Origin of the sequence: Actinokineospora spheciospongiae (assembly GCF_000564855.1) — a bacterium.
In the GTDB taxonomy this organism is placed as follows: domain Bacteria; phylum Actinomycetota; class Actinomycetes; order Mycobacteriales; family Pseudonocardiaceae; genus Actinokineospora; species Actinokineospora spheciospongiae.
The window spans coordinates 1-43,960 of the sequence record NZ_AYXG01000097.1; the positions used below are offsets into that span (position 1 = coordinate 1).

Genomic DNA, 43,960 nt, shown 5'->3' on the forward strand with positions numbered 1-43,960 from the left:
CCCCACCACCCACTCACCGAACCGCTCAGCCAACCCCACCGTCGCCGCCAACCGCCCCACCGACCGCCGCCGCGAATGATCCAAGACCACCCGCACCACCAACCCCGTCCGCGCACACCCACGCCCCAACCCCTCCACCACCGCCGCCAACGGCATCTCCACATCACCCACCCGCTCCCCGTGCGACGCCGCCGTGAACGTCACCTCCACGTACCCCACCCCATCAGCGGCCTGGTCCACGCAGAACTCCTCCGCCACCCGCGCGAAATCCCCAGCCTCCCGCAACAACCCCCGCACCGCCGACCCCCGATCCGCGAACTCCCGGAACCCCGCGAACGGCCCACCCAACACCGGCACCGCCACCCCGTACCGCCGCGCCAACTCCGCCACCGTCGAAGCCCGCACCGCACTCTCCAGGTGCACGTGCAACAACGCCTTCGGCAACACCCGTACATCACGCACACCACAGATCACACCACCACCCGGCAACCTTTCCCACCCCCACCGCCTCCAGAGCAGCGAATCCCCACCCCCGGAGGCACCACCATGGCTCTCAAGTTCCCCCGCAGCCCCCACGAACAAGCCCAACGCACCCTCACCATCACCACCCACCGCACCGGCCACACCACCACCATCGCCGCCCAGGGCCGCATCGACCTCGCCACCGAACACCCCTGGCACGACGCCCTCATGACCACCGCCACCACCGACCCCACCACCGACCACCTCATCGTCGACCTCACCGCCGTCACCTTCCTGAGCTGGGCCAGCACCGCCGTCCTCCTGCGCGCTCACCGCGCCTGCACCCGCCGGGGCCGCACGCTCACCATCCACGCTCGCGGCCCCGTCCTCACCGGCCTGCAACTCACCTCCCTGCACGACGAACTCCACATCGTCCCCGCCACCACACCCGCCCCCAGCCCCCGCCGCCAAGCCGCCGCCTCCGGCTGGCTCATCGCGTAGCGGGGGAGAGGCACCCACCCCGTACGCCGAGACACCCGACTCGAAGCGCCTCGACCTCGCACGACCGACTCCCGTCGGGCAACTCCTCCTCGGCCGCTCCACAACCCCATCAGCGGCGACCGGCTCCGAACCGACACGGTGTGCACGGCGATCGCCCGCGCCGCCGGCGAGCGGGCGCTGCCGGAGGAGCAGTCCAACCGGAGGGGCAGTCCAACCGCGCCGCCCACACCACCGGCTCGCCCATCGGGGAGGCCTTGGACAACAGTTACTTGACATAATGTCGATTATCGAACATCAGAGAACGCCGAGGTCCGCAGGTCGGAGGGGTCATCGCACCGGCGACTAACGTCACGGTGACGATTCATGGGTGATGATCCAGAGCGGCCGTCCGGCAGCCGCCTGCTTGCGCCCGGGGTACGCCAATCGCGATCCGACGCCAAGAAGGGCGCTCGGCGGCTGGGAGGCGAGGCGATCGTGCGACGCGCGCGCGAAAACGGTCGTCACAACACAGGCACTCACCCGCCGTGTCGCGCCCGACTCGAACACCTGTTTGATGGATAATCGCGGTTATCCATCACTCACACGGGGGGTCCGATGATCGACTTGTCGGTCCGGGAGGGTATGCAGGTCCAGTGGAGTTGAGCGAGGCGCAGGAGGCGTTCTTCGTGGCCAGGCGGTCGCGCAAGGATTCCCCGCACACGACGGCGGCGTACCGGCGGGACCTGGCCGGGGTGACCGCGCACCTGGCCCAGGCGCTGGGCACGGCCCGGATCGAGCTGGCGGACGTCACCGCGCAGGTGCTGCGGGAGGCTTTCGGGGCGTTCGCGGACACGCACGCGAAGAGTTCGGTGGCGCGGGCGTGGTCGACGTGGAACCAGTTCTTCCAGTTCTGCCTGCTGGACGGGTTGTCGGCGGGCAATCCGATGGGGGCGATCGGGCGGCCGAAACCCGGTCCCCTCTCCCCCAAGCCGCTGCGCGGTGAGCGGACGCCGGAGGAGCTGTTGACCGCGATCGCCGGTGGGGCGCGGCGGGCGCGGGCGCCGTGGCCGGAGCGGGACCTGCTGGTGTTGGCGCTGGGCCTGGTGGCGGGGTTGCGGGCGTCGGAGATGCGGGCGTTGCGGCGGTCGTCGGTGGTGGGGCGGCCGGGTGAGCGGCGGTTGTACGTGCACGGGAAGGCGAACCGGGAGCGGTCGATCCCGATCGAGGTGCCGTTGGAGCGGGTGATCGAGGCGTACCTGGTGTCGTGCGAGGTGCGGTTCCCGGGGTTGCGGTTTTCCGATGAGGGGCCGTTGGTGTTGGGGTCCGATGGTGAGGGCATTGGGCGTGGTGGGTTGGATTACCTGGTGAAGCAGTGTTTTCGGCAGGCGGGTTTGCACGACCGGGTGCCTGCGGGGGCGAATCTGCACGCGTTGCGGCACACGTTCGCGACGCGGTTGGCGGAGGACGGGGCGAACGCGGTGGAGATCATGGTGTTGTTGGGGCACGCGAGTCTGAACACGTCGCAGGGGTACATCGATGCGACGGGTCGGGAGCGGCGGGCGGCGGCGGCGAGCAATCGCACGTATCGGGCGTTGGAGGGGTTGGGTGGGGATGGGCAGTAGGGTTCGGGGATGGGTCGTCGTCGGTTGAGGTCTCCCCTGCCGCAGCGGCACGGGTTGGATGCGGCGCGGTTGCGGTTGCCGGATGGGGGTCCGTGGGTGACGGTGCGGGATCACCTGGTGGAGCGTCTCCCCCGGGTTGAGCCGTCTCGGGTCGATGAGATGTTGGTGGCGGGGCGGGTCGTGGGGTTGGACGGTCCGGTGGCGGTGGACGCGCCGTTCGTGCCGGGGATGTTCGTGTGGTTCCACCGGGATTTGCCGGTGGAGGTGGAGGTGCCGTTCGAGATTCCGGTGGTGTACCGGGATGGGGACATCGTGGTGGTGGACAAGCCGCATTTCCTGGCGTCGATCCCCCGGGGGAAGCACGTGGTGCAGACGGCGTTGGTGCGGTTGCGGCGGGAGTTGGGGATTCCGGAGTTGAGTCCGGCGCACCGGTTGGATCGGGTGACGGCGGGGTTGTTGTTGTTCGTGGTGCGGCCGGAGTTGCGGGGGCGGTATCAGGGGATGTTCAAGGATCGGGTGGTGCGGAAGGAGTATGCGGCGGTGGCGCCGGTGCGGGGGGATTTGGAGTTGCCGGTGGTGGTGCGGTCGCGGATCGAGAAGGAGCGTGGGGTGATCCAGGCGCGGGAGGTGGTTGGGGAGCCGAATGCGGAGACGTTGGTGGAGTTGGTGGGGCAGCGGGGTGGGTTGGGGTTGTACCGCCTGTCCCCCGCCACTGGGCGGACGCATCAGCTCCGGTTGCACATGGCGGGGTTGGGGGTGCCGATCGTGGGTGATGATTTCTACCCGGTGTTGACGGAGCGGGCGTTGGATGATTTTTCGCGGCCGTTGCAGTTGTTGGCGCGGGTGTTGGAGTTCGTTGATCCGGTGTCGGGTGGGTTGCGGCGGTTTGAGAGTGGGTTGTCGTTGTCGGCGTGGGGGTGAGCGGGTGGGGGTGGAGTTGAGCGGGATGTCGTGGGCGGGGGCGGGTGTCGGTGGTGGTGGGTAGCATCGGGGGTGTTGGAGACGATCCGGGGAGGTCGGTCGATGACGGAGCGCAAGCCTGCCGGGGTGGGCTTCGAGTCCTGGGTGGAGTCGCAGATCAGCGAGGCCCGGAACCGGGGGGATTTCGACAACCTGCCGGGTGCGGGGAAGCCCCTGCCCCGTGGTGGTGATTGGTTGAGTGGTTATCTGCGTCGTGAGGGGGTGGAGACGCGGGAGGTGTTGCCGCCGCAGTTGCGGTTGCGGCGGGAGGTGGAGTTGATCCCGGAGCGGGTGGGGGCGCTGCGGTCGGAGGCGGAGGTGCGGGCGGTGGTGCGGGACGTCAACGGCCGTATTGATGAGTGGATGCGGACGGGGTCGGGTCCGGTGTTGGTCCGGTTCGTCGACGAGGACGAGGTGGTGGCGGGGTGGGTGGCGTCTCGGCCGGTGGAGCCGCCCGTGGTGGCGCCGGTGGTGGAGGCGGGTGGGGTGTCGCGGCGGTCGTGGTGGCGGCGGTGGTCGTCGACCTGAGTGGTGGGTGTGGGTCGCTCGTTCGGGTGGCAGCCGGGTTGGAAGTGGTTCGGGTGGGCGGTGGGCGGTTACGGTCGCGGTCGGTCACTTCACCTGAGCGGGATGGGCGGTATGGCGGCGGTTGGCGGGCGGTGGGTGGCGGCGGCTGCTGCTGTGGTGGGGGTGGTGATGGTGGTGACGCCGTCGGCTTCGGCGGTGGCGCCTGCCGGGGAGTTGCTGCCGGATCTGCGTCAGGCGCCGGTGGGGTGTCCCGGTGGGTACGTGGGTGATCCGGCCCTGTGTGGTGATTGGGACGTGTGCCTGGTTTCGGAGGTCGAGAACCCGAACGCGGCGTGCATGAGCAGGGGGCGGGCGCGGGCGGTGCGGTTGCGGTTCACCACCGCCGAGGACAACGTCGGGGCCGGTCCGCTGTTGCTCTACGGTTGGCGGCCCGGTGTGGACGTGCCGACGATGCGGGTGCGGCAGGCTTTTCAGAGCGGGGTGGACGGGAGGATTCCGGATTCGTTCGCCGCCGCGCAGCAGGCGACGGCCACCTCGGCGTACTACGAGCCGGCGCAGGCCCACCAGCATTGGCACCTGATGGGGTTCGAGCACTTCGAGTTGCGCACCCCGGGTGGTGGGGTGCTGGTGGCTGACCGCAAGAACGGTTTCTGCCTCGGTGACCGCTACGCCACCGCGGATGCGGGTGTGCTTCCGGCCGTGGTCCGTGATGACGACACCCCGCAGGGGCGGTTGGGGCGGGTGTTGGCGGCGAACACGTGCAACATGCACGACCCGGCGGCGTTGACCGTCACCCAGGGGATTTCCGTGGGCCGTGGTGACGACTACCGGTACACCGTCGATTTCCAGTGGTTGGACATCACCGCGGTTCCGTCGGGTACCTATGACGTGGTCAACACCGTCAACGGTGATCGCACTCTGCGGGAGAGCGATTACGGCAACAACTCCTCCTCCATCGCGATTTCGGTGCGGTGGCCCGGTGGTGCGCGCTCGGCGCCGGAGGTCATCACCCGGGCGCCGCAGGTGCGGTTGCTGCGGAGTTGTCCGGGCAGGGATCGCTGCGCGGGTACCTGATCGGCGCTGGGCGTGGTCTGGTGGTGCCACTCCCCCGGTGTTTGTGGTCGAGCTGTCGCGGGTCCGGGGATCAGATGGTGGCGGTGGTGGTGATGAGGGCGGAGTCGTGGGGGCGGGTGCCGGAGGGGACGAGGATGGTGTCGTCGGGGCGGGGGCCCACGGCGGTGGCGGCTTCGGGGGGCAGGCCGATCCACTGGTCGGTCAGGGCCAGGGTCAGGGTGGTGCCTGCGGGGATGCGGCAGGTGAGGGTGGTGCCGGTGGCTTTGCCGTACAGCTCGACCGGGGTGGTGGGGGCGATGGGGGTGCCGTCGACGGCGCAGTCCTGGGTGGTGGGGGTGATGGTGAGTTGGGTGCGCCAGGCCTGGGTGGCGGGGGTGATGCGGACAGCGACGGTGCGGGTGGGGCCGGTGGTGGTGTCGGAGAGCGTGTCGGTGGTGGGTGTGGGGAGGTCGAAGGTGGGGGCGGGGGCGCGCAGGACGGGTCCGGGCAGCAGCGGGTAGGTGGTCGACAGGTCCGCGGTGGTGGGGTTGTCGCCGAGGGCTCTGGCGGTCCACGGGTCGGTGGTGGGGTCGGGGCTGAGCCAGGTGGCACCGGTGTCCTCGCGCAGGTAGATCAGCGAGTCGGGGCGGGGTTGGGTGGGGGTGAAGCCGGTGCGGGTGGTGCCCAGGACCAGCAGGACGACCGCGGCCACGGCGAGGGTGGTGCCGAGTCGGCCGGGGGTGGGGAGTTCGGCGAGCAGGGGGGCGGTGTGTAGGGCGCCGAGGAGGGTCAGGACCATCGCCGCGGCGGCCAGTGGCAGTCCCAGGGCGGTGTAGAGGGAGGCGGTGATCGCCGGGTAGAGGGCGGCGGCGACCAAGGCGGGCAGCGCGGCCAGCAGCAGCCCGATCACGTCCCCGCGACCGCCGCGACCGGCGGGGTCGGCGTGATCGGCGGGGTCGGCGGGGTGCGATGCGGCGGTGGCAGGCACCTCGGCCGCGGACGTGGACCCGGTGGTCTTCGCGGCCTCGGTTCCGGAGGTGTTCAGCGCACCGGCGCTCGACGTGCCGGGGTTGGCGTCGTCGCCGGTGGGCGTGCTGACAGCGGTGGGGGTGGCGGTGGACGGGGTGGGGTGGCGGGTGGACCACCAGAGGGCGGGGAGACCGGCGAGGAGGGTCCACTGGAACAGGAACGTGCCGCCGGGCAGGACGACGGTGGTGGTGATCAGCAGCAGGGCGGTGAGGGTCAGGACCCCGGAGAGCAGCTCGGTGCGGGTGCGGCGGCGCAGGGCGCGCACCCCCAGCAGGAGGGCGGCCGCGGCGAGGGCGGTGAAGCCCGCCAGGAACCAGCCGCGGCCGTACGGTTCGCCCAGGGGCAGGAAGTCCAGGTCGGGGCGGGCGGTGTTGATGGCCAGCCAGCCGAGGTGGCCCAGCACTCCCCCGCCCAGGGCGGTGCCCAGGGCCGCGGCGGTGGTGGCGGCCAGGGTGCCCGGGCGCAGGCGGTGGCGGCGGGTGGCGGCCACGAGAAGCCAGGCCAGTGCGGCCGCGGAGGTGGCGGTGAGGGGGATGACCAGGGTGTCGGGGTAGTGCAGCAGGACCCGGGAGAACAGGTCGAAGTAGATGGCGTCGCCGGTGCCGGTGGCGGTCAGGTCGGTGTCGCCGAGGACGCGGATGAGGCCGGTCATGGTTTCGCCGTGGTGTTGCAGGCTGGCGCGGTCGAGGTGGGCGAGGTCGTCGTGGGGTGAGTGGTAGTGGTGGACCTGGTTGATGAACGCCGAGTTGAGGCCGTGGGCGCCGTGGTCGAGGAAGACGGTGAAGTCGCTGCTGTTGGGCAGCAGGGCGTAGACGGCGGCGGCCATGGAGTTGGCGACGGGGCGGGTGGAGGCGTCGGCGAAGGCGGAGACCAGGTCGGCGTTGTCCCGCCCGGTCTGGAACATCCACACCGGTCCCCCGCTGCCGCGGGCCTCGAAGTTGAACACCGGGCCGAACCCGTCGCCGCGGTGGCGCTCGACGTGGGCGCGGGCGCCGAGCAGGCCCATTTCCTCGCCGTCGGTGAACAGGAACACCACGTCGTTGCGGGGTGGGTGCGCGGCGGTGGTGCGCAGGGTCTCCAGCAGGGCGGCCACGGCGGCCCCGTCGTCGGCGGCGCCGGGGCTGGTGGGCACCGAGTCGTGGTGGGCGACCAGCAGCAGGGGCACGGGGCCGGGGGCGGTGCCGTGGATGCGGGCGACGACGTTGTGGACGGTGGCCAGGCGCTGCACGCCCGCACGGGAGTGGGAGACCTCGCCGGTCTCGGTGGTGGTGGAGGCGCCGTGGGCGGTGGCGGTGTCGGTGATGTACTGGCGGACGCGGGCGTTGTCGGCGGTGCCGATGGGGTGCGGGCGCTGGGCGATGGCGGCGAGGTGGGCCTCGGCGCGGGCGGCGGAGAAGGTGTCGGCGGGGGCGTCGGCGCCCAGGGGCTCGGGTGGGGTGAAGCCCAGCAGGGTGAGGGTGGCGACGGCGGCGGTCGCCAGCAGGGCGGCCAGTGCGGGGACGGGCCTGCGGGTGCGGGGGCGGTCGCCGTCGATCATGCTGGTGAGGGTAGGACGTGGGCGGGGTTCGCGGGTTTTTTTGTCCACAGGGCGCAGCGCCCGCCACGGATGTTGTAGCGGGGTGCCTGCCGTTCGGGGGACTCGGGTTGGGCCGTTGTGCGGGTCGGGGCGGTGCGGCGATGATCCCCACCACGGGGGTGCGAGGGAGGTCTGATGGTGGAGCCTGCGGTGCGCGGGGCGGGGGTGCGGGGGTCATCGCGGGGCAGGCTGCGCACGGTCGCGGGGCTGATGGGGCCCGCGTTCGTGGTGGCGGTGGCCTACGTGGACCCGGGGAACTTCGCCACGAACATGGCCGGTGGCGCCGGGTACGGGTACCTGCTGCTGTGGGTGATCGTGTCGGCGTCGGTGGCGGCGGTGTTCATCCAGTACCTGTCGGCGAAGCTGGGGGTGGCCACGGGGCGCAACCTGCCGGAGCTGTGCCGGGAGCGGTACCCGCGGCCGGTGGTGGGGTTGTTGTGGGTGCAGGCGGAGCTGGTGGTGATGGCGACCGACCTGGCGGAGTTCGTGGGGGCGGCGGTGGCGTTGAACCTGCTGTTCGGGGTTCCGCTGCTGCCCGCGGCGTTGATCACCGCGGTGGTGTCGTTCGCGATCCTGAGCCTGGCGCCGACGGGGCGGCGGCGGTTCGAGTCGGTGATCGTGGCGTTGCTGCTGGTGGTGCTGGCCGGGTTCCTGTACCAGACGTTGCGGTTGGGGCCGTTGACCGAGGCCGGGGCGGGGTTGTTGCGGGGGTTCGACGGGGTGGACAGCGTGCTGCTGGCGACGGGGATGCTGGGGGCGACGGTGATGCCGCACGCGATCTACCTGCACTCGGCGTTGACCCAGCACCACCACCGCGGGGGTGTCGGTGAGCTGCGGCGGTCGTTGCGGGCGAACGCGGTGGACCTGGGGGTGGCGTTGGGGATCGCCGGGTTGGTGAACGTGAGCATGCTGCTGGTGGCGGCGGGGGCGCTGCACGGGACGGGGTTGCCCGCGGAGTCGTTGGAGGACATGCACGCCGGGTTGGGGGTCACCCTCGGTGGTGGGGCGGCGGTGGCGTTCGCGGTGGCGTTGCTGGCGTCGGGGTTGGCGGCCTCGAGTGTGGGCACCTACGCCGGTCAGGTGGTGATGGAGGGGTTCCTGCGGCGGCGGGTGCCGTTGCCGGTGCGCCGGTTGGCGACGATGCTGCCCGCCCTGGGGGTGTTGGCGTCGGGGGTGGACCCGACGCGGGCTTTGGTGCTGAGCCAGGTGGTGCTGTCGTTCGGGATTCCGTTCGCGTTGTTGCCGCTGGTGCTGCTGGGGCGGCGGCGGTCGGTGATGGGGGCGTTGGTGAACCGGCCGGTGACCACGGTGGTGGGGTTCGTGTTGGCGGTGGTGATCTCGGGGTTGAACCTGTTCCTGCTCTACCGCACCCTGTTCGCCTGAGGTGCGCGAAAAGCCCCCCGGCGGGTCGGCCGGGGGGCTTGGGGTGAGGAGAGGGCGGGGACTGGGCCATTTCGAGTGGGTGAGGAGGAAGCCCCCGCATGGCCTCACGGGTGCAGGTTATCAGGCGGGGACGAGCCGGTTGAGGTTGTGCAGGGTGATCACCGTGGACCCCTCGGGCAGGTTCCCCGGGTCCTCCAGGCCCAGGTAGAGCACCGGGCCGGTCGGGGGTGGGTCGTCGGTGGTGGTGACGGTGCCCGCGGTGGTGGCGATCAGGTGCCCGACGGTGAGGTGGGTGCGGCCCACGACGGCCCGGGTGAGCAGGGCGGTGCTCGTGCGGTGGCCTTCGACCTGGTTGAAGTTCGGTGTCCCGGACAGGTACAGGTGCGTCCACAGGGCGGTCCAGCCGCCGGTGTCGTCGCGGGCGAAGACCATCGGCAGCGCGACCCGGCCGGTGCCGCGCAGGTCCGAGCGGGTGCGCACGGTGCGCGGTTCGAACGGGGCGCCGCCCTGGTCGCGGGTGCGGGTCATCCACCCGAACATCGACTCCGCGACGGTGTTGAACCCCTCCCCGCAGTAGATCGACACCTGCGGGACGAGGTAGGTGGCGCGGACCTCGGCGAGGGGGACGTCGATGAATTCGGTGGCGCCGTTCGCGGACTCGGTGAGGTCGCCGGAGTAGACGACGCCGTTGTTCTTGAACCTGGTCCACGACACGTGCCCGGTGTAGCCGAAGTCGGCGTCGAGCAGCAGCGCGGAGAGGTCGAAGTCGGTGCGTTCGGCGCGTTCGCGCCAGTGGGTGAACAACCGCAGGACCTCGCCGGTGACCGGGGTGCGCGACCCGCGGGGCAGCACGGCGAACCCGTCTTCGGTGGCGGCCCCCGTCAGCGGTACCGCGACGGTGCGCAGCGCGGGGTCGATGACGACGTGGTCGGCGGTGGGCAGGCGGCGGGCCAGTTCGGCGTCGAGGACCGCGGCGGTGTCGGCGATGGTGGTGGCGGTCAGGGGTGGGCGGGTGTCGGGGGTGACCCAGCCGCGGCGGTCGCGGTTGACGAACACGCGGGCCGGTTGCGCCGCGGCCCGGTTCATCAGGTGTTCGCGCACCGAGCACAGCACCCGCCCCGACACCTGTCCCACGGCGGCGGTGACCGCGGTGAGCACCGCGTCGGTGTCGGCGGCGGTGGCGGTGCGCAGCAGCCGGTCGAGGGCGCGCAGCAGCGTCCCGGGGGATTCGGCGAGGACCGAGGTGGCCCCGGGCAGGTCGCCCGCGGCGAAGGCGGCCTCGGCGCGGGCGGCGCGGGAGGGTGCGCGCAGGTCGCCGCGGGCGACGGCGAACACCCGGGCGGCGTGCGGCAGGTCGGGGTATTCGTGCGGGTGCAGCCGCTCCCCCAGGCGCTTCCAGCGCCCGGCGAAGCGGGCCACGTCGGCCAGTTTCGCCTCGTCGGCGGCCACGGCGTCCAGGGCGGTGAGCAGGACGCGGCGGTGTGCGCGGCGGAAGGACCGGAACCGGGTGGGGGTGCGCAGGGTGACGTCCCCGGCGGAGAACCGGCAGGCCACGCGCAGCACGTCGGTGACGGTGTCGACGGCGATCAGCGGTTCGGCGGCGGCCAGGCGCACGGCGTTGATCACCGCCCGGTTCTCCCGCACGGGGATGAGCCGCGGTTGTGGCCCGGTGCGGCACTGCACGGCCAGTTGCGCCAGCAGCGACAGGTCGGCCTCGTGCAGGGGGGTGGTGGACCCGGCCAGGTCCCGGTACACCCCCAGGGTTTCCGCTTCGACGGTGTCGCCCAGGTGCAGGGTGGTGACCCGGTCGGCGGCGGTGGCGGTGAGGGCGTCGTGGGCGGCCAGCAGTTCGGCGTGGGTGTGCTGGTGGCGGCCGTAGGTGGGCAGGTCCAGCAGGTTGACCGGCCCGCCGGTGGGCACTGCGGCGCCGGAGGTCAGGGCTTGGCGCAGGCACGACACCCAGAACTCGACGGTGTCGGGGACCTCGTGGGGGAAACCGAGGAAGTAGGGGTTGTGCTCGACGTCGTCGCCGACCAGTTCGCGCACCGCGCCCAGGACCTCCACCGCCAGCGTCGTCGCCGCGTGCGGGGCCAACCCGGACACGTGGCCCAGCAGCTCACCGGAGCAGGTGAACCCGACCCCGGCCAGGACCGAGTCGAGCTGCCGGGCCACCGCCGCCCCGTCCCCGGCCGGGGCGTGGGCGCGCGGTACGCGCAGGGTCCTGCGGATGATGGTGTGGATGCGCATCGGGACGTGTCTTCCCCATCGGTCGGGTGCGGCGGCCAGTGTCGCAGGCCGAGCGGGGCGCGGGTGCCGGTTTTCGCCCCGGCGCCGGTTTTCCCGGGCCGGGTGTGGTGTGCTTGAGGGCGGATCGGATTGGCAGGACGTGGAGGGAGTGGGCGATGGAGGTCGTCGTCGGGATGGTGATCGCGTGGGTGGTGGCCAAGGCCCGCCGCGCGGCGAACCGGGGTGACGGGGTGGTCGACTCCGCCATCGACGCCGCGGTCGACCGGGTCGGGGAACTGGTGCAGGCCAAGCTCGGCGGGGACCCGGCGGTGCGGCGGCTGGAACTGGAGGCCGCGGAGTCCGGGGAGGTCACCGAGCGCTCCCGCACCCGCGTCGCCCTCGCCCTGGAGGACGCCGCCGAGGACGACGAGGTGTTCGCCCGCAGGTTGGCCGAGGCCGTCGCCGAGGCGCGGCAGGTCTCCGGGGGGCCGACGAGCACGGTGTGGCAGTCGATCTCCGGCACCGTCACCGGCACCGCCATCCAGATCGGCGGCGACCACACCGGCGACATCCGCCTCTGAGCCGGGGTTCCCCCGGGGGAATGCGAACGGCCCCGCTCGAGGTCGGGGGTTCCCGAGCGGGGCCGTACAGCAGGAGTATCGCCCCCAGCGGCCCGGTGTTACGCCGACGACCACCACGATCGGGTGATGGTCGTCGGCGTGGCGGACGCCGTGCCGGGCCACCGGCCCCCGCGACGGCTCGGGGTTCCGGTGCGGGGTGGCGCCGTGTCAGCTCACGAGCTCGAAGAAGTGCGAGGCGTTCTCCTCGGTGAGGCGACCCAGGTTCGCCTCACCACCGGGGTTGAACGTGAAGTTGATGCCCCCGTAGTTGCTGTTGTAGAAGATCTTCACCACGTGGATGTGGGTGCGGTTCCTCGCCGACCTGGCGTTGTTCTTCACGCATTCGCCCTGGCCGGTGCCGGGACCCTTGTATTCGTAGCAACCCGGCTGGGAGCTCCCGTAGTTCGGGATGGAACCGTAGCCGAAGTCCGAGACCGACCCGGTGAAGTCGGCCCCGTGGTACAGGCAGAACTCGTAGTCCTCGCAGATGCCGTTGCGGGCTGTCGCCGCGGTGGACGCGGGCGCGACCGACGCGAGCAGCGCGATGCTCCCCGTGACCGCGACCGATGCCTGGACCACGCGTCTGACGATGGTGTTCACGGCGGCTCCCTGGTGCTGTGGCCCTGCTGGTCCGGAAAATCGTGCGGCAGGTGTCTCACCTTCTTTCACCACCGCCGCCCGAGCGGTCCAGCGGCCCTCCCGGATTTCACCTGATCGAGGGCGGGTTGTGTCGTGGTTTCCGTTGATGTGGCACCAGAGCCGTTCAGGCCGGGGGCTTGCCCGTGACCGTTCAGGGGGTGTCGTCCCGGGCGGGCGGGTGAGCGCGCAGGAGCCGGTCGGCGCGGTCACGTTCGGCGGTGGCGCGCTGCTCGGCGGCGTCGGCCCGTTCCCGTGCGCCGCGGACCTGCTCGCCCAGGCGTGCGACCTCCCGTTCGGCGGCGTCGGCGCGGGCGCGGTGCGCCTCGGTCTGCTCGTGCGCCTCGCCCACGCGCTCCCGCAGGGCGGGCACCTCCGCCCCCAGGCGGTCGGCCTGCCGGGTCAAGGCCGCCACCTCCTCGGTGAGGCGGGTCGCGGTCTGTTCGGCGGACTCGGCGCGGGCCACCGCGTGGCGCAGGTCCCCGTCGAGCACCGCGACCCGTTCCACGGCCTCGGCGCGGGCGCGGTCGGCGGACTCGGTGCGGGCCAGGGCTTGGCGCAGGTCGGCGTCGAGGCCCTCGGCGCGGGTGCGGTCGGCTGACGCGCGGTCGTGCGCCTCGTCCAGGCGTTCCTGCAAACCGCGCACCTGTTCGGCCAGGCGGTGCGACTCGTGGGTGGCGGCCTCGGCCCGGTCCCGGTCCCGCTGGGCGGCCTCCTCCGAGCGGGCCGCCCGCTCGGCGTGCAGGTCGCGCTCGGCCGCGGCGGCGGCGGCCTGCTGCCAGGCCGACTGCTCCTGGGCCCGGGCGGTGTCGCGGGCCTCCACGGCCGTGGTGGCGGTGGTCTGCGCCTCCTGCCGCTCGGCCACCGCCACCGCCACCTGCCGCACCGCGTCGGCCCGGTCGCGGTCGGCGGCCTCGGCGCGGGCCAGCGCCTCCCGTTCGGCCTCCCGTGCCGCGTCGACCTCGCGGCGGACGTCGGCGACCTCGCCGCGCAGTCGGGCGTCGACCCCGCCGAGGGCTTCGCGCAGCGCGGCCACCGGTCCCTGCGGGGACAGCACCGCCAGCACCGCGGCCACCTGCTCCCCCAGCAGTTCCACCGCCGCGCCCGGCACGGAGTCGGTGCCGCGGGCGGCGCGCAGCAGCTTCACCGCGTTCGCCAGGTCCCGGCAGGTGCCCGCGTGCTCGGCCACCCCGGTGCCCGGTGGGCAGAACTTCAGCCGCGGCCCGGTCCCGGCCTGTTCGGGCAGCTCACGCCTGCAGTACTCACACTGTCGCATCACCCGGCAATGCTAACAGTCAACAATTATTGACACTTACTGATACCTATCATTATTGGGTTGCCAGCGGGGGGAGGGGTGAGAATGACAGTTATCACCCCTCCCCCTGCTGGTGAGCAGAAGACAGCAGGGCGCCACCGGGTGCGCCGTCCGGCCCGGGAGCGCGACGTGATCAGGTGCAGCGGGCAGGCCGAAGGCGCCTTCGGGGGGATGCGCCGATCAAGGGGCCCAGGAGATCTGGGGGCCCACCGTGGTGAACGGGTCGACCCGGTGGCAGGCGCATCGGGAGGGGGCGACCTGGTCGGTCTTCACCCGCGTCGCGATCGGCGTCGTGGACCGGGACGGGGAGCGGCCGGGTCAGAGCTGATCTCGTCCCGGTCCGCCCCCGTGCCCGGGGCGGGTCAGGTACTCCTGAACAGCCGGTCCAGATGCGCGTCGATCGCGGCGAGCGCGTCCCGGGGCCCGATCACGTCGAGTTCGATGAGGGGGGCGAAGCCGGTGAGGGCGAGGAGCAGGTGGGTCTCGGTCGCCGGGTCGCGGCCGGAGTCGATGTGCCCGTCGGCGATCGCCTGGCGCACCACCTGCTCGACGAGGGCCAGCCCCCGGGCGAGGCCGCGGCGCGCCCGCTCGTGCACGGCCTCGTCGTGCAGCGCCTCCAGGACGTAGGCGGCGCTCATCCGGCTGGTCGCGCGGGCGTCGGCGTGCAGGGGGAGCATTTCCGCGAGCGTCAGGCGCAGCACGTCACGGGGGTGCGGGCGGTCGCCGAGCTCGTCGAGACCCTGCTGCACGCGCGCCGAGGTCTGCTCGGCGGCGAAATCCATGGCGAAGGAGAGCATGGCGGTCCGGGAGGCGAAGTAGTGCTGCAACTGCCCCAGTGACATGCCCGCCTCCCGCGCCACCACGCGCATCGTCAACTGTGTGACGCCGCGCTGCTCCACCACCCGCCACAGTGCGCGGGCGATCGCTTCGCGGCGCCCGCGGTGATCCACCTCTTTCGGCATCGCCCACCCTCGCCCCACACCCCGGGTCCGTTCCAATACAGTTGACATAATACACCTGACCCATAACCCTGGGGTCCACTCGAAGGAGGGGATCGCCGTGTCCGAACAGCCCGAGGTGCGGACCGCGGAAGGCGTGGTGCGGGGGCGCCTGCGGCAGGGGCACGCGGTGTTCCGCGGCATCCCCTACGCCCAGCCCCCGGTCGGAGCGCTCCGCTTCGCCGCGCCCGCGCCGCCGCACCGCTGGGAGGGGACGAGGCAGGCGGTCGAGTTCGGCCCCGTGGTGCCGCTGTCCCTGCCGATCGACGTGCCCCCGCAGGGCACCGACTGGCTGACGCTCAACGTCGGCACTCCGGACCCCGGCGCGGCGGGACTGCCGGTGCTGGTGTGGATACCCGTGGGCGGCTACCTCTCGGCGGCCTCGAGCGACCCGATGTTCGACCCGGCAGCGTTGGCCGAGGCGGGGGTCGTCGTGGTGACCATCAACTGCCGCGTGGGCGTCGAGGGATTCGCGTTCCTCGACGACGCGCCGCCCAACCGCGGGTTCCTCGACCAGGTCGCGGCGCTGGAGTGGGTGCAGCGCAACATCGCCGCCTTCGGGGGCGACCCCGGCCGGGTCACCGTGGGCGGGGTGTCGGCCGGGGCGGGCTCGGTCGCCGCCCTGCTGACGATGGAGTCCGCGCGCGGCCTGTTCCGGCGGGCCATCGCCCATTCGGTGCCGGGGCTGCACAGCACCCCCGCGCTGGCACGGCAGGTCACCGCCGCGTTCGTGGACCGGCTCGCAGCGGCGGCCCCCACCGCCGAGGCCCTGCGCGACACCGACCCGTGGCACCTGGCCGCCGAGCTCACCTCCTTCAACGCGGGCCTCCACGCGCACCGGCAGAGCTGGGGGCGGCTCACGGAGACCGGCACCGCGCTGTGCCCCGTCGTCGACGGCGAAGTCCTCCCGGAAACGCCGTGGCCCGCGCTGACCGGCGGGCGCGCGAGCGGGATCGAACTGCTCGTCGGCCACACCCGGGACGAATTCCGGTACTTCAGCGTCATGGGCGGCAGGTACGGCACCTTCACCGAGCAGGACGCCCACGCGGCCCTGGAACTGCACGCCCCGCAGCCGGGGGGCGCGCGGGCCTACCGCGCCGCGTTCCCGCAGGCGGGTCCGGAGGAACTGGTGGAGACGGTGTACTCCGACGCCCTGTTCCGCATGCCGTCGCAGAAGTTGGCCGAGGCGAACGCCGCGGCGGGCGGCACCTCGTACCTGTTCGAACTGTGCTGGGTCGCCCCGGTCCTCGGCGGCGTCCTGGGCGCCTGCCACAGCCTCGACGTTCCCCTGGCGTTCGGCACGCTGCGCAGCCCCGTCGGCACCCGGCTCATCGGCGAGGAACCCACCCCCGAGGCCGTCGCGCTCTCCTGCGAAATCCAGGGGGCGTGGGTCCGCTTCATCACCACCGGCGACGCGGGCTGGTCCGCTCATCGACCCGGCGGGCACCTCACCCGCGTCCTGGACACCGAGTCCAAGACCGTGCCCTACCCCGAACAGGCATCCCGCCAGATCTGGGAAGGCCACTTCCCCGCCCCCTTCGACCTGCCGTGATCGGCTCGCACCCGGGGAGGACGCACGCCAGCCGCGGGGCCGTTCCCCGTGCCCCGGGCTGTCGCGGTGGGGCGGTCGATACGGTGGCCCGGTGGACCTCCAGCGCTACCGGGCACCGACCTTCACCGACACCGACGGCAACGGGCTGCTGCGGCTGATCGGTGAGGCCGTCGACCTGCTGCCCGCGCTGCCCCCGCCCGACCCCGATGACCGCTACCACGCGCGCAGCCTCACCTCGGTGTGGTTGGCCGGGCTCAGCCAGACCAGCCGCCGCGGCTACTACCAGGCGCTCGGGTCGTGGTTGGCGTGGTGCGCCGAGCGCGGGGTCGACCCGCTGGCCGCGCGCAAGGCCGACACCGACGCGTGGAAGGCGGGCATGACCGCCACCCGCCGCGACGAGCAGGGCGGGCAGGTGGCGGTGGCACCGTCGCGGGCCACGACGGCGAAGCGGCTGGCGGTGGTGTCCTCGTGGTACCGGTACCTGATCGCCAACGAGGTCGACGTGCGCAACCCCGCCGCGGCGACCGAGCGGCCGCGGGTCTCCCGCGAGTCCACCACCACCTCGCTGACCGTGCAGGAGATGGTGGGCTTCCTCGACTGGCTCCTCGAGCGCGCCCGCCGCCTGGGCACCGAGACCGCCTGGCGCGACGCGGCCCTGCTCACCGTGCTGTTCAGCATCGGCCTGCGGGTCACCGCCGGGGCCACCGCCCGCGTGGAGGACCTGCGCCGCACCGCCGGCTACACGGTCCTGCGCTACCGCCGCAAGTCCCGCGGCGACGCCGACGACTTCGGTCGCAAACCCCTGCCGCCGCACGTGGTGGAGGTGCTCACCGAGTACCTGCGGGTCCGCGCCGAGCGCGAGGGCGTCGCCGTGGCGGACCTGGGTGGATACCTGTTCGTCTCCACCCCGCACCCGCACCTGCCGCAGTACCGGGGCGGGCAGCCGCTGGGGCAGAACGACGTCGACGCCAAGATGCGCGACCTGGCCCGCCAGGCCGGGCTCACCTGCTGGCGCACCCTGAGCCCGCACTCGGCCCGGCACACCGCGGGCACCGCCGCCCTCGCCGCCGGGGCCACCCTGGAGCAGGTCCGCCGGATGCTCGACCACGCCACGGTGACCACCACCCAGCGCTACCTGCACGAGCACGATGACCTGGCCAACAGTGCCGTCTGGCACCTGTCGGAGGCCATCGCGCGCCAGCGCGGGCGTCAGCCCTGACCACCAGGCGCCCGGTCGGCGAGATCCCCCGGGCGCCCCCGGGTCCTCGACCCTCAGCCGTGACCCGCACCTCGTGCTCGGCGGGCACCCGGGAGCACACCCCGCCCGGGTGCCCGGAAGCCGCCGATCTCGCGTTCGAGCAGTTCGGCCAGCCGCAGCGGGGTGCGGTCCTCGAACATCGGGCCGATGAGCTGCACCCCCACCGGCAGGCCCTCGGGGGAGCGGCCCGCGGGGATGGCGGTGGCGGGCAGGCCGGGCATGGTGGCCAGCCCAGCCCAGACGAGCTGGTCGAAGTACGGGTACTCGACGCCGTCGACGTCGACGCGGCGCCGCATCAGGTCGGGGTCGTGGTCGTGGGGGAACGCGGGGGTGGGGGTGATCGGGCACACCACGGCGTCGAACTCGGCGAAGAGCTGCCGCCAGCCGTGGCGGTGCAGCTCGCGGCGGGTGTTCGCCTGGAGCCAGTCGTGGTGGCTGAACACCATGGCGCGCAGCCGCGTCGCGTCCAAGCCCCGGTCGTCCACGCCCAGGGCGGCGGCGCGGGTCCGCAGTTGCTCGTGCGCCTCGACCGGAAAACGCGCGACGGTGCCGGAGAACAACAGTTGCGTGTAGAGCGTCGCGGCTTCGGTCAGGTCGGGCAGCAGCGGACTGCGCCGTGCGACGCGGGCGCCGCCGTCGGTGAGCGCGTCGGCCACCCGGTCCACGCCCGCGCGCACGGCCGCCCCGGTCGCGATGAGCGGGTGCTCGTCGAGGACCAGGACCCGGAAGTCGGCGAGCCGTCCGTGGCGCGCGGGCGGCAGCGCCACGTCGTAGGCGATGCCGTGGGTCAGCGGGTCCGGTCCGGCCATGACCTCGAGCAGGAGTTCCAGGTCGCGGGCGGTGCGCGCCATCGGACCGACCACGGCGAGGTCGAGGTCGACCGGCAGGGCCTGCGCGGGCGGGGCGACCATGCCGCGGGTGGCCGCCAGTCCGAGTGTCGGCTTGTGCGCGTAGACGCCGCAGAAGTGCGCGGGGGTGCGCAGCGAACCGGCGAGGTCCGAGCCGATGGACAGCGCGCCGAACCCGGACGCCAGGGCCGCCGCCGACCCGCCGGAGGACCCGCCCGACGTGCGGGTGCGATCCCACGGGTTGTTGGTGGTGCCGTGGATCTCGTTGAAGCTCTGGATGTCCTGCAGCCCCAGCGGGACGTTGGTCTTGCCCAGCACCACCGCGCCCGCGGCCTTGAGCCGCGACACCTGCACCGCGTCCTCGGCGGGCACGTGGTCGCGGTGCTGCGGCATGCTCCAGGTCGTGGGCAGCCCGGCCATGTCGTAGCACTCCTTGACCGTCACCGGAACACCGAGCAGCGGCCGGTCCTCACCGCGGGCGCGCGCCCGGTCGGCACCGCGCGCGGCGGCCCGGGCGCGGTCGAAGTCCGGCACGCAGATCGCGTTGACCACCTCGTCGTCGCGCTCGATACCGGCGATCGCCTCGTCGGTCAGTTCCACCGAGGTCACTTCACCGGCGCGCAACGCGGCCAAAAGCTCTTCTGCCGACCGAAAGTTCCATTCCATGAATTCGACGCTATCCGCCTGCCGGAAAGGGCATAAAATGCCATTTCGCACAACGAGCCGCACGGTCCGGGCGCGGTGGCGGTCCTCAGTGGTCGGCGCGGGTTCCCACGACGACCGTGGCGTGGCGGTCCTCGTCGTGATGGGTGGTCGCGGTGAGGCCTGCCGCGCGGAACGCGTCGGCGGTCGAGGTGGCCTGCTCGTGGCTGGTTTCGATCAGCAGGTGGCCGTTCGGGGCCAACCAGTCTCGGGCGTGGGCGGCGACGCGGCGGTGCAGGGCGACGCCGTCGGGGCCGCCGTCGAGGGCCAGGCGGGGTTCGTGGTCGCGGGCTTCGGGGGGCATCAGGGCGATCGCGTCGGTGGGGACATAGGGGGCGTTGACGGCTAGGACGGTGACGCGGCCGCGCAGTGCCGGGGGGAGGGCGTCGTACAGGTCGCCCTCGTGGACGTCGGGGAGGGTGCGGGCGGCGCAGGCCACGGCCGCCGGGTCGAGGTCGGCGGCGTGGACTTCGACCCCGGGGACCCTGGCCCGCAGGGCGATGCCGACGGCGCCGCAGCCGCAGCACAGGTCGACGGCCAGCGAGCCCGGGGTGAGCAGGGGGGCGGCGAGTTGCACCAGGAACTCGGTGCGGCGGCGGGGGACGAACACCCCCGGGTCGACCGGGACGCGCAGGCCGTCGAAGGCCACCCAGCCCAGCAGGTGCTCCAGGGGTTCGCCGTCGACCCGGCGGGCGACCAGGACGTCGAGGACGTCCGCGCCGGGGGCGGCGGCGAGGAGCAGGGTGGCCTCGTCCTCGGCGAACACGCACCCGGCCGCCCGCAACCGGGTCACCACCGCCTCCGACACCGCCCCACCCGCCCGGTGGGGCGCGGCGGCGGGGCAGGCGAACGGCTCGGGTGCGGACAGGTCCGGCACGGCACTCCTCACGGGCGGAAACCCGTGAACCCTACTGCGGCTCCCCCGCCGGGGTCGTCGCGGTTTCCGGTGGCACGTCCTGCATCAGCGTCGGGCGGCGCATCCACACACCGTGCGGGCGGGCCAGCAGGTCCTCCAGCGGCTCCGGTTTGCCCAGGTGGAAGCCCTGCGCGACGCGCACCCCCAACCGCGACAGCGCCTCGACCTGGGTGGCGCGCTCGACCCACTCGGCCACCACCGACAGGCCCAGGCCGCGGGCGATGTCGACCAGGCCCTGCACCAGCACCGTGTCGCGGGAGCCGTAGTCGATGCCGTGGATGAACTCGCCGTCGATCTTGAGGCCGGTGATCGGGAGCTGCTTGAGGTGCACGAACGAACCGAACCCGGAACCGAAGTCGTCGAGGGTGATCCGGCAGCCGGAGGCGCGCAACTGCTGGGCCAGCGACCGGGCGGCGTCGAGGTTGGTCACCGCCGCGGTCTCGGTGATCTCGAAGCCCAGCCTGCCCGGCGCCACCCCGGCGGCGGTCAGCCGATCGAGGACGAAGTCACCGAAGTCCTCGTCCTCCAGGGTGCGGCCGGAGACGTTGACGTTGAACCGCAGACCCGGGTACGGGTGCTCCACCAGCGCCTGGATCGCCTTGTCGGCCACCCACCGGTCGATCTCGAAGACCAGGTCCGAGCGCTCCGCGGCGAGCAGGAACTCCCCCGGGCCCAGGCGCGGCTCGCGCCCGTCCTCCAGGCGCAGCAGCAGCTCGTGGCCGATGACCCGGCCGCTGCCCAGCTTCACCATCGGCATCGCGTGCAGCACGAACCCGCCGTCGCGCAGGGCGGCGCGGACCCGTTCGACCACGGTGACCCGCAGCGCGGTGTCCTGGTAGTGGCCCTGCTCGTAGACGGTGACCCGGTTGCGGCCCGCCGCCTTCGACGCGTACAGCGCCATGTCGGCGTTGGCCAGCACCTCGTCCCAGCCCACCCCCGCCTCGAACATGGCGATGCCGATGCTGACGGTGATCCGGCTGGCCCCGGCGACCCCGGACATCGGGATCGCGGCGATGGCGTTGCGCAGCCGGTCGGCCGCGGCGACCGCGGCCCGCTCGTCGACGTCGGCGAGCACCGCGGCGAACTCGTCGCCGGACAACCGGCCCAGCACCTGCCCGGAGCCGATGCGGTCGCGCAGCAGCGAGGCCAGGGTGCACATCACCCGGTCACCGGTGGGGTGCCCGTGCAGGTCGTTGATGTCCTTGAAGTGGTCGAGGTCGAGCAGCAGGAACGCCCCGCGCGCCCCCAGCGCGAGCTGCCGCTCCAGCTCGCGGGTCAGGGCGCGGCGGTTGGGCAGCCCGGTCAGCGGGTCCTCGTCGACCAGGCGCAGCAGCTCGTCCTGGTGCTTGGCCAGCCCGGCGGTGCCCAGTTCGCGCTTGCGCCACCGGGTCACGTCGGTGACCCGGTAGAGCAACTGCTCGTCCTCGGCCTTGGTGCAGCGGATCTCCAGCCACCGGTGCCCGGACCCGTCCGGGCGCGGCACCGAGATGACGGTGTCCTCGCTGTCGGAGCCGTCCTCGGGCGGGCCGTCGGGGGCGCCCGCCAGCAGCGCGGTCAGCGACCGGCCCGCGCACTGCTCGGTGGTCATGCCCAGCAGGTCGCTCATGGCCGGGTTCGCCCACCGCACGTGCGCGCGCAGGTCGGTCAGCGCGAAGGCGGTGTCGGTGGTGTCCAGCACCGCCGACGGGCTGTTCGCAGGGGGCGTCACCCGACCTCCCTCACCCGTTGTCGTGGGGACATGCGCACGAAGCGTAGTGGACCGGTCCTGTTCAGCGCAGTCGCTCGAGCCCCTGGGCGTCGGAACCGACACGCTCGGCGAGTATCCGCAGCTCAGCGGCACTCGCCCCATCATCGGCCGCCGTCACCACGTCCTCGGCGGCGCAGCGCAGCCGGAACAACCGGTCCTGCAGGTCGGACAGCTCCGCCGCCGAGAGCACCACCGCGTCCTCGGGCAGGCCCCCGCGCTGGACCTGGGTGCGGCGCTCGTAGGCGCGCTGGCGGCAGGACTGGGCGCAGTAGCGGCGCGGGCGCCCACCGGTGGCGGCCCCGGCGATCTCGCGCCCGCACCACCCGCAGTGCCGCGGCGCGCCCCGGCGCCCGGACGCGGCTGTCGGACCGGTCATGTGCCGGGACGCTAGCCGACACCCGACCGCCACTCCCGAGCCACGCCGCTGGGGCACACTCGACGGGTGTCCACCGACCCACGCACCCACGGTTTCCTCAACGGCCCGCACCCCCGGGCGTTCGTGCACCGGGGCTGGCACCGCGACGACCTCGCGGGCCTGGAGAACTCCCTGTCGGCGTTCCGCCGGGCGGTCGCCGAGGGCTACCACTACCTCGAGACCGACGTGCACGCCACCGGCGACGGGGTGGTGGTGGTCCACCACGACGCGGTCCTCGACCGCACCACCGACGGCCGCGGCCCGATCGCCGCGCAGACCTGGGAGCGGGTGCGGGCGGCGAACATCGGCGGCCGCGAACCGGTGCCGACCCTGGCGGAGCTGCTGGCGGCGGTGCCGGGGGCGCGGCTGAACATCGACCTGAAGTCCGACGCGGTGGTGGAACCGGCCCTGGAGGTCATCGCCGAGGCCGACGCGTGGGACCGGGTGTGCCTGGCGTCGTTCTCCGAGGCGCGGATGGCGCGGGTGCGGGCGCTGGCCGGGCCGCGGGTGCTCACGTCGATGGGGGTGCGGGCGATCCTGGGGTTCTGGGCGGGCAAGCGGGTGCCCGCGCGGTTCACCCGGGCGGCGACCCGGCCGCTGGTGGCGCAGGTGCCGGTGCGGCAGGGCCCGCTGACGGTGGTCGACGCCCGGATGGTGGCGCTGGCGCGGCGCCGGGGCGCGGAGGTGCACGTGTGGACCATCGACGACGCGCCGAGCATGCGCGCGCTGCTGGACCTGGGGGTCGACGGGCTGATGACCGACGACCCGGCGGTGCTGCGCGACGTGCTCGTCGAGCGCGGCCTGTGGGCCACCGCCTGAGCGGACCCGGGCGGTTCAGGGTCGCGGCGGGGTGCCCTCCCACGCCGCTACCCAGGTCTTGGGGCCCAGGTGGCCGGAGTCGGGGATGCCGTTGGCGCGTTGCAGGGCCAGGACCGCGGTGCGGGTCTCGGCGTAGTAGCAGCCGGTGCCCTCGAAGTGGTAGCCGTGGGCGTTCATCCGCAACTGCCAGGGGCGCAGGTCCGGGTCGCAGTCGCCGTGGGTGAAGACCTTGCCCGGCCACGGGGGCGCGCCGGTCGGCGCCGGGGCGGGGGCACCCCCGCCGCCGATGTAGGCGGATTCGGCGTAGGTGGGGACGCGTTTGCTGCGGGCGTCGCCGTCGGCGCGCAGGCCCAGGGTGCCCGCGCACGTCCACGGCTGCCAGCCGCGCATCCGGTACAGGTACAGGGCGCGGTGGTCCTGTTCGGCGGGGGACGCCTGGTGCGGGCTGCCGGTGCCGCCGACGCTGCGCCAGGTGGGCAGGTCGAACTGGTAGGCGCCGTAGTAGCCGTTGCCGGTGTTGGTGGCGTACCGGCCGCTGGACTCGCACTGCCGCAGCCGCGCCCAGTCCCGGGCCGGGGGATCGGCGGCGGCCTGACCGGCCAGGAGCACCGTCGCGGCGCCCACGGTCGTCAGCACGATCAGCAGTCTCGGCACCCCGCGCGCTCCAGCCATGATCGACGACGGTAAGCGGCGCTCCCACTGTCCACAATCGCCCCACCGGTCACACGTACCTCACGGGTTGTCCGTCTCCCCGCGGCTTGTCACCCCATCCAGCGATGGGCCGTTCGGTGGGTTTGATGTTGGGCCGAACGGTCGTACGGGGTGAATGTTCGGCGATGTTTGTCGACGGGTGCCGCTCCGGCGTGACCGCCGCCACCGGGCAACCCGTACTCTCCGCCTGCACACGAGCACGGCGGAGGCGGTTTTGAGCATGGTCGACGACAGCACCCCCGACGCGGGCGAGGCGCGGGCCCGCCGCCGCGAGCAACGCGGGTGGTGCTGGTACGACTGGGCGAACTCGGTGTTCCCCACCTCGGTGACCACCGTGTTCGGCTCCCTCTACCTCACCGAGGTCGCCGCCACCGCCGCCCAGTCCGACACCGCGCTCAACGGCACCCGGGCCTGCCTGGACGCCGCCGGGGAAAGCGACCGGCTCAACAACTGCGATATCACCCTGCTCGGCCTGCACTTCCCGGCCGGGTCGCTGTGGGGGTACCTGCTCTCGATCGCCACCGTCATCCAGGTGCTGATCGTGCCGCTGATGGGCGCCATCGCCGACCGCAGCACCAACAAGAAGCCCATGCTGGCCGCGTTCGCCTTCGGCGGATCGATCGCCACTGCGGCGATGGCCCTGGTCGGCGGCGGCGCCTGGGGGCTGGGGGTGGTGCTGTTCATCCTCGGCAACATCGGCTACGGCACCTCGGTGGTCATCTACTACTCGTACCTGCCCGAGATCGCCACCGCCGACGAGCGCGACCGCCTCTCCACCAACGGCTGGGCGTTCGGCTACCTCGGCGGCGGGGTGGCGCTGGCCATCCAGCTTGTGGTGTACCTGTTCCGCGACAGCCTCGGCATCACCGCGGGCAACGCCGCGCAGATCGCGTTCCTGACCTCCGGGATCTGGTGGTCGCTGTTCACCCTGATCCCGCTGCGGCGGCTGCGCGGGCACCACGACCGCGCCGACCTGCCGCCCGCGCGGGGGTCGGTGGTCACCGCCGGGTTCCGCGAGCTGCGCGACACCCTGCGCCACGCCAGGGCGTTCCCGCTGACCCTGGCGTTCCTGGGCACCTACCTGATCTACACCGACGGCATCGCCACCGTCGCCAACGTCTCGGCCCAGTACGGCAGCGAGGAGTTGGGCTTCGAGGCGGAGGTGCTGATCACCACGATCCTCATCGTGCAGTTCGTGGCGTTCTTCGGCGGGGTGCTGCACGGGCTGGTGGCCAGGCGCATCGGCGCCAAGAAGACGATCATGGCCAGCCTGCTGGTGTGGGTGCTGGTCATCGGCGCGGCGTACTTCGTGCAGGCCGGGCAGGCGTTGCAGTTCTACGCCCTGGCCGGTGGCATCGGTCTGGTGCTCGGCGGCACGAACGCGCTGTCTCGGTCGCTGTTCAGCCAGATGGTGCCCCCGGGCAAGGAGGCGCAGTACTTCTCCGTCTACGAGATCGGCGAGCGCGCCACCTCGTGGCTGGGCCCGCTGGTGTTCGCGGTGATGGCCTCGACGACGGGGTCCTACCGGTACGCGATCATCTCGCTGGTGATCTTCTTCTTCGTCGGGCTGGTGCTGATGTACTTCGTGCCGGTGCGCCGCGCGATCGCCGCGGTGGGCAACAAGGCCCCGGAGTTGCTTTGAGGGCTTCCGGGTCCGCGGACGGGTCGCGCGCACACGCAAACCACTCGCTCCGCTACCCACAGTGACAGAAATCCGGTCGAACTCGACTTCGCCTCAATTACCGTGTGTCATCAAGCGCTCCACCGCTGTCACCTCCACCGAGGTGGCCGCCGAGGCGAACTTGTGGCCTGCGGACAACTCTCCATCGCCTGGACGCACGGTTGAGAGCTATCATCCCCCAAGTGGGTGAGATGTTGGCGTCGATCGTGGAGCAGCGCGTCACGAAACCGAAAAACGGGCATCTCTCAGTAGGACGCTGTCGTTGACGGGTGAATAATGTCACCCTGAGCGATCGCGGCGGGCGGTCGGGGAATGCCTTCCCCGCTCTGTTCGTTGCGCTGGGTGAGCAACACCCCGGGCTCTGCTGGACGAGCCGAGTGAAAGGACACCGCTATGGCCGACCGTGTTCTCCGTGGTAGCCGGCTAGGTGCGGTCAGCTACGAGACTGACCGCAATCACGACCTCGCCCCCCGCCGGACGGTCCGGTACGCGTGCCCGAAGGACCACGACTTCGAGGTCCCCTTCTCCGACGATGCCGAGGTCCCCTCGGTGTGGGAGTGCAGGCTGCACGGGCTCGAGTCGAAGATGATCGACGGGTCCGACCCGGAACCGAAGAAGGTCAAGCCGCCGCGCACGCACTGGGACATGCTGCTGGAACGCCGCTCCATCCCGGAGCTGGAGGACCTGCTGACCGAGCGCCTGGCCGAGCTGCGCACCCGCCGCCGCCCCGCCTAGCCGCACCACACCGCCAGACCGACGGCCGCCCGGGACTCCCCCACTCGGGCGGCCGTTTCCCTGCCCGGGGCACGACCACCGAGCCCTGCCCGCGGCACGACCGTCGAGCGCCCACCCGGCTGCCGGGTGGGCGCTCGACGGCGTTCACTTGATGCGCAGCAGCGCCTTGAGCTGGTTGCCCCGGCGGCGCAGACCCCACTTGGTGACCCGCCACAGCGCTTCGCGGACGATGTTGCCGCTCATCTTCGACTGGCCGCGCTCGCGCTCGGTGAAGGTGATCGGCACCTCGACCACGGTGAACCCGGCCTCGATGGTGCGCCAGGCCAGGTCGACCTGGAAGCAGTAGCCCTGGGAGGCGACGTTGCCCAGCTTGAGCTTCTCCAGCACCGCCCGCCGGAACGCCCGGTAGCCGCCGGTGATGTCGCGGACCTTCGCCCCCAGCGCGAGCTGGGAGTACAGGTTGCCGCCCCGGGAGAGCACCTCGCGGCTCTTGGGCCAGTTGACGACCCTGCCGCCGGGCACGTACCGGGAACCGAGCACCAGGTCGGCGTCGCCGAGGGCGTCGAGCATCCTGGGCAGGTCCTCGGGGGCGTGCGAGCCGTCGGCGTCCATCTCCACGACGACGGCGTAGTCGTGCTCCAGCGCCCAGGTGAACCCGGCCAGGTACGCCGCGCCCAGGCCCGCCTTCTCCGTGCGGTGCAGCACGTGCACCCGCTCGTCGGCGGCGGCCAGCTCGTCGGCCAGTTCGCCGGTGCCGTCGGGGCTGCCGTCGTCGACCACCAGCGCGTGCGCCCCGGGGAGTGCGGCGTTGAGCCGTTCGATGATGATCCCGAGGTTCTCCCGCTCGTTGTAGGTCGGGATCACCACCAGCACCGGGTCGAGCTGTGCGGGATCGTGCGGCTGCTCCGCCATGCGCGGTCTCCTCCTCGCCGGTGCGCGGGCGCGCCCCGGACCATCGAACCTGTCGCCGTCATGCCTGTCGGGGGGCGCCCGGGGTGGTCGCCACACCAGCCCCGGTCGTCCGTGCGCGCCTGCCCGCCACCAGTGCGGACACCAGTGCGGCGAGGGCGACGGCCACCATGACCGCTTCCGGCCACACGCCCAATCGGTCCGCCATCGTAGTCGCCGACCGCAGCGGCAGCGCCGCCACCAGTGCGGCGGGGGTGAAAAGACCGGTTTCGGCGAGGACCGACCCGTCGGGGCGGATCAGCGCGCTGACCCCGCTGGTGGCCGCGACGACGACGCCGCGGCCGTGCTCGACGGCGCGCACCCGGTCCATGGCGAGCTGCTGGTAGGTCATCTCCGAGCGGCCGAAGGTGGCGTTGTTGGTGGGGATGGCCAGCAGGTTCGACCCGTTGCGCACCGAGTCGCGCACCACCGAGTCGAACGCCACCTCGTAGCAGGTGGCCAGCGCCACCCTGGCCCGGCCCATGGTGAACACGGTGGGGTCGGTGCCGGGCTGGAAGTTGCCCGCCCGGTCGACCTCGGCGCTGAAGAGGCGGAACAGCGACCGCATCGGCATGGTCTCGCCGAAGGGTTGCAACTGCCGCTTGGTGTACCGGTCGACCGGCCCGAGCTGCGGGTCCCACAGCACGACGGTGTTGCGCGGCAGCCCGTCCTCGCCGACGACCACCGAGCCCACGGCGATGGGCACCCCGATGTCGCGGGCGGCGCCGTCGATGAGGGCGCGGGCGTCGGCGTTGCGGAACGGGTCGATGTCGGAGGCGTTCTCCGGCCAGATCACCAGGTCGGGCTGGGGCACCCGGCCCGCGCGGACGTCGGCGGCGAGCTGGTGGGTGCGGGTGACGTGGTTGTCGAGCACGGCGCGGCGCTGGGCGTTGAAGTCCAGCCCGGCGCGCGGCACGTTGCCCTGCACGGCGGCGACGGTGACCTCGCCGGAGTCGGCGTCGGTGCCCACGGCCCCGGTGGCCGCGATCCCGGCCAGCAGGGGCGCGACGGTGGCCAGCACCGGGACCAGCAGCAGCTTCGGGGTGCCCCGGCCGGTGGCCAGGCGGTGGGCGAGTTCGCCGAGGCCGAAGCCGGTGAGGCAGACCGCGAGCGCGATCAGCGGGGTGCCGCCGAGGGAGGCCAGCGGCAGGTACAGGCCCTCGGGCTGGCTGAAGGCGAGCTTGACCCAGGGGAACCCGCCGAAGGGCACCACCGAGCGCAGGGTCTCCCCCGCCACCCACAGCAGCGCCGTCCACAGCACCGCCCCGGGCAGCCTGCTGACCACGGCCATCGCCGCGCAGGCCAGCCCGACGAACAGCGCTTCGAGCAGGCTCAGCGGCAACCAGGCGACCGGGCCGACGAACACCCCGGTCCAGGCCAGCGCCGGGGTCATCAGCCCCAGGCCGAACAGCACCCCGTAGCCGAACCCGGCGCGCGCCCGCCGCCCGCGCAGCACCCAGCCCAGCACGGCCAACCCGATCGGGGCCAGCCACCACAGGGTGCGCGGCGGCCAGGCCAGGTAGGTGAGCCCACCGGCGGCCAGCACGGCGGCGCAGCGCAGCAGCACGGCCAGGCGGGCGGAGCGGGTGGGGGTGTCCGGACCGGGGTCCGGTGCGACGGCGGGGGCGACCACCGCGCCAGCCTACGGCCACCCGGTGGGGGGTCCCCGCGGTGTCGCGGGTCGCCCCCGGGACGTGTCCTCGAAGCAGGCTCCCCGAGAACCGGCGCCCCGGCGAGCGGGCACACCCACCAAAACCCCGGGCTTTCGAAACACGGCCTAAGTCGAGGGTGAGTCCGAATGCCCTGCCCGGGGGTGCGGAGCGCTGCTAGCGTCGCCGGGGTGAGCTTCTCCGACGGCGGCTCGGACGAGCCGCGGCGCAGCGACCCGGGCGGTGTCGTCGACAGCCCGCTGGGTTTCGTCGCCGAGCACATCCGCCGCTACGTGGAGTCCGGCGGCACCGAGACCGAGGTGGTCGACGGGCTGGACATGCTGCTGCTGACCACCCGCGGCCGCCGCTCGGGCAAGCGCAGGCGCACCGCCCTGGTCTACGGTCTCGACGAGGAGGGCCGCTACGTCCTGGTGGCCTCCAACGGCGGCGCCCCGGCGGACCCGGCGTGGTACCTGAACCTGCTGGCCGACGGCGAGGTCGAACTCCAGGTGGGGCCGGACCGGTTCGTCGCCAGGGCCCGCCGGGCGACCGCGGAGGAGAAGCCGAGGCTGTGGCACCTGATGACGTCCCTGTGGCCGGACTACGACACCTACCGGGCCAAGGCGCCCCGGGAGATCCCGCTGGTGGTGGTCGAACCCCTCCGGTGACCGAGGTCGTGCCGTTCGCCGCACCGGGCGAAGGCCCGTACGGCATCGCCCAGACCGCCCCCGACGCGCTGTGGGTGACCCTCGTGCACGCCGACGCCGTCGTGCGCCGCGCCCCCGACGGCGCGTGCACCCGGTTCGACCTGGACCCGGGGGCGGCGCCGACGACGATCGTGCCCGCCCCGGACGGCTCGGTCTGGTTCAGCCGCCACGGCGACGGCCACCTGGGCCGGATCACCCCGGACGGCTCGGTGACCTCGGTGCCGGTCCCCGGTGTCCCCTACGGCCTGGCCCTCACCGGCGACGGGTCGCTGTGGTTCACCGACACCGAGGACCACCGGGTCGGGGTGCTCACCCCCAACGGCGCGGTCGAGGTGGTGGACCTGCCCGCCGACTGCTTCCCCGCCGGTCTCGCCGTGGGCCCGGACCAGGCGCTGTGGTGCACCCTCAATCAGGCGAACGCCCTGGCCCGGATCGCCCCCGACCGCGCGGTGACCGTGCACCCGCTGCTCACCCCGGACGCCGGACCGGTGGGCATCACCTGCTCCGGCGGACACCTGTGGTTCGTCGAGATCGGCGCGGGCGCCCTGGGCCGGGTGGGCCTCGGTGGCCGCATCCACGAACACCCCCTGCCCGACCGCGACGCCCGCCCGCACGCCATCGCCCCGGACGGGGCGGGCGGCTGCTGGTTCACCGAGTGGGGCGCCGCCCGCCTCGGCCACGTCGACCCGCGCGGGCGCATCACCCACGCCCCGCCCCTGCCCCCGGGCTCGGAACCGCACGGCCTGTCGGTGTGGGGTCAGCGGGTGTGGGTGGCACTGGAGTCCGGCGAACTGGCCCGCGTCACCGCGAACCGCTGAACCCCACCACCCCGAACCACCCGCGCCTGCCGTCCCCGCCCCGAGCCCGCAGGCCCAGCCACCAGGCACACCGAACCCCACCGGCGCAGCGGCCGGCCTGCCACTCACGAACCGCCCCCTGGCAACCAGCCACCGCGAACCCACCAGGCACAGCAGGCGACCACCCCCGCAACCGCAGGCCCGGCTAAGCAGACGCCTGGGTGGGTGGTTCTGCTTGGGTGGGGGAGGCGATCACGTGCAAGCCTGTCCGGGCAGTGGGGCACTCTTTTCGCCCCACTCGGTCACGCCGGGCACGTGATCGCCGTAGGGGCCCCGCCCAAGCAGAACCACCCACCCAGGCGCCAAGGACAAAATCCCGGCCCTTGCGAAGACACGAGTGAGCTGTCGAGCAGCGAGCCACACCCCGGCGAGCTAGACCCCGGCGGGCAGGGCCTTGACCATGCTGGTGGCGTAGGAGTCGAGCAGCGCGCACGCCTCCTCCACCGTCCCCGTCGAGGCCAGCACCGTCATCGAGACCCGCTCGGCCGGGGCGGTGTCGAGGACGTACTGGCAACCCGCGGTGCCCTGGTAGCGCAGCCGCTTGCCCTCCCGCCCGCCCGGCGACATCGTGTCCACCGCGAACGCCTTGTTGTCCTGCACGGTGGGGAACTCGGCGCTGGCGATGATGGTGACGTTGACCTGGTGGTCGAACTTCTTCTCCTCCCCGTGCACCCAGCGGCAGTCGCGGTAGCCGTCGTCGCGGGCCGGGCCGGGGGTGGCGGGGCGCAGCCCGGCTTCGGAGACCGCCGAGGCGGGTAGCAGGGTGCACGGGTCGGCGAGCCGCAGCGGCCCGTCCCCGATGGGGGCGGGCGGCGGGGGGCCGGTGGGTTCGTCGGCCGAACACCCGGCGGCGAACAGGGACAACACCACAGCCGTCACAGCGGCGAACGATCGCACAGTCATTCCTGCTCCACCAACAGGCGCTTGACGACCTTGCCGGTCGCGTTGCGCGGGACCTTTCGGACGAAGATTACGTCCCTCGGCACCGAGTAGCGCTCGAGGTGCTCGTGGATGAACTCCTGCACCGCCGTCACGCCGAGCCGGGCACCGGGTTTGAGGGCCAGGTAGGCCGCGAAGCGCTGCCCGAACTCGTGGTCGGCGACGCCCACCACGGCGACGTCGGCGACCTCGTCGATGGACAGCAGCAGTTCCTCCACCGGGCGGGGGAACACGTTCTCGCCACCGGAGACGATCATGTCGTCGTCGCGGCCGGAGACGAACAGCCGCCGGTCGGCGTCGAGGTAGCCGCGGTCGCCGGTGACCATCAGGTCGTCGTGCATCTCGGAGGTGGCGCCGCAGGTGTAGCCCTCGAACAGCATCTCGTTGCCCACGCAGATGCGCCCGACCGCGCCGGGGGGCAGCGGGTTCCCGTCGGCGTCGAGGATGCCGACCTTGGTGCCGACCGGGCAGCGGCCCGCGGTGGCGGGGGCGGCGCGCAGGTCGGCGGGGGTGGCGATGGATGCCCAGGACACCTCGGTGGACCCGTAGAGGTTGTAGAGGACCTCGCCGAAGGTGTCCATGAAGGAGGTGACCAGCGACCCGGGCAGCGCCGAGCCGCTGGAGGCCACGACCCGCAGCGAGGAGGTGTCGTGGCGCTCGCGCACGTGCGCGGGCAGGTCCATGATCCGTTGCAGCATGACCGGAACGGCGAAGAAGGCGGTGATGCGCTGTTCGGCGATGACGCGCAGCGCGGCTTCCGGGTCGAACCGCCGCTGCAGGGTCATGGTGGCGTGCAGCGGCATGCACAACTGCATCCCGGCCAGGCCCCAGGTGTGGAACAGGGGCGCGGAGACCAGCATGCGCTCCCCGGCGCGCAGCGGGATGCGGGAGAGCACCGCGGCGGCGGCGCTGAGACCCGACGGGGTGCGGCGGCGGGCGCCCTTGGGGGTGCCGGTGGTGCCGGAGGTGAGCACGATGATCCGCCCCGGTTGGGCGGGTGGGTGGATCGGCGCGGGTGAGCCGTCGGCGACGAGGGCGTCGGTGGTCAGGTCGCCGGGGGCGGCCGACCAGGTGGAGATCCAGGTCAGCGAGCGGGGCAGGTGGTGGAACAGCGGGGCGAACTCGGCGTCGGCGAGCAGGGCGATCGGCCGGTGCTCGGCGACGAGGTCGGCGACCTGGTCGGCGGACAGGCCGGTGTTGAGCAGCACCACGTCGGCGCCGAGCTTGCCGCAGGCGATGGTGGACTCCACCAGCCCGGCGTGGTTGCGGCACATCACCGCCACCCGGCGGCCCTGGCGGACCCCGCGTTCGGCGAGGGCGTTGGCCAGGCGGGTGGTGCGGGCGTCGACCTCGGCGTAGGTGAGGCCGCCGCGTTCGTCGCGCACGGCCAGGGCGTCGGGGACGCGGGCGGCCGCGGCCCGGTAGCCGCCGACGAGGGTGGCGCCCCACCGGGACAGCTCGCCGAGCTGGCGGACGACCCGGTCCGGGCGGCCGGGGCCCAGGACCCCGGCGCGGGCGAGGGTGCGGGCCACGGTGAGCGCGGTCTGGCCCCGGGCGGCCTGGTCGATGCGGGTGGGCGAGACGGTCAGCGCGCGCCCGGCCAGGTGGTGGTCCATGAGGGCGAGGGCCTTGCGGATGCGCTTGCGCGTCCAGGAGGGGGTGAGCACGGTCCCGGCGGTCAGCGAGTCCGGCAGCGACAGCATCACCTGCACGCGGGTGCGTTCGCGGCCGCCCGCGTCGCCCCGGACGCTCTCGAGGCGGACGCTGAGGTGCCCGTCGTGCCAGCGGGGGCTGATCAGCACCAGGTGTTCGCGGGGGCGGCTGACGAGGACCTCGACCTCGTCGGGCACAGGTGGCCTGCCGCGCACGCTGAACCGCACCCGGTAGCGGGGGTTGCGCGTGTGCGCGGCCACGCGTTCGGCGGTGGCGACCTCGCGGACGTAGCGGGAGTAGAGGGCGGGGTCCCCGATCAGTTCCCAGACCTGCTCCGGGGCGTGACCGAGGACCTGCTCCACCTCGACGAGCTCGGTCGGCATGTTCCTCCGTACGACCCGGTGCCCTCAGGGTCACCCCTGGTTCACCGGGTTGTTATCAGCCGCCCACCAACGGGTGCAAGCATGGCGTGGGCCAAATGGCCCAACACGGAGGAAGATCACTCGCACGGCCCAGCCGAATCCCCTGGTTACCGGGCGGTTGTGACGCTCCGGATTTGCCCGGGGGCAACCAAAGCGAGGTGACCGGTTGTCACTGCTTTGGCGGGATCACCACCGTTCCGGTGGCCCGGGTGATCACGATCGGGGGATCGAGGACGTCGGCGGCGGAGGGGCCGCGATCGGGGGCGGCGCGGCAGACCACGCGGGCCTCGAACTCCATGCCGCGCGAGCGGGTGCCCACCCGCACCAGGGTCGCGGTGGCCTCGACGACGTCACCGGCGTGCAGCGGGGCGAGGAACTGCACCCCGGTGTACCCGGCGAAGAGCCCTTCGTCGCCGTCGGTGCGCACGCACAGCTCGGTGGCCACGTCGCCGAACAGGCCCAGCCCGTAGGCGCCGTCGACGAGGTTGCCGCCGTAGTGGGCGTGCGAGTGCGGCACGTAGCGGCGGTGGGTGACCGAGGTCCCCTCGGTGGGGTGCTGGGGGTTCATGCCGGTACCGCTGTCCTCTCGGTGATGGCGTGCACGAGGTAGCTGGCGACCTCGCCGGGGGTGGTGCCGCGGCCGAAGACCCGGTCGACGCCGAGTTCGGCGGACATCAGCGGGTCGAACCGGGGGCCACCGGCGATGAGCAGCGGGCAGTGCGCCCCGGTGGCCTCGCGGAACGCCGCGGACATCTCCTGGGTGTTGAGGATGTGCGCGTCGCGCTGGGTGACCACCTGCGAGACCAGCACCGCGTCGGCCTTCTCGGCGCGGGCGCGGCGGACCAGGTCGGGCACGGTGACCTGGGCGCCGAGGTTGACCACCCGCAGCTCCCGGTAGTACTCCAGCCCCTTCTCCCCGGCGAAGCCCTTGATGTTGAGGATCGCGTCGATGCCCACGGTGTGCGCGTCGGTGCCGATGCACGCCCCGACCACGACGAGCTTGCGCCGCAGCCGCCGCTTGAGGGCGGCGTTGACCTCCGCGGGCGGCAGCAGCGGGTAGTCGCGTTCGACGACCCGCACGGCGTCGAGGTCGACGAGGTGGGTGACCGAGCCGTAGACGACGAAGAAGGTGAAGTCGGTGCCGATGGGGTGCGAGTGCACGACCATGGCCGGGTCTATGCCCATCTTGTTCGCGAGCTGCTGCGCGGCGCCGTCGGCGCGGGGCCCGTGCGGCACGGGCAGGGTGAAGGAGAGCTGGGCCATGCCGTCGCCGGTGGTGTCGCCGTAGGGGCGGACGTGGCGGGGCCGCGGTGCCCCCGCGGGGTCGTTCTGGGTCACCGCGTCGCCCTTCGTCGTGTTGTCGTCCACCGGGTCACTCCCCGTCGAGCAGGGTGGTGGCGGGGTTGAGGTAGCCCTCGGCCTTCTCCACGACGCCGTCGGCGCCCTTGCCCCGGTCGGCGGGGCGCTTCATCAGCCCGAAGGTGCCGCGGCCGATGGCGGTCAGCAGCCCGTCGTCGACGACGCGTTCGAGCAGGTCGACGGCTTCGCCGAGGACCTGGTGGGCGCGCTTGACGATGAGCCCGTCGGGGGTGGGGCGGAAGTCCTCGGCGAGGGTCCCGGCCGCCTCCAGCACGTAGCGGACGTTGCCCAGGGCCAGGTCGCGGTCGGACAGGAACGGGGTCACCACCGCCTCGGTCATCATCCCGACCAGCAGGATCGACTGGCCGGTGAGGACCCCGGCGAGGTTGAAGAACCCGTCGAGCAGGTGCCCGTCGAACACGTTGCCGGTCATGTGCTTGGTCGGCGGCATCCACTTCAGCGGGGCGTCGGGGAACAGCTCGCGGGCCAGCAGCGCGTGCGCCAGCTCCAGCCGGAAGGAGTCGGGCACCTTCGGGTTGATCTCGAAGGCGTGCCCGAGGCCCAGCAGCTCGTCGGGCAGCCCGGCCTCGTGGGCGAAGCGCTCGTTGAGCAGTTGGGAGACGGTGACGGTGTGCGCGGCGTCCACGGCGTCGTCGGTGGTGAGGTAGTTGTCCTCGCCGGTGTTGATGATGATCCCGGCGCGGGCGTGGACCTGGCGGGAGAACCGCTGGTCGACGAAGGTGCGGACGGGGTTGATGTCGCGGAAGAGGATGCCGTACATGGAGTCGTTGAGCATCATGTCGAGCCGTTCGAGCCCGGCGAGGACGGCGATCTCGGGCATGCACAGCCCGGAGGCGTAGTTGGTGACCCGCACGTAGCGGCCCACCTCGCGCGACACCTCGTCCATCGCCGCGCGCATGATGCGGAAGTTCTCCTGGGTGGCGTAGGTGCCCGCGAACCCGTGGTGGGTGGCGCCCTCGGGCACGTAGTCCAGCAGCGACTGCCCGGTGGAGCGGATGACGGCGATGATGTCGGCGCCTGCGCGGGCGGCGTTGGCGGCCTGCACCACGTCCTCGTCGATGTCGCCGGTGGCCACGATCAGGTAGATCCACGGCCGCTGCGGCGGGTCCCCCAGCCTGGTGACGAGCTTGTCGCGGGTGGCCCGGTTGCGGTCGACGGTGCGCAGCCCCCTGGCCACCGCGGTGCGGGCTGCCTTGCCCGCGCGGGTCGCGGCGGCCCCGGTGGGCAGGGTGAAGCGCACCTGACCGGCTGCGGTGGCCTCGGCGAGGTCGGTCAGCGAGCCCAGGTCGTGCTCGCGCAGGGCATGGAACACCGGCAGCACCACCCCGTGCTCCAGGCCGCAGTGCTCGCCGACGGTGTCGACGACCCGGTTGACCCACGGCACGTCCCCGGCGCGGTGGGCGGTGTCGGCGCCGGTGATCCCGGCCAGGCGCAGCGTGGCCCGCTCCACCGCGACGGTGGTGTGCGCGCGGGCCAGCGCCACCACCGGTTCGGCGGCGCGGGCGGCCAGGTCCCTGGCGCGGGACACCACGGCCGGGTCGAGGTCAAGAAGCGGCATGGGTCTCCTCCTCGTCGCGGGAGCGGTCGTAGAGGGTCCGACCGCTGTGCACGGTGCGCAGGCACACGGGCAGCTCGGCGCCGGGGTCCAGCGGCGGCAGCCCGGGGACGCGGGAGCGCGGGTCGGTCGACCAGCGCCGCACGCGGGAATCGGTGCCCGCGGTGACCAGTTCGTCGGCCCGCCACACCGCGTAGGTGGCCGGGGCGCCGGGCACGAGCGTGCCGGTGACCCCGTCGTCGACGCCCGCGGCGCGCCACCCGCCGCGGGTGTGGGCGGTGAACGCCGCCCGGGGTGAGAGCCCGGCGCCGTCGGTGCGGTGGTGCACCGCGGCGCGGACGGAGGCCCACGGGTCCAGCCGGGTCACCGGGGCGTCGGAGCCCAGGGCCAGGACCACCCCGGCGGCGGCGAGGCGGGACAGCGGGTTGAGCGCCGTGCCGCGCTCGGGGCCGAGCCGGTCGGCGTACATGCCGTCCGGGCCGCCCCAGGTGGCGTCGAACAGCGGCTGCACCGAGGCCACCACACCCCACTGGCCCAACTTCAGCGCCTGCTCGGCGGTGACCATCTCCAGGTGTTCCAGGCGGTGGCGCGACCCGGCCAGCGCCGCGCGGCCCACCCGCTGCTCGGCCAGGTCGAACCCGGCGACGACCTCGGCGACCGCGCCGTCGCCGATGACGTGGAACCCGGCCTGGATGCCCGCCTCGGTGCACACCACCAGGTGCTCGGCGACCGCCACCGCGTCGAGGTACAGCGCCCCGGAGGTGTCGGGGGCGTCGGCGTAGGGGGAGCACAGGGCCGCGGTGCGCGAGCCGAGGGCGCCGTCGACGAACAGGTCACCGGCCAGCCCGCGCACCCCCAGCTCGGCGGCCAGCGACGCCGGTGCCCGCTCACCCCAGTAGCCCACCACCTCGGGCCGCTGCCCGCCGCTGCGGGCGAGCAGGGCGGCCAGGTCGTCGCGGCCGGAGATGTGCGGACCGGCGCACTCGTGCACCGCGGCCACCCCCATCGCCGCGGCGTGGCGCAGGAACCCGTCCTGCGCGGCGGCCCGCTGCGCCGGGGTGATCGCCTCCTGCGCGGCCTGGCGCACCCGGTGGTGCGCGTCGCGGGTCAGCGGCCCGGTGGGGTCGAACCCGTCGTCGCCGCGCACCGCGGGCACCCGGCCCAGCAGCGCGGAGGACACCAGCGCGGAGTGCACGTCGACCCGCGACAGGTACACCGGGGCCCCGGCGCAGGCCAGGTCGATCTCCGCGCGCGTCGGCGGGCGCTTGTCCGGCCACCCCGTCTCGTCCCACCCGTGTCCCCACACCGGGGCGCCGTCGGTGGCGCGCACGTGCGCGGCCAGCACGTCGAGGCACTCGGCCACCGACGCGCACCCGGTCAGGTCCAGGCCGGTGCGCAGCAGCCCGGCGGAGGTGGCGTGCACGTGCGCGTCGACGAACGCCGGGGCCACGAACGCCCCGTCCAGCTCCACCACCTCGGCGTCGGGGTGCAGGGCGCGGCCCACGGAGTCCTGCCCGAGCCACACCACGACACCGCCCTCCACGGCCATCGCGGTGGCGTGCGGGTCGGCCGGGGAGTGGACCCGCCCGCCGAGCAGCAGGGTGGTCGAGGGCTTCTCAGCGCTGGTCATGGGGTGTGAGTCTGCCGCTCCCGGGCGGCGAACAGCGCCCGCACCCCGGGCTCGGCGCGGTAGAGCGACAGCGCGAACTCCGCGTGCCCGGGCACGTACCCGTTGCCCACCAGCATCCGCACGTCCGCGGCCACCCCCTCCGCGCCCAGCGCCGCGGCGGTGAACGACGTCGCCATGGAGAAGAACACCACCGTGCCGCCGTCGGCGGTGGCCAGGACCGCCCCGTGCTCGCAGCCGGGCACGTCCACGCACACCACGGTCACACCCACCGGCTCCCCCACCGCCTCGGCCACCGCCACCGGGTCCCGGGCATCGGCGAGCACGACCTCGTCGGCCAACCCGGCCGCGCGCACCGCGGCGGCCTCGGCCTCGGTCGGCACCAGCGCCACCACCCGACCGGCCCCCGCGGCCCGGGCGGCGGCCAGCGACAGCGACCCGGACTTGCCGCCGCCGCCCAGCACGCACACCGACGCCCCCGCCCCGGCCTCGCGCACCACCCGGTCGGTCAGCGCGGGCGCCCCGCACACGTCCAGCACCGACAGCGCCACCGCGTCGGGCAGGTCCGGCGGCAGCACCGCGGCGATGGACCGGCCGAACAGCACCGCGGTCCCCGCGCACGGCACCTGCTCGGACTCCCCGTCCCACCGCGCCAGCCCGTCGGTGATCCGCAGCGGGGTCAGCGACAACGACACCAGCGTGGCGACCCGGTCCCCGACGCGCAGGCCCAGCGGGGACCGCGGACCGACCGCGCGCACCGTGCCCAGCAGCATCCCGCCCGACCCGGTCACCGGGTTCTGCATCTTCCCCCGCTCGGCGACGACCGCCGCCACCGCGGCCCGCACCCGCGCCCCGGAGCCGTGCTCCTCGCGCAGTTGCCGGAAGGAGGCGGCGTCGAGGTTGAGCACCTCCACGTCGAGCACCACCTCGTCCGGCCACGGCGTCGGGTCGGGGTCGAGCCGCCGCGCCCGCTGGGGCAGCACCCCCGGCTCGTCGAGCACCCGGTGCAGCCCCAGCGGGGAACCGACCGTCCTCGTCGCCGCAGCACCCACAGCGCCCACCCCTCCTTGCCGAAAAATTTACGTCCAGACAGCCATATGACAGCATATCTTCACGCAACCCTATCGGCGAGGAGTAGAGATGACCGCACTGGACGATCACTCCGTGATCACGGACCCCGCGACCCGGGGCAGTGGCCAGCCCTACGACTACGTCCGCTGCGAACTCGTCGAACCCGACTGGCGGCGCTTCCCCGGCTGGCGCGACGTCACCGAGGCCCAGTGGCGCGACGCGCAGTGGCAGCGGGCGCACTGCGTCAAGAACCCCACCCAGCTCCGCGGCGTCGTCGGCGACCTGCTCACCGAGGACTTCTACACCGACCTGGCCGCCGACCAGGCGAACCTGGCCACGATGTCGATGCTCATCCCCCCGCAGATGCTCAACACCATGGCCCCCGACGCCCCTACCACCCCCGCGGCGTTCACCGCCGCCTTCCTCGCCGACCCCATCCGCAACTACATGCTCCCCGTCGCCACCGACCGCGACCCCACCTGGCCGAGCCACCCCCACTCCGCCCGCGACTCCCTGCACGAGGCGGAGATGTGGGTCGTGGAGGGCCTGACCCACCGCTACCCCACCAAGGTCCTCGCCGAACTGCTCTCCACCTGCCCCCAGTACTGCGGGCACTGCACCCGCATGGACCTCGTCGGCAACTCCACCCCCCAGGTCGACAAGCACCGGCTCACCCTCAAACCGGTCGACCGGCAGGAACGCATGATCGACTACCTCCGGGCCACCCCCGGCGTCCGCGACGTCGTCGTCTCCGGCGGCGACGTGGCCAACGTGCCCTGGAAGCAACTCGAGTCGTTCCTCATGCGCCTGCTCGACATCCCCACCGTGCGCGACATCCGCCTCGCCACCAAGGCCTTCGCCGCCCTGCCGCAGCACTGGCTGCAACCCACCGTCGTCGAAGGACTCGAACGCGTCGCCCGCACCGCCCGCCGCCGCGGGGTCAACCTCGCCATCCACACCCACGTCAACCACGCCCAAACGCTCACCCCGCTGGTCGCCGAAGCCACCCGCACCGCCCTGGAGATCGGCGTCCGCGACGTGCGCAACCAAGGGGTGCTCATGCGCGGGGTCAACGCCACCCCCGAAGCCCTGCTCGACCTGTGCTTCGCCCTGCAGGGGGAGGCGAACATCCTCCCGTACTACTTCTACATGTGCGACATGATCCCCAACGCCGAGCACTGGCGGGTCGCGGTCTGGGAAGCCCAGCAACTCCAGCACGCCATCATGGGCTACCTGCCCGGCTACGCCACCCCGCGCATCATCTGCGACGTCCCCTACGTCGGCAAGCGCTGGGTGCACCAGCTCGCCGAGTACGACCGCGACCTGGGCGTGTCCTACTGGACCAAGAACTACCGGGCGGGCACCGAACGCCTCGAGGACGCCGACGTGCTCGACCGCCGCTACCCCTACTACGACCCCATCTCCACCCTCCCCGAATCGGGCAGGCGCCGCTGGGCCGACAACCCCCTCTGACCCCCTCTGACCCCCTGCCGGTGCCCGCGCCCCGACGTCCTCGGACGAACCCGCCCGCGAGCGGTCCGCCCGACGGCGTCGGGACGCGGAGGTCCGGGCGAGACCCCCGGACGCGGCACACTGGAACGGTGACCGAGAAGAACCAGGAACTCGCCGACTTCCTGCGCCGCACACGCGGCCAGTGCGACCCCGCACGCGCCGGACTGCCCGCCGACGCCCGCATCCGGCGGGTGCCGGGACTGCGCCGCGAGGAGGTGGCGCTGCTGGCAGGCGTCTCGACCGACTACTACGCCCGACTCGAACAGGGGCGGCGGATCGTCCCGTCCCCGTCCGTCCTCGACGCCCTCGGCCGCGCCCTGGGACTCGACCCGGCGGGCCAGGCCCACCTCGAAGACCTCATCGCCGCAGCGGGCAAACCCCCACGGCCCCGCGCACGCCCCGTCCAGCGCGTCCGCCCCGGGCTGCGCCAGCTCCTCGACAGCCTCGACGGCGAACCGGCGATGGTCCTCGGGCGCCGCACCGACATCCTCGCCACCAACCGGATGGCCCGGGCGCTGTTCGCCGACTTCGAAGCCCGCCCGCCCGCCGAGCGCAACTACGCCCGCTGGATGCTGCTCGACGAGGACGCCCGCACCCTGTTCGCCGACTGGGAACCCCAAGCCCGGGCCGCCGTGGAGAGCCTGCGCCTGGAACTCGGCGCCGACCCGCACGACCGGGCCACCGCAGACCTCGTGGCCGAACTGCGCACCACCAGCGCCGAATTCCCCGGCTGGTGGGACGAACACCGCGTCCACCAGCGCACCCACGGCTCCAAACGACTGCACCACCCCGTCGTCGGGGACCTCACCGTCGACTACGAAACCCTCACCCCGCCCGGCGACACCGACAGCACCCTCTACGTCTACACCGCCGAACCCGGGTCACCCTCCCGCCAAGCCCTCGACCTCCTCGCCAACTGGACGCTGTCCCCACCGTCGGACCCGGCCAGGAACACGCGCTAGCCCACCCCGGCGCACACCACTGCCCACAGGCCACCCGCACGAGACCCACCTCACCAAGGTGCAGACACTGCAAACTTGCAGACACTGCACCCAACCGCGCTACCCTGTGCCCATGGCAACACCGGCCACCGCACGCACCGAAGGCCTGCGCGACCGCAAGAAGCGCGAAACCAGGACCGCCCTGTCCGACGCCGCCCTGGACCTCGCCGCCGAACGCGGCCTCGACCACGTCACCGTCGACGACATCGCCGAACGCGCGGGCGTCTCCACCCGCACCTTCTTCAACTACTTCCCCTCCAAGGAAGACGCCGTCCTCATCCCCGACGACGACCTCGGCACCCGCATCCGCACCATGGTCCTCAACCGACCCCGGCACGAACCACCCCTCACCGCCGTCCGCGAGATGCTCCTCGACGAGATCGGCACCGCCGACGTCGACCACCACCGCTGGGTGCTGCGCATGCAGGTCGTGCGACAACACCCCGACCTGCTCAACCGCGCCTTCCTCTCCGGCGCCGCCACCGAGCAACAACTCGCCAACGCCCTCGCCGAACGCCTCGACCTGCCCGCCGACCACACCTACCCGCGACTCGTCGCCGCCGCCGCGGGCGCCGCCTTCCGGGTCGCCATCACCCGCTGGTCCACCCCGACCGACCCACCCGTCCTCGCCGACGTCCTCAGCGAAGCCTTCCACCTGCTCGAACGCGGCCTGCCCGCACCGACCGAACAACCCTGACGAGGAGCGATGCCCGACACCACCACCGAGCCCGGCGCCACCGGACCCGACCCCACCGCCACACCCACCACCGGCGCCGACACCCCGGCCCCCCTCGGCCGCCGCGACGTCCTCCAAGCCATCTCCGGGCTGATGCTCGGCATGTTCATGGCCATCCTGGCCTCCACCATCGTCTCCAACGCACTGCCGCGCATCATCTCCGACCTCAACGGCAGCCAGTCCGTCTACACCTGGGTCGTCACCACCGAACTGCTCGCCATGACCGCCACCGTCCCCCTGTGGGGCAAGATGGCCGACCTCTACAGCCGCAAGCTGCTCATCCAGCTCTCCCTGGCGATGTTCGTCCTCGGCTCCCTCGTCGCGGGCTTCGCCCCCAACATCGAGGTCCTCATCGCCAGCCGCATCGCCCAGGGCCTCGGCGCGGGCGGCATCTCCGCACTGGCCACCATCGTGATGGCCGCGATGATCCCGCCCCGCGAACTCGGCCGCTACTCCGGCATCTTCGGCGCCGTGTTCGGCGTCGCCACCGTCGCCGGACCGCTCATCGGCGGCATCCTGGTCGACACCTCCTGGCTGGGCTGGCGCTGGTGCTTCTTCATCGGCGTCCCCTTCACCCTCGCCTCCATCGCCCTGCTGCAGAAGACCCTGCACCTGCCGGTCGTGCGCAAGGAGGTCACCATCGACTGGCTCGGCGCCGCGCTCATCGTCACCGGCGTGTCCACCCTGCTGGTGTGGTCCTCCCTGGCGGGCAACAAGTTCGCCTGGGCCTCCGGCTGGACCGCGCTGCTGGTCGCCGTGGGCGTCGTGCTGCTCGCCCTCGCCGTCTTCGTCGAGGGCCGCGCCAAGGACCCCGTCGTGCCCCTGTCGATCTTCCGCAACCGCACCGTCACCATGTCCATCATCGCCTCCGCCCTGGTCGGCGTGGCCATGTTCGGCGGCACCGTGTTCCTGTCGCAGTACTTCCAGATCGGGCACGGCATGTCCCCCACCAAGGCCGGGCTGCTCAGCCTGCCGCTGATCTTCGGCCTGCTGGTGTCCTCCACCGTCGCCGGGCAGTTGATCAGCAAGTACGGCCGCTGGAAGGCCTACCTCGTCGCGGGCGGCGTGATCATGGTCGCGGGCATGCTGCTGCTGTCCACCATCGGCGCGGGCACCGCCATCCCCCTGGTCGCGGTCTACATGGCCGTCCTCGGCGTCGGCGTCGGCCTGCTCATGCAGAACCTGGTGCTCGCCGCGCAGAACGACGTCCCCGCCAAGGACCTCGGCGCCACCACCTCCACCCTGACCTTCTTCCGCAGCCTCGGCGGCGCGGTCGGCGTCAGCGCCCTGGGCGCCGTCCTGGCGAACCGGATCAGCTCCGACTTCGCCGAGCGCTTCCCCGGCGCCCCCACCGGCGGCAGCTCCACCGCCGTCCCGGACCTGACCACCCTGCCCGAACCGGTCCGGCTGATCGTGCAGGACATCTACGGCTCGGCCACCGCCCACCTGTTCCTGGTGGCCACCCCGATCGCGGTCATCGCCGCCATCGCCGTCCTGCTCATCAAGGAAAAGCCCCTCATGACCCTCAGCGGCGACGAACGCCTGGCCGCCGAGATGGCGAACACCCACTAGCCACACCCGCCACGCCACCCGCGAGGTGCTGGAACTGCGCTTCGCCCCCGGCGCCCAGG

The 43,960-nt window shown here is 73.0% G+C and carries 37 protein-coding genes and 1 pseudogene; 18 read left to right on the plus strand and 20 right to left on the minus strand.

From position 1 onward, the window contains the following. Window positions 1–462, minus strand: a pseudogene (locus tag UO65_RS13090) (adenosine deaminase); the annotation flags it as partial. An 84-nt stretch (window positions 463–546) separates the two neighbouring features. Between UO65_RS13090 and UO65_RS33290 the strand changes: the two are divergent. From UO65_RS33290 to UO65_RS13120, 5 genes are all read left to right on the plus strand, one after another. Then, window positions 547–963 carry an STAS domain-containing protein gene (locus tag UO65_RS33290; protein ID WP_052021129.1) on the plus strand — a complete coding sequence of 139 codons (417 nt, stop codon included), beginning with the start codon at window positions 547–549 and terminating at the stop codon, window positions 961–963. Between the two features lie 632 nt (window positions 964–1,595). Further along, window positions 1,596–2,564 carry a tyrosine-type recombinase/integrase gene (locus UO65_RS13105; RefSeq protein ID WP_035282236.1) on the plus strand — a complete coding sequence of 323 codons (969 nt, stop codon included), beginning with the start codon at window positions 1,596–1,598 and terminating at the stop codon, window positions 2,562–2,564. 9 nt (window positions 2,565–2,573) lie between these two features. Further along, a complete protein-coding gene (locus UO65_RS13110; RefSeq protein WP_035282238.1) occupies window positions 2,574–3,485 on the plus strand; it encodes an RluA family pseudouridine synthase in 912 nt (303 codons plus the stop codon). A gap of 102 nt (window positions 3,486–3,587) precedes the next feature. Further along, window positions 3,588–4,052: a DnaJ family domain-containing protein gene (locus UO65_RS13115; RefSeq protein ID WP_035282304.1), complete on the plus strand. Its 465-nt coding sequence runs from the start codon at window positions 3,588–3,590 to the stop codon at window positions 4,050–4,052. A 102-nt stretch (window positions 4,053–4,154) separates the two neighbouring features. Next, window positions 4,155–5,126, plus strand: coding sequence for a lysyl oxidase family protein (locus UO65_RS13120; RefSeq protein WP_233427557.1), 972 nt, complete (start codon window positions 4,155–4,157; stop codon window positions 5,124–5,126). A gap of 70 nt (window positions 5,127–5,196) precedes the next feature. Here the strand turns inward: UO65_RS13120 and UO65_RS13125 are convergent, their stop codons facing one another. Then, window positions 5,197–7,671, minus strand: a complete 2,475-nt coding sequence (locus tag UO65_RS13125) for a M20/M25/M40 family metallo-hydrolase (protein WP_052021131.1) — start codon at window positions 7,669–7,671, stop codon at window positions 5,197–5,199. Between the two features lie 174 nt (window positions 7,672–7,845). Here UO65_RS13125 and UO65_RS13130 point away from each other — a divergent pair, with 174 nt between their 5' ends. Continuing rightward, window positions 7,846–9,093, plus strand: coding sequence for an Nramp family divalent metal transporter (locus tag UO65_RS13130; protein ID WP_052021132.1), 1,248 nt, complete (start codon window positions 7,846–7,848; stop codon window positions 9,091–9,093). A gap of 120 nt (window positions 9,094–9,213) precedes the next feature. Here UO65_RS13130 and UO65_RS13135 read toward each other — a convergent pair whose 3' ends face one another. Beyond that, on the minus strand, window positions 9,214–11,340 hold the full coding sequence (locus UO65_RS13135) for a TerD family protein (protein ID WP_035282240.1): 2,127 nt from the start codon (window positions 11,338–11,340) through the stop codon (window positions 9,214–9,216). Between the two features lie 155 nt (window positions 11,341–11,495). Between UO65_RS13135 and UO65_RS13140 the strand changes: the two genes are divergently transcribed. Continuing rightward, a complete protein-coding gene (locus UO65_RS13140; RefSeq protein ID WP_035282241.1) occupies window positions 11,496–11,900 on the plus strand; it encodes a hypothetical protein in 405 nt (134 codons plus the stop codon). 207 nt (window positions 11,901–12,107) lie between these two features. On the opposite strand, the gene UO65_RS13145 is transcribed toward UO65_RS13140, so the two are convergent. From UO65_RS13145 to UO65_RS13155, 3 genes are all read right to left on the minus strand, one after another. Then, entirely contained in the window at window positions 12,108–12,539 is a 432-nt protein-coding gene (locus tag UO65_RS13145) for a peptidase inhibitor family I36 protein (protein ID WP_035282243.1), read from the minus strand. 190 nt (window positions 12,540–12,729) lie between these two features. Beyond that, the gene (locus UO65_RS13150) at window positions 12,730–13,854 is read right to left on the minus strand and encodes a coiled-coil domain-containing protein (RefSeq protein WP_161784462.1); all 1,125 of its coding nucleotides are present in this window, start codon (window positions 13,852–13,854) and stop codon (window positions 12,730–12,732) included. Window positions 13,855–14,252: 398 nt separating this feature from the next. After that, window positions 14,253–14,852, minus strand: a complete 600-nt coding sequence (locus UO65_RS13155) for a TetR/AcrR family transcriptional regulator (protein ID WP_035282248.1) — start codon at window positions 14,850–14,852, stop codon at window positions 14,253–14,255. A 97-nt stretch (window positions 14,853–14,949) separates the two neighbouring features. Between UO65_RS13155 and UO65_RS13160 the strand changes: the two genes are divergently transcribed. After that, on the plus strand, window positions 14,950–16,440 hold the full coding sequence (locus UO65_RS13160; RefSeq protein WP_035282250.1) for a carboxylesterase/lipase family protein: 1,491 nt from the start codon (window positions 14,950–14,952) through the stop codon (window positions 16,438–16,440). A gap of 91 nt (window positions 16,441–16,531) precedes the next feature. Continuing rightward, window positions 16,532–17,659 carry a tyrosine-type recombinase/integrase gene (locus UO65_RS13165; RefSeq protein ID WP_035282253.1) on the plus strand — a complete coding sequence of 376 codons (1,128 nt, stop codon included), beginning with the start codon at window positions 16,532–16,534 and terminating at the stop codon, window positions 17,657–17,659. Between the two features lie 53 nt (window positions 17,660–17,712). Here UO65_RS13165 and UO65_RS13170 read toward each other — a convergent pair whose 3' ends face one another. The 4 genes from UO65_RS13170 to UO65_RS13185 all read right to left on the minus strand — a co-directional run bounded on the left by UO65_RS13170 (window position 17,713) and on the right by UO65_RS13185 (window position 22,287). Further along, window positions 17,713–19,212: an amidase gene (locus tag UO65_RS13170; protein ID WP_035282255.1), complete on the minus strand. Its 1,500-nt coding sequence runs from the start codon at window positions 19,210–19,212 to the stop codon at window positions 17,713–17,715. An 85-nt stretch (window positions 19,213–19,297) separates the two neighbouring features. Beyond that, window positions 19,298–20,056: a putative protein N(5)-glutamine methyltransferase gene (locus tag UO65_RS13175; RefSeq protein WP_035282318.1), complete on the minus strand. Its 759-nt coding sequence runs from the start codon at window positions 20,054–20,056 to the stop codon at window positions 19,298–19,300. 100 nt (window positions 20,057–20,156) lie between these two features. Next, the gene (locus UO65_RS13180) at window positions 20,157–21,872 is read right to left on the minus strand and encodes a putative bifunctional diguanylate cyclase/phosphodiesterase (RefSeq protein ID WP_052021133.1); all 1,716 of its coding nucleotides are present in this window, start codon (window positions 21,870–21,872) and stop codon (window positions 20,157–20,159) included. Between the two features lie 61 nt (window positions 21,873–21,933). Continuing rightward, on the minus strand, window positions 21,934–22,287 hold the full coding sequence (locus tag UO65_RS13185; protein WP_035282257.1) for a hypothetical protein: 354 nt from the start codon (window positions 22,285–22,287) through the stop codon (window positions 21,934–21,936). A gap of 66 nt (window positions 22,288–22,353) precedes the next feature. On the opposite strand from UO65_RS13185, the gene UO65_RS13190 reads away from it, so the two are divergent. Continuing rightward, window positions 22,354–23,145 carry a glycerophosphodiester phosphodiesterase gene (locus tag UO65_RS13190; RefSeq protein ID WP_035282258.1) on the plus strand — a complete coding sequence of 264 codons (792 nt, stop codon included), beginning with the start codon at window positions 22,354–22,356 and terminating at the stop codon, window positions 23,143–23,145. A 15-nt stretch (window positions 23,146–23,160) separates the two neighbouring features. On the opposite strand, the gene UO65_RS13195 is transcribed toward UO65_RS13190, so the two are convergent. Then, on the minus strand, window positions 23,161–23,817 hold the full coding sequence (locus UO65_RS13195) for a transglycosylase family protein (RefSeq protein ID WP_084175537.1): 657 nt from the start codon (window positions 23,815–23,817) through the stop codon (window positions 23,161–23,163). A 259-nt stretch (window positions 23,818–24,076) separates the two neighbouring features. On the opposite strand from UO65_RS13195, the gene UO65_RS13200 reads away from it, so the two are divergent. Both UO65_RS13200 and UO65_RS13205 read left to right on the plus strand, forming a co-directional pair. Further along, a complete protein-coding gene (locus tag UO65_RS13200; protein WP_035282260.1) occupies window positions 24,077–25,498 on the plus strand; it encodes an MFS transporter in 1,422 nt (473 codons plus the stop codon). Window positions 25,499–25,930: 432 nt separating this feature from the next. Beyond that, window positions 25,931–26,272, plus strand: coding sequence for an RNA polymerase-binding protein RbpA (locus UO65_RS13205; RefSeq protein WP_035282262.1), 342 nt, complete (start codon window positions 25,931–25,933; stop codon window positions 26,270–26,272). A 144-nt stretch (window positions 26,273–26,416) separates the two neighbouring features. Here UO65_RS13205 and UO65_RS13210 read toward each other — a convergent pair whose 3' ends face one another. Both UO65_RS13210 and lnt read right to left on the minus strand, forming a co-directional pair. Next, on the minus strand, window positions 26,417–27,184 hold the full coding sequence (locus UO65_RS13210) for a polyprenol monophosphomannose synthase (protein ID WP_035282265.1): 768 nt from the start codon (window positions 27,182–27,184) through the stop codon (window positions 26,417–26,419). 58 nt (window positions 27,185–27,242) lie between these two features. Then, window positions 27,243–28,853 carry an apolipoprotein N-acyltransferase gene (gene lnt, locus UO65_RS13215; protein WP_052021134.1) on the minus strand — a complete coding sequence of 537 codons (1,611 nt, stop codon included), beginning with the start codon at window positions 28,851–28,853 and terminating at the stop codon, window positions 27,243–27,245. Between the two features lie 207 nt (window positions 28,854–29,060). On the opposite strand from lnt, the gene UO65_RS13220 reads away from it, so the two are divergent. Both UO65_RS13220 and UO65_RS13225 read left to right on the plus strand, forming a co-directional pair. Further along, window positions 29,061–29,537 carry a nitroreductase/quinone reductase family protein gene (locus tag UO65_RS13220; RefSeq protein WP_052021135.1) on the plus strand — a complete coding sequence of 159 codons (477 nt, stop codon included), beginning with the start codon at window positions 29,061–29,063 and terminating at the stop codon, window positions 29,535–29,537. After that, entirely contained in the window at window positions 29,534–30,394 is an 861-nt protein-coding gene (locus UO65_RS13225) for a Vgb family protein (RefSeq protein WP_035282268.1), read from the plus strand. Before UO65_RS13220 ends, UO65_RS13225 begins: the two co-directional genes overlap by 4 nt. A gap of 411 nt (window positions 30,395–30,805) precedes the next feature. Here the strand turns inward: UO65_RS13225 and UO65_RS13230 are convergent, their stop codons facing one another. From UO65_RS13230 to kdd, 7 genes are all read right to left on the minus strand, one after another. Further along, complete coding sequence (locus UO65_RS13230; protein ID WP_084175539.1) at window positions 30,806–31,336, minus strand: DUF3558 family protein; 531 nt, start codon at window positions 31,334–31,336, stop codon at window positions 30,806–30,808. Further along, a complete protein-coding gene (locus UO65_RS13235) occupies window positions 31,333–33,408 on the minus strand; it encodes an AMP-binding protein (RefSeq protein WP_035282272.1) in 2,076 nt (691 codons plus the stop codon). The genes UO65_RS13230 and UO65_RS13235 overlap by 4 nt, the downstream gene beginning before the upstream one ends. Before the next feature lie 208 nt (window positions 33,409–33,616). Further along, window positions 33,617–34,015 carry a 3-aminobutyryl-CoA ammonia lyase gene (kal, locus tag UO65_RS13240; protein WP_035282274.1) on the minus strand — a complete coding sequence of 133 codons (399 nt, stop codon included), beginning with the start codon at window positions 34,013–34,015 and terminating at the stop codon, window positions 33,617–33,619. Beyond that, a complete protein-coding gene (gene kamE / locus UO65_RS13245; protein WP_084175540.1) occupies window positions 34,012–34,815 on the minus strand; it encodes a lysine 5,6-aminomutase subunit beta in 804 nt (267 codons plus the stop codon). The genes kal and kamE overlap by 4 nt, the downstream gene beginning before the upstream one ends. 4 nt (window positions 34,816–34,819) lie before the next feature. Beyond that, window positions 34,820–36,385, minus strand: a complete 1,566-nt coding sequence (gene kamD / locus UO65_RS13250) for a lysine 5,6-aminomutase subunit alpha (protein WP_035282276.1) — start codon at window positions 36,383–36,385, stop codon at window positions 34,820–34,822. Further along, complete coding sequence (locus UO65_RS13255) at window positions 36,372–38,012, minus strand: amidohydrolase (protein WP_035282277.1); 1,641 nt, start codon at window positions 38,010–38,012, stop codon at window positions 36,372–36,374. Before UO65_RS13255 ends, kamD begins: the two co-directional genes overlap by 14 nt. Next, on the minus strand, window positions 38,009–39,070 hold the full coding sequence (gene kdd / locus UO65_RS13260) for an L-erythro-3,5-diaminohexanoate dehydrogenase (RefSeq protein WP_233427559.1): 1,062 nt from the start codon (window positions 39,068–39,070) through the stop codon (window positions 38,009–38,011). The genes UO65_RS13255 and kdd overlap by 4 nt, the downstream gene beginning before the upstream one ends. A gap of 79 nt (window positions 39,071–39,149) precedes the next feature. On the opposite strand from kdd, the gene UO65_RS13265 reads away from it, so the two are divergent. From UO65_RS13265 to UO65_RS13280, 4 genes are all read left to right on the plus strand, one after another. After that, a complete protein-coding gene (locus tag UO65_RS13265) occupies window positions 39,150–40,553 on the plus strand; it encodes a KamA family radical SAM protein (protein WP_035282283.1) in 1,404 nt (467 codons plus the stop codon). Window positions 40,554–40,681: 128 nt separating this feature from the next. After that, window positions 40,682–41,554, plus strand: coding sequence for a helix-turn-helix domain-containing protein (locus UO65_RS13270; protein WP_035282287.1), 873 nt, complete (start codon window positions 40,682–40,684; stop codon window positions 41,552–41,554). 112 nt (window positions 41,555–41,666) lie between these two features. Then, entirely contained in the window at window positions 41,667–42,290 is a 624-nt protein-coding gene (locus UO65_RS13275) for an acyl-CoA-like ligand-binding transcription factor (protein ID WP_035282291.1), read from the plus strand. A 9-nt stretch (window positions 42,291–42,299) separates the two neighbouring features. After that, window positions 42,300–43,901, plus strand: coding sequence for an MDR family MFS transporter (locus UO65_RS13280; protein WP_035282295.1), 1,602 nt, complete (start codon window positions 42,300–42,302; stop codon window positions 43,899–43,901). Window positions 43,902–43,960 lie beyond the last annotated feature (59 nt).

Coding starts and splice junctions, on each gene's coding strand:
- UO65_RS13280 (WP_035282295.1), top strand. CDS start 42,300: ATGCCCGACACCACCACCGAGCCCGGCGCCACCGGACCCGACCCCACC.
- UO65_RS13110 (WP_035282238.1), top strand. CDS start 2,574: ATGGGTCGTCGTCGGTTGAGGTCTCCCCTGCCGCAGCGGCACGGGTTG.
- UO65_RS13235 (WP_035282272.1), bottom strand. CDS start 33,408: ATGCCGACCGAGCTCGTCGAGGTGGAGCAGGTCCTCGGTCACGCCCCG.
- UO65_RS13125 (WP_052021131.1), bottom strand. CDS start 7,671: ATGATCGACGGCGACCGCCCCCGCACCCGCAGGCCCGTCCCCGCACTG.
- UO65_RS13255 (WP_035282277.1), bottom strand. CDS start 38,012: ATGACCAGCGCTGAGAAGCCCTCGACCACCCTGCTGCTCGGCGGGCGG.
- UO65_RS13120 (WP_233427557.1), top strand. CDS start 4,155: ATGGGCGGTATGGCGGCGGTTGGCGGGCGGTGGGTGGCGGCGGCTGCT.
- UO65_RS13170 (WP_035282255.1), bottom strand. CDS start 19,212: ATGGAATGGAACTTTCGGTCGGCAGAAGAGCTTTTGGCCGCGTTGCGC.
- UO65_RS13195 (WP_084175537.1), bottom strand. CDS start 23,817: ATGGCTGGAGCGCGCGGGGTGCCGAGACTGCTGATCGTGCTGACGACC.
- UO65_RS13210 (WP_035282265.1), bottom strand. CDS start 27,184: ATGGCGGAGCAGCCGCACGATCCCGCACAGCTCGACCCGGTGCTGGTG.
- UO65_RS13265 (WP_035282283.1), top strand. CDS start 39,150: ATGACCGCACTGGACGATCACTCCGTGATCACGGACCCCGCGACCCGG.
- UO65_RS13275 (WP_035282291.1), top strand. CDS start 41,667: ATGGCAACACCGGCCACCGCACGCACCGAAGGCCTGCGCGACCGCAAG.
- UO65_RS13230 (WP_084175539.1), bottom strand. CDS start 31,336: ATGACTGTGCGATCGTTCGCCGCTGTGACGGCTGTGGTGTTGTCCCTG.
- UO65_RS13200 (WP_035282260.1), top strand. CDS start 24,077: ATGGTCGACGACAGCACCCCCGACGCGGGCGAGGCGCGGGCCCGCCGC.
- UO65_RS13115 (WP_035282304.1), top strand. CDS start 3,588: ATGACGGAGCGCAAGCCTGCCGGGGTGGGCTTCGAGTCCTGGGTGGAG.
- UO65_RS13185 (WP_035282257.1), bottom strand. CDS start 22,287: ATGACCGGTCCGACAGCCGCGTCCGGGCGCCGGGGCGCGCCGCGGCAC.
- kamD (WP_035282276.1), bottom strand. CDS start 36,385: ATGCCGCTTCTTGACCTCGACCCGGCCGTGGTGTCCCGCGCCAGGGAC.
- UO65_RS13205 (WP_035282262.1), top strand. CDS start 25,931: ATGGCCGACCGTGTTCTCCGTGGTAGCCGGCTAGGTGCGGTCAGCTAC.
- UO65_RS13130 (WP_052021132.1), top strand. CDS start 7,846: ATGGTGGAGCCTGCGGTGCGCGGGGCGGGGGTGCGGGGGTCATCGCGG.
- UO65_RS13155 (WP_035282248.1), bottom strand. CDS start 14,852: ATGCCGAAAGAGGTGGATCACCGCGGGCGCCGCGAAGCGATCGCCCGC.
- kal (WP_035282274.1), bottom strand. CDS start 34,015: ATGAACCCCCAGCACCCCACCGAGGGGACCTCGGTCACCCACCGCCGC.
- UO65_RS13135 (WP_035282240.1), bottom strand. CDS start 11,340: ATGCGCATCCACACCATCATCCGCAGGACCCTGCGCGTACCGCGCGCC.
- UO65_RS33290 (WP_052021129.1), top strand. CDS start 547: ATGGCTCTCAAGTTCCCCCGCAGCCCCCACGAACAAGCCCAACGCACC.
- UO65_RS13140 (WP_035282241.1), top strand. CDS start 11,496: ATGGAGGTCGTCGTCGGGATGGTGATCGCGTGGGTGGTGGCCAAGGCC.